The following is a 57,671-nucleotide window of genomic DNA, read 5'->3' as shown; positions in this document are numbered from 1 at the left end:
AGCTGAGTCCGACACAGGAGCAGCAGATCGTTAAATTTGTTCTTGCCCAGCGGATTGATCCGAATAATACGTTTCACCTGATTAAGCTGTGGGGTATGTTCCGTTAGCTCTTTTAGCGATTCGTGCCCAATTAACGAAAGCAGGCCCTTGCAGAGATAATTCTTTGCGGAGGCCTGCTTTCGCATTTTGTTCATAGCTAATCGGCGATAGGTTGAATGCATTCCGGGTTGTCATTTTTAACCGAATTGACGGTGGTTCCAACGACAGTTGCGCTCATTTCGTCAGCAGGAAAGGGGACGAGCAGACGTTTCAGTTCATCTGCCTTTGCATTGCGGTTAAGCCACACCGTTTCATCTTCCGGGCTTAGGATGACAGGCATCCGGTCATGAATACGCTCTATCAGTTGATTGGGCCGCGTTGTGATGATGGTACAGGTGCTGAGCCTGCTGCCGTCTGGTGCAGTCCACATATCATATAAGCCTGCCAAGCTGAATATCCTGCCATCTTTCATGCCGATTCGGTGAGGAATCTTGCTTTCAACGCTGCGCTGCCATTCGTAGAAGCCGTCAGCGGGGATCAGGCATCTTCTGCGGAGAAAGGGAGTTCTGAATGCAGGCTTTTCCTCCAGCGTTTCACTTCGGGCGTTGATCATTTTGGCGGCACCGGACGGATCGCGAGCCCAGGAGGGAACAAGACCCCATCGAAGCTGACCGATTCGGCGGCGTCTGCCGTCATGAATTACAGCCGTGATCATTTGCGTTGGCGCGATATTGTAACGAGGGGTATGGAAAGGTGAGATGGATTGCGGGTCTATCAGATACCGTTCCATTAAATCTTCCCATGTGACAGTAAGTGTGAAGCGGCCGCACATACAATTCTCCTCCTTCAGGCACAATGATAATAGTGGCGTTGTTGAAATTAGTAATTTCGTAAAGGCCCATAGTTCTCTAGTTCAACTTATATAGCTACCTCTACAAAGTATATCACGCAACTAATGATGGCGAAAAATGAGGTTGTCGCCTATAATAGTTAGGTGTGTTTTTGCGTTCTCGTGATTTTTAACATCAGAAATGGAGGCAAATCAAGTGTTTGATTTAAAAGCCAAAGGAACTTCGGTGAAAACAGAGATCATTGCCGGAGCGACTACATTTTTTACCATGGCGTACATCATGGTGGTAAATCCGCTGATCCTGTCCGGGGCAGGGGTTCCATTTGAACAGAGCTTTACCGCAACCGTGATCGCGGCGATCATCGGCACCCTGCTGATGGGGCTTGTAGCTCGTTATCCAATCGCAGTAGCGCCAGGTATGGGGTTAAACGCCTACTTTACATATTCGGTTGTTCAAGGACATTCTAATTTGTCCTATATTGAAGCGTTCTCGGCTGTATTTATTGCGGGGATTCTGTTCCTGCTGTTGTCGATGACGACACTCCGAAGCCGGTTGATTGAGATGATTCCGCCGAACTTGAAACACGCTATTACAGCGGGGATCGGCTTGTTTATTGCATTTATCGGTTTACGGATGAGCGGGATTATTACGGCTCACCCGGACAATCTCGTGGCGCTTGGTGATCTGCATCAGCCCTCGGTTATATTGGCGCTGGTTGGCCTTGGCGTAACGTTGATTTTATTATCCCGGAATATTAAGGGGGCGTTATTTATCGGGATGATCATTACCGGGGTTATCGCTTATTTTGCAGATATGCTCTCTTTTTCCAATGGGTTTGTATCTATGCCTTCGCTCCCTGAAGGAATATTGGTCTGGAATCCGATTGAGGCTGCAGGAACGGTCATATCCCACAGTTTATATGCGGTTGTTTTCTCTTTCCTGCTCGTTACGCTGTTTGATACGACAGGGACGGTGGTCGGAGTAGCAGAACAGGCAGGCTTGATGAAGGATAACAAGCTTCCGAATGCTGAGCGCGCCATGTTCTCTGATTCTGTCGCAACTGTTGCAGGTGCCATGGTAGGTACCAGTCCTACAACGGCTTATGTTGAGTCTGCGGCTGGTGTAGGTGCCGGCGGTCGAACGGGACTCACAGCGGTCGTTGTTGCGGTGCTGTTCGCTATTGCAGCGTTTTTTGGTCCCCTTGTTGGAGCGGTGTCCGGATTGTCGGCGATTACGGCGCCTTCGCTTATTGTAGTTGGATGCTTGATGATGAGCAATGTCCGCAGCATTGCGTGGGATGACTTCGATGAAGCGTTCCCGGCATTTCTCGTTATTCTGACGATGCCGCTTACGTCCAGCATCGCGACAGGGATCGCCCTTGGTTTTATCTCTTATCCGCTCATGAAAGTGGTTAAGGGCAAATTCCGTGAAATTCACCCACTGATGTATGTTTTTGCCGTATTGTTTATACTGCAGCTGGCGTTTGTGCCGCATTAAGAATAGATGTTCAAACGTGAAAAGCCGGAGAAAGCTCCCTGTTTATGAGGGAAGGTTCTCCGGTTTTTATGAACGACGGTCTGGCTCATTCTGGCGCTGCATAAGAAGATTTAGTTTATGTTCTATATCATTCAGCTTGCGGTCATAATGGCGGTATGTTATATACCCGATAATCGCTTTAATAACGAAAAACAGAATAGCTGCGACGGCGATGAGAATATAGTTATGGCTCTCTTGACGAAGCCACTGCTCCAGTTCGTTCATAAGTCCCCCTTTAAAAAGGACATTGGAATCCGTTTACGTTGGTAACAATGATTATACTGTTCGAATGATAGCCGGATTATGAATTTATTATTTTCCATTCAGGATTAGTCAGGAGTAGCTGTATCCGATACCTCCAAAATATCATAAAGCGGAATCCATACTTTCTTGATATAAATACGTTGCTTCAGGCTGTCAATGCGCTCCACAACACCATTTACACTGTAATCTCCATACTCACCGAATACCTTAAGCTGTACTGCTTCTTTGTTATGATAGGCCAGGCTGAGCTTTTCCGCAATCCATCCGATTTGCTGCTCATCAAGCAAAGGATGCTGTTGTTTATGTTTATGCTCTTGTCTGGCCAAAATAGCGTCACGATGCTCAAACAGCATCATCCGGCTGGACTCCCATAATCCGTTGCCTGTCAGTTTCTTCATTTGTAGTGACCTCCGATCTTGGTGTTAAGAAACTTTAGTTGGCTGGTGTTTTTCAAGGAGGAACCGAAGTAAACCGAGGTGCTTCCGTATATTTTTCGTATTTCATCCATCGTGTGTTCCAAATGCATCAGTTTTTCCCGATCTCCGAACAGGGAAAGCTGATAGACCTTATCGCTTTGCAGTTCACCGAGGGAGAGCCAGATTTTTCGTACCGGCCCTCCATCCCAGTGTGTGTCGAACAGCTGTTTAGCAGCTGCATACACTTCGCGAGAGAGCTGAGTTGGTTCAGGGAGCTTGACCTGACGCGAAAATCCGACCGGGCGGTCAAAGTCTGATCCTTGCGCACCAGCGTGAACAACATTGCCCATATATCCCTTGGCTCGGGCACGGGCACAGATGAGCATGGATAGCTCATTCAATATGACGTTGATGTCCTCACGGTTATCATAATCAACAGGCAGCGTTGTTTGACGTCCGATCCCCTTTTGCTGTTCAAAAGCGTCCGGGGTAACGGGGGAATCATCATAGCCGTTGGCTGTCCGCCACAGTACCTCACTCCAAATATCACAGTTTTTTTTCATATAGCGTTTCATCTTCCGTTTCAGCTCGGCAAGAGGGGTGTGGGCTAGCTCGCCGATCGTATGAATACCAAGCCGGGCCAAATGGCGGGTCGTTCTGGAGCCGACACCGAACATTTTGTTGACCGGCAAGGACCATAGGGACTGCATATTTCGTTCGTTCAGTTCGAAAATGCCTTCTTCGTTTTTTTTAGCGAAATTGTCACAGGCCATTTTTGCCAGGATTTTGTTCCGACCGATGCCAACACGGGTGTAGATGCCCGTTTCTTCCTGCACTCTCATCTGTATGTGACGAGCAAGCTCTGCAGGTGAACAGCCGAAATGGGTCAGACTGGCGGTTACGTCAACGAACTGTTCGTCAATGCTGAACGGCTCTACGAGATCCGAGTAGGACTCCAGAATGCTCATGATGGTAAGTGACACCCGAATATAGGCGCTCATCCGGGGCTTCATCACGATGAGATCAGGACATTTCTGCTGAGCCTGCCATAAGGCTTCGGCCGTAGTGACTCCGTGTTTCTTCGCCAAGGGACAGGCGGCAAGAATGATTCCGCTTCGCCGGGACGGATCGCCCGATACGACGAGCGGTTTGTTAGCGTAAGCGGGGTGAGCCGCTTTTTCAACAGAGGCATAAAAGGATTGGCAGTCCGCCAAAAAGACAACACGCTGCTGTTGTTTATGCATGTCATTTCACCCCTTATGTTATTCAAGACTGATGTGAAGCGCCTTAGCCAGCCGCTGCTCAATGTCCGCTCGTATAAAATCCCACTGCAGCTCCATATGATGCTCATAGCCGTTGCAACGATAACGGAGCAGGAGGGAATACTCCTTCCGGTGGGTTTCCACAATGATGATGCTGTGAGCCCGGCAGTTACTTTTGAGCCGGTTCAGTCTCGCTATGAAAGACCGCTGAATTTCCTTGAGACGCTCTATATAAGCCCCCGTAAGATCCGATGCTTCCATGTTCCGAATATCCTTTTCCAGGATATCAAGCAAAAAAGGCAGGATGGCACACTCCTTCACCATTTGAAGCTCTTCCCGGGTTTGCAGCGAAGATGCGGGCATAGCTGTATCGGCCTCCCTCGAGTCTTCTGTATTCTTTATTATTATATGCCGAACATGTGTTTGGTATTCAAGTGGTAAATACCGTTTGTATTGGTATTTAAGGGGAGGTGTGTTTTGTCACTCTTTGATCAATGCCTATCTTAGTTATCACTACGTTTTTGTGGTTAAAATTGAATTCTATTATTTACATGTAAATCTATTAAATGTATAATATGGGTGCAACCAAAAAAATAATGAAAGGTGCTGATTGTATGAATCGTAAAAAGTTAGTATTCAGTTCAATCGTTGGTCTTTTATTATTATCCAGTACATCCGTTGTCGGAGCTGCGCCAGTTAGTATGAATGATTCGTCTGCTATTGAAACAAATGCTGTTGTTCAACAGACAGGAAGACAGGTGGTTGCATACAATAAGCTGTATTATCCTACTAGATCTTCTCTTCCAACACAGTATTATTACAACTATGGAGGCTATGCCGGATGGATACCTATGACATACGTTACTTCATATAGTGATGGTGCAGGAGATTGGTGGAGTGTTACGTATGAAGGTCCAGTAAGTCCAGTAGAATAATATTTTAGGAGCCCATGCGGCTCCTTTTTTTATGAATAAAAGATTTGTTCAACCCGCGGTTCTATTATAGTTATTGTCTATTTATATTTTCATATTATGGAATTTATATGATATTTCAGGAATTTAATTGACAAAAATTTAATGATAAACTAGTATTTTACTTGTGAATATGTATTCTAGTATAGAAAAGGAGAGGTAGAAATGAAATTAGGTTACCTAAGAAAAGCTGTCTTTTTCATGCTCGGGGTATTTATTTTAAGTTTAGGTACTACAGTTGTGCAGGCTAGTGATGCAAGTTTCAAAGATTCTGATTCTAGCAAAGTAGAGGTAGAGATTTTTGTGAATTCTAATGGCGAGGGGTTTGCAGAAAACATTGTGTTTGACGATGGGACAAGGCTATCTGATTATGATTATTCAGTGAAGTATGTACCGATGCTTCTAAGTAGTTTTTATCCAATTCAAGAATATTTCGATTACGCTGCATGGATTACTAGAGATGGTGTAATATCGTTAAGCCTTGATCCTGTAGAAAAAGTAAGAAAGAATAAAAGTGAGAAAGATGCGGCCTGGGGCGTATTATCCAGTCCAACGGATGGCTTTGGTAGCCACGCGAATTGGAACAATACTCAAGTGATGAAATGGCAATATGATTGTCATTATTGGTTTGCATCAAATAAAGATTACTGGAATTTAGAACCTCATAGAACGGCATCAAGTTACATAGAAGTTGTCACAGCTGCATGTAATCCATAGCAAACGACAGCTTTTTCAGAACAGAGTAAAATCGTTTAAATAAAAATCCGGTGAGGCCTGTGATCGAAGGCTTCACCGGATTTTTCTTGGAATTATGCAAGATTTACAGCGTGCTGATTTAAAACAGCAGGGGGCGTGAGCTTGAAGCTACGACTCTGGACCGGTTTCGGAATCGTTTCTTGTCGCTTGGATCTCTTCAGGTCGCGGTTTTGCTGTCGATTCCCGTACGATGAGCTTCGTTGGAAGCAGTATTTCCATGCAAGGCTCGTTCTTGTTCTCGATGCGCCAGAACAGCCGCTCTACCGCTTTACGTCCGAACAGCTTTAAATCTACATCCACTGTTGTTGTTTGGGGTGTAGCCAAGCGAGATAACTGTCCATTGTCAAAGCTGCAGATGGATATATCATCCGGTACCCGAAAACCTAGCTGATGCAGTGCAGAGTTGATGAGAAACCCAAGGCCATCGTTTACACAAAACCAGGCAGTGGGCTGGGTTTGGATCTCTTTCATACGGTTTATCACATATTCCGATTGCTCGGTAGCATCGGTTATGACCCAGTCCGGATTAGCTTTGATTTCATGTTCGTATAGTGCGAGTCGGAATCCTTCCAGACGCTCATAATAACTTGGTGAAAATTCGATGTTTCCCATAAAACCGATATTGCGGTGACCGAGCTCAATCAGATGATGAACTGCATTATAGGCGCTGAATCGGTTGTTTGTCAGTATGCAGTCCGCCTCAATAGCCGGATGGTGATGGTCAATCAACACGGTCGGCATGCCTGTGTCGATCACTTTGTTCGTATAGGCTGTACTCAAATGAGACAGAATGAGTATGCCATCGACGTCTTGATTTTCCAGAAAAGGCGGGAGGGTGAGCGAGCGCTCCGAATCCTTATCGATAGATTGGATCAGCAGGTTTTTACCGCGCTGTCTTGTTTCCTGCTCCACACTCAAATAAATTTCTCCAAAAAAGCTTTTCCGAGCAAATGCAAAATCAGAAGCGATCAAAGCGATTCGGCCTGAAGCTTCCATTCTTTGTTTCTTACGTGACGCAGGGTATACATATCCCATTTGCTCTGCGATGTCGATGACAAGTTGTCGAGTTTCTTCACTGACCCCATCCTTGCCGGACAATGCTTGTGATACAGAATTTTTGGAAATGTTCAGCCGGTCAGCGATGTCTTGCATCGTAACTTTCGATTTCATAAGGGATAAACCTTTCCTCTCTATAACGATAATCTTGAGAAACGGTCTCTTTAAAAAGAAGGACGCTTCAGAATGTTTTCATTGTGCATAAAAAACGATGAAAATTCCTCATACTAATTGAAACTGTTCAAATAAATCCCTCAAAGGTCTTAAAACTTCACAATAGAACTAAAAATCGATGTTCGCCTGCCTATTGTGTAACAATATAAATTATGCCACACATTACAGAATTACAAAACACCATCTTAAAAACATATTGTAACGTTACAAACTAAAATAGTAAAGTCATCTTTGAAAGTAAATGATTTGAACGACATTTTGTTTTCATGTCGAAAAATGCAGATAAATCATTGACAAACTTATAAAAATAAATAATAATGTGACTACAAACGCTTTCAGTTAGTTTGTAATTTATCTTGTAACGTTACAATTATGATTGTAATTTGATTTACAAGTCACTTACAGGAGGTCTGTTTAATGAAGAAGAAATTCTCGATCTTGCTCGCATTAACGATGATTGTTTCGGTCCTAGCCGGATGTGGACAATCAGACGAAGCGAAAGAAACTGCGGATGGGGTTACAACCGTCGAGTTCTGGGCTGCCCCAAATCCTCCGCAGCAAGCGTTTTGGACGGAGATGGCCGAGGCTTACGAGCAGGTTAATCCGAAAGTTAAAATTAATGTGAGCGCAATTAAAGAATCGCCAAGCTCGGAAGCTAGCATCCAGGCAGCGATTGCAGGTGGCAACGCGCCTACCGTAGCGGAAAATATCAACCGCGGATTTGCTGCTCAGCTCTCCAACAGTAAAGCGTTGGTTGCTCTCGATGAGCTTCCGCAATTCAAGGAAATCGTTGAGTCCCGCAATATGGCCGAAACGATTGCACCATGGGAATTTGCCGATGGTCATCAATATGTACTGCCGATCTACTCCAACCCGATGCTGATCGGATGGCGTACAGATCTGTTGAAGGAAATCGGATATAACGAACCACCACGTACCTACAGTGAGGTACTGGACGCAAACAAGAAACTGAAAGAGAAATATCCAGATAAATATATGTGGACCAAAGGAGCGGATTTGGCAGACTCCACTGGTTGGAAACGCTGGTTTGACTTCTTCCTGCTGTACAACGCTGCTTCAGACGGTAACAAATTCGTGGAGGGCAGCAATTTTGTAGCCGATGATAAAGCCGGTGTTGAAATGCTGACCTTCGTAGATGAGCTCAATAAAGCAGGCGGCATCCTGTCACAACAAGTAACAGATCCGTTTGAAACCCAAGCAGGTGTGTTCACAGACATTGGTCCTTGGACCTTCGATATGTGGGCTACGAAGTACCCAGAGCTGAAATATGGGGAGAATTACACGCTGACATTGCCACCGGTTCCTGACGACATGAACCCGGATGAAGCTAAAACGTATGCTGATGCTAAAGGTCTTGTTATTTTCAGCGGTGCACCTGAAGCATCCCAGCAAGCTGCTGCTGATTTCTTGAAATGGGTATATTCCAACGCAGAAAACGATGTGAAATGGTTTGAGCAAACAAACCTGCCACCAGCGCGTGACGATCTGAACGAGCTTGAAGGCTTCAAGAAAATTTTGGAAGAAAAACCTGAGCTTGCTCCATATGCAGAAGCTGTATCCAAAGGCGTACCAGCCATGGATAATCCTAAATTCAATGAGATCCAAACGATCATTGGACAAGAAGCATTTAATAAGGTGATCCGAGGTGAAATTGATCCACAAACTGGCTGGAATAACATGAAGAAAGCGATTGAAGGTGAACTTCAATAATGATTAACAAGCAAAATAATAGGTTGGGCTGGCTTTTCGCCAGTCCCTACATTATTTTTGGGCTGGTATTTTTCCTTGGGCCACTAATCTGGTCCCTATACCTTGCCTTTACCAATTGGGATCTGATTGCTCCCGATTATGATTTTGTAGGGCTGGATAACTTTGCGAAAGCTATAGCATCTCCAGGGGTGCAGTCCGCCTTCTGGGTAACCTACAAATTCATGATGCTGTTTGTGCCGCTGGTTATTATTATGTCGCTTGCTGTAGCCGTGATCGTACACGGACTGCCTAAGTTCAAAAGCGTCTATCTGATCGGCTTTTTCCTGCCGTATCTGTCCTCCGGGGTTGTGGCATCCCTGATTGTACAAGGCTTTTTGTCCTATAATGCTCCGGTCAACGAGTTCCTGAGAAACACGCTTGGCATTAATATCGACTGGCTCGGCACTCCTTGGTCGGCACTATTTATCGTCGGTATGATCTTGGCGTGGAAGTTCACAGGTTATTATGCACTGATCCTCACTTCGGGTCTGGAAAGCATTGATAAAGAAATTTATGAAGCAGCGGCAATTGACGGTGTAACTAACAAACAGCGGTTCTGGAAAATTACACTGCCTCTTTTGTACCCTGCACTCTATACCACGTTGATTCTCGCGTTCGGTGTTACCTTCGGGATCTTTACCGAGGTTTATCAGCTGACAGGCGGCGGACCGAACTATGCAACGAATACATGGCAGATGGAAATCTTTAATCAGGCGTTTAACAATCTGCAAGCTGGATATGCATCCGCAATTGCCATCCTGGCTTCTCTAGCTACATTCGCCTCCATCTATGTCATTCGAAAACTGTTGGAAAGTTGGGGTAAACGTAATGGTTGGGTCTAATAAAAACAACAAACGACGTCTAGCGATCCGCTATGTGTTCGCAACCCTTTTGCTGCTCGTCATGGTGTACCCATATTTATATATGGTACTTAACTCCTTTGCGGATTGGGCACAGGTTGACCGTCAGCTGTTTCCGACAAAATTCACACTACAATCGTATGAGTGGCTCTTTACTGGCGGTGAAGTCGGTATTTCCAGACCATGGATCAATTCATTCTTCAACAGTGTCATCGTATCGGTGGCTTCCACCTTCTTAATGATGTTATTTGGGATCATGGTCGCTTATGCGCTGGCTAAATTGAACTTCAAGGGACGCGACTCCGTGAATAACTTCGTGTTGTTCCATATGTTCTTCCCGGCGATCATTTTGCTGATTCCTAACTTCCTCATCATTCAAAAGCTGGGACTTTACGATACGTACTGGGCTTTGATTATTCCGAAAGCCGTTAGCTTATGGGCAATCTTCATGTATACCAACTTCTTCAAAGCCGTTCCGGATGCATTTATCGAAGCGGCCAAGCTGGACGGAGCTTCGGACTTTAAGATTTTGTACAAAATCATGATGCCGATGTCCAAATCCATTACTGCTGTTGTCTTCTTGTTCCTGCTGATGGAACGCTGGACAGAGCTGCTCTGGGATATGCTCGCTGTCCGCAGTGACGATATGCTGACACTCAACGTGCTCTTGTCCCAGATGTTTGGACCATACGGCAGTTATCCGGGTCCGCTGTATGCAGCCTCGGTGCTGCTCACCGTTCCGATAATTATCATGTTTGTCATCTTCGGTAATAAGTTCAAGGAAGGCATGCAGTTCAATTTGAAGTAAGAAGATGGCAAGATAAGCTTCAAAATGCTTTAAAACTTCATAGGAATCTCATACAAACAGGAAGCTCGTCTAAGAGGTCTGTACATTACAACCTGCTATTCGGGCTTCTTCTTGAATCCCCCTATGAAAAAGAGAGCTCTATCATCCGGGAGTTGTATCGAATGAATAACAAACCAAAGCTGTGGTGGCAGAACACCACCTTTTATGAAATTTATGTCCCTAGCTTTTGCGACGGGAACGGAGACGGCATCGGCGATTTTCCCGGCATCACCTCCAAGCTGGATTACTTGAAGGAGCTCGGGATCGGCGGCATTTGGCTGACCCCCTTTTATACGTCTCCCAAGATCGACAATGGCTATGACATCTCCGATTATTACAACGTAGACCCCGATTACGGGACGATGGCGGATTTTGAGCGGTTTATCGAAGAGGCCCATCGGCGGGACATTCGCGTCATTGTTGATCTCGTGCTGAATCATACCTCCTCGCACCATGCCTGGTTCCAGGAGTCCAAATCATCGGTCAGCTCTCCCAAGCGCGATTGGTACATCTGGAAATCGCCGGAAGGCAAGGCGTTGCCGAATAACTGGGAGTCCTTCTTTGGAGGAAGCGCCTGGGAATGGGATGAACCTACGGGACAGTACTATTACCATGCCTTTGCCAAGGAGCAGGTTGACTTGAACTGGGCCAATCCCGAAGTGCGCGAAGCGATGAAAGACGTGATGGGATTTTGGCTCGACAAGGGCATTGACGGCTTCCGGCTGGACGTCATCAATTTCCTTAAGGTTTCCGGCGAGTTTCAGGATAACCCTTACGATGACAAGGGAGAACAGATTCATCGGTACGATCAGAATCAGGACGGCATCCTGGAGGCCATTCACGAAATCTGCCAGTATGTGCATCAGCGGGAAGGTATTTTCATGGTGGGTGAAGTCGGCTCGGAGGATATGGATATCCTTAGCCGTTACAGCGGTAGCGGCCTGCTCGATGTTGTATTTAACTTCAATCTGGGCAGTCAGGAGCAGCTGAATCCGGAGCGGTTATATCGCGAACTGCAGTTGATGGAAGCGAAGCATCGGCGGGATCAGCTTCCTACCTTGTTCTTCAGCAGCCATGATATGCAGCGCCATATTTCCCGCTTCGGCGATGGCGATCCATCGCTGGAGGAGCGAAGAGCCCGATTGATTGCCACCCTGATGCTTACAGCCAAAGGAGTTCCTTTTATATACTACGGCGATGAGCTCGGGATGCGGAATCATGTGGCGAACCGGATCGAGGACATGCGGGATATCCAGGGCCTTGGCCACTACGAGGTGGCGCTGAAGAACGGCCGCACCGAAGAAGAAGCTCTAGCCATTGCGCGTGCCAAAAGCCGCGATTACTCCCGTTCCCCGATGCAGTGGAACGGGGAACCATTCGGCGGGTTCTCCAGCCGCGAGCCTTGGATCGGCATGGGACCGCATCATACGCAGATTCATGCGGAGACGCAGCAGAAGCAAACGGACTCTATCTATTCTTACTACAAACAGCTGCTCTCGCTCAGGCGACGGCATCCCGCCCTTTTTGGCGGAGATTATGCCAAGCTTGAAATGAGGGATCAGGCGATCGTCTATACCAAGCGCTCTGATGAACATGAAGCCGTCGTCGCGCTGAACTTCGGTAGCGAGCCGCTGCAACTGAATCTGTCGGACTGGGCCAACCGTGAACTGCATTTGGCAGCTGCAAGCCAAAAGTCGGTATCCCTGGACGGTCCATCGGCAGTGATCCCTCCGCATACCGCTGCCGTATGGCTGTCTTAGATCATTTTATTTTTTCTACTAGAAGGAGACCTTACTATGGCACTCAACCAATCATCTGTAAAAACATGCGAAACGCTGCTGCGTGAATACAAAGCAAAGCCATCTACGGTCACAAACCCGGTGAAACTTCAGTTTACGGGCGTAGGTGACAAAGATGTTTATAATATTACCGCTCCATTCGTGACCGAAGGAGAAACCGTAATCGCCGGCCGGGTCGAGTCCCGTGACAGCGAGCATTCCGAAATTCATTTTTTTGTTGAACAAAACGGCCAGTGGGCACCTAAAGCCGGGGCACCCGTCTTCACGTTGCAGGACCCCTTCTTTACTTTTATTCAAGGGGAGCTGGTGCTTGGCGGCGTTCAGGTTTATCCTCACCCAACCATGGAAAATGCGCTGATGTGGCGAACCGTGTTCTACAAAGGCAAGACTTTAAACAGCCTTGAGCTTTTCTTCACCGGTCCGGATGCCATGAAGGACCTGCGCCTTGTCGAGCTGGCGAGCGGAGAAATCGGCGTCTTCACCCGCCCTCAAGGCGACAAGGGCGGCCGCGGCAAAATCGGCTTTACCAAAGTGAAGGCGCTCGAGGACGTAACGATTGAGCTGATTAACGATACTCCGCTTCTGGCGGATCAATTCGTCGATGCCGAATGGGGCGGCGCCAACGAGCTGCATATTTTGAAGAACGGCCTAGTTGGCGTGCTCGGTCATGTGGCGTGCTTTGATGCTGCTGGCGACCGGCACTATTACCCGATGGTATTTGCACTGGACCCGAATACGGGTGCGCATACCGATATGGAGCTGATTGCGGTGCGTGCCGAGTTCCTGCCAGGTGAAACCAAGCGTCCCGATTTGGCCGATGTCGTATTCAGCGGCGGGCTGGTCCGCAAGCCGGATGGAACCGCTGATTTATATGCGGGTATCAGCGATGCGGAAGCCCATAGGGTCACCATCGCCGATCCGTTCCTTTCTTATGAAGCGTAATTAGGGAATTCATCCCAAGAGAGAGAAACCAAACCGAAAAATGCCTAATGGATAGGGGTAAACAAACGATGAACATTTACAGATACGAGGAAAACCCTCTGATTACACCGGCTGACGTTAAGCCGTATCATGACGGATTCGAGGTTATTGGCGCATTCAATGCAGGCGTTGCCGAGTATAACGGCGAAGTGCTTCTGCTGCTCCGGGTCGCGGAGCGTCCGATTAGCAACGACCCGATGATTGTAAAGGCGCCTGTATTCAATCCGGAAACACAGCAGCTCGACATTCTGGAATTCCGCACAGACGACGAGCGTTATGATTTCTCTGACCCGCGCGTCATCCGCAACGTAAACCATAGCGGGACCTTTGAATACCTGACCTCTTTGTCCTATATCCGGGTAGCTCGCAGCAAGGACGGCCATCGCTTCACTATCGATGATAAGCCGCTCGTATATCCTACGCAGACGCTGGAAACCTTCGGGATTGAAGACCCACGCGTCACACAGATCGGCGATACGTACTACATTTACTTTTCTGCGGTATCCCCGGTCGGCGTAGGCGAATCGATGGTATCCACCAAAGACTTTGTCAACTTCACGCATCACGGCATGATCTTTGGGCCAGACAACAAGGATGTCCTGATCTTCCCTGAAAAAATCAACGGGAAATACTATGCGCTGCATCGTCCGACTACAAAAAGCACCGGGAATCCGGAAATGTGGATTGCCGAATCCGATAATCTCCTGTATTGGGGCAACCACAAGCATATTGCCGGGCTTCGCGAAGGTATGTGGGATAGCGGCCGCATGGGCGGCGGCGCTGTGCCGATCCGCACGGAAAAAGGCTGGCTGGAGCTCTACCACGGGGCTACGCTGGATCACCGCTACTGCATGGGTGCTCTGCTGCTGGACCTGAATGATCCGTCCAAAGTGATCGCCCGTTCCAATCAGCCGATCATGGAGCCGGAGGCCGATTACGAAAAGAACGGATTCTTCGGAGATGTCGTCTTCTCCTGTGGCGCCTTGGTGGATGGCGATGTCCTGAAAATGTATTATGGCGTAGCTGATACTTCGATGGCATGCGCTGAGCTCAGTGTGAAAGAAATTTTGGACAGTTTGACTTACTTGTAATCCTAATATCATAGAAATAGAGTTGAGAAGACGCCAAAGCCACAATGGTTTTGGCGTCTTCTGGATAGGAGAAGGAAATGATACTGAACGAAAACTGGAAACTGCGTGATTTTAACGTAGATGAGGCTCGCGATTTAGAGGTTGCTTCCCCGGAATATATTGATTATTTTTGGATGACAACCAAGGTTCCCGGCGATGTTCATACGACGCTCATCGAACGCGGAATAATCGAAGATCCGTTTTATGGGCATAACGATCAGAAATGTCGCTGGGTCGAGGAAAAGGTGTGGTGGTACCGCACCGTATTTACCTGGAATGAAAAAATCGATGCCGAAGAGCGGATGGAGCTGATCTTTGAAGGGTTGGACACATTCGCTACCGTATACTTGAACGGCGTGGAGCTTGGCTCAACAGACAACATGTTTATATCCCATGCTTTTGAAGTGACGCGGGAATTAAAGAAAGGAAAAAATGTGTTGGCTGTTAAATTCGACCCGGTACAGCTGCATGCCAAAGACAAAATTCAGTATTATTGGTCCGGATTCAGTAAAAAGCGGATCTGGACACGTAAAGCGCAAAGCCACTACGGTTGGGACTGGGGGCCGCGCCTAGTCTGCGCTGGTATTTGGAAGGATGTGCATTTGGTCAAACGTCGCCATGCTTATGTCGAAAGTGTATTCGCACGTACGGTGGAGATCACAGATAAGGAAGCGGCGGTAGATGTGACGGTTGAAGCAAGGGCGTTTGAACGGGACAAGGCCTATTCTGCACATGTGCATTTGTATGATGCATCAGGAAATGAAGTTGCAGCAGCATCATGTTTGCTTGATCGTAGTTCCGGGCTTGTTCAAGACGGGGCGATCTGTGCAAACGGACTATCCGGCGAGGTTACCTTGCAGGTACCGAATCCGACACTTTGGTGGACACATGATTTGGGCGATCCGTATTTGTACCATTTAAAGGTGACGCTGCACAGTGATGACGAGGCAGTTGATGTCCATGAGGAGCGGTTAGGTATTCGCACGCTGGAGCTGATACGGCGCGATGAAAAGGGAGACCATGCGTTCACATTCGTGTTAAACGGTGTGAAGCTATTTGCTAAGGGAGCAAACTGGATACCGATCGACAGCTTTATTGCAGCCGTGCCGGATACGCGTTACCGCAATTTGATCAAGATGGCCAAGGATGCCAATATGAACATGCTTCGTGTTTGGGGCGGTGGAATCTATGAGCGGGATGTATTTTATGACGAATGTGATCGGCTTGGTCTGCTCGTCTGGCAGGATTTTATGTTTGCCTGTGCGCTTTACCCGGATTACAACCGGAACTTTATGAATAACGTCCGCCGTGAGATCGAGCAGGTTGTGAAGCGGCTGCGCAGCCGGACATGCCTGGCTCTATGGTGCGGAAATAACGAAAACGATTGGTTGTACGAGGCGCTTTATTCGAGCGGGGAGATTCCTCATCCGTTTTACGGTGAGAAAATCTACCATGAGCTGATGCCGGCTTTACTTGAAACGCTGGATCCGACACGTTTATACTGGCCGAGTTCACCGTATGGAGGAAACGACCATAACTCGCGTGAAGAAGGCGATACCCATAACTGGCAGGTGTGGCATGGCAATATCGAGCCGCGGGTATTCGGTGAGCCGCAGGTGCAGGATTACAGCGTAGAAGGTTTGTCGTTCAAGAAATTTAAAGGAGACACAACCAAATTTGCAAGCGAGTTCGGGATGCATGCGTCGTCGAATCGCTATACATTGCAGCTCAATATTCCGGAAAGTCAATTTTATTGGGGCAGTGAAGAAATGATGTACCGCAACAAGGATATCCATCATCCAAAAGGAATTTTACTCATGGAAGGATATACGGGTTCGCCATCCAATATAGAAGAGTATATGAATTATTCCATGCTGACACAGGCGGAAGGGCTTAAATACGGAATTGAGCATTATCGGCGAAATAAACCGGAAACAAGCGGCGCACTGTTTTGGCAATTGAACGACTGCTGGCCAGGAACGAGCTGGTCGGTTATCGATTATTATGGGCTCCCTAAGGCGGCGTATCATTATTCACGCAAATTTTTTGCGCCTGTGCTGTTGACAGCAGATCATGATGCCGGTCAGGAGTTTAAATTGTGGGCGCTGAATGATCGGATTCAAAGCTATGAAGATACGATTCGGTTAGCGGTGTATAAAATGGACGGGACGGTCGTGTTTGAGCGCAGCTTTGATCTGACTGTACCCGGCAACAGCAAGATGCAGGTTATTGCGCTGACTGAAACGGAGCTTACGAACGGGGAAGAAGCATCCAACCTCGTATGTGTGGTAAGCTCGACCAGCGGGGCAACCGAGGAAAACTTCATTTATTTAAGAGATTATAAGGATATGTGCTTTGAACAGGCTCAGCTACGTGTTGAGGTAAACAAGGATGAAGCAGTTATCCGTGTGACCACCGATCGGGTAGCGCGCATGGTCAAACTGGAGCTTGATGTGGAGTGGCTGGTACTGAGTGATAATTTCTTTGACTTGCTGCCAGGGCAGGTAAAGGAAATTCGTGTTGCCCAATCTGAGGGCAAGTCGATCCCATGGGAGACGCTGCGTGTGTCTGCATTGAATGCGACCGTATACAGTGAGGTTGACAATCAACTTTAAACAATGTTTAAGACTGGAGACTGTCAGTTGACGGCGACTGAACAGGATATTTTTATTTTGGAGAAAAGGGATGAGAAGAGGCATGAAGGCAGCGGTTCTTCGCGATACGTTGAATATGGAAGTGATGGAGTGGACCGAAAGAACGATAGGTAAAGAGGAGGTTATGCTGCGTGTCGCCTGCTGTGGAATTTGCGGCACGGATCAGCATATTTATCATGGACATCCGGGATCGGCAGAGGTAGAGCCCCCGATTGTACTTGGCCACGAGCTGGCGGGTGTAATTGAGGCTGTTGGAGAAAATGTTGCCATGCTGCAGCCGGGAGACCGGGTATCTGTTGACCCGAATATATATTGTGGTTCATGCGAATACTGCCGCAGCGGGCGTGCCCAACTGTGTGAACGGCTTCAGGCCGTTGGTGTAACAAGGGATGGCGGTATGGCTGAGTTGTGTGTTGTGCCTGCGGCAAATTGTTACAAGTTGCCCGATCATGTCAGTTTGATGGAGGGAGCGATGGTGGAGCCGCTTGGCTGTGTATTGCACGGTTTTAAAAAATTGGAGCTTCGGGCTACTCAGCATGTACTGATCGTTGGCGGCGGCTTCATCGGTCAGTTGTTTCTGCAGCTCGTCAAGGCGGCGGGAGTCTCTCGGATTACGGTTAGCGAGCCGAATTCGCATAAGCGTAATCCGCTGTTGGCGCTTGGTGCGCACGCTGTTGTAACGCCATTTGATGCTGAAGATGCGAAAGGCATGATAAACTCGGCTGATGTCGTTATTGAATGTGTAGGTCGGCCCGAATCTGTGGAGCTGGCTGTTGCGGCGGCTCGAAAAGGCGGACAGGTGTTGCTGTTTGGGGTTGCCTCACCGGATGCAAGAGCAGCTTTCTCTCCATATGAGGTCTTCAGCAAGGAGCTGCGCATTATGGGGTCGTTCATCAATCCGTACACCCATGAAGAGGCGATTGCACTCATTGCGCAAGGCATCGTGCGGATTGAACCGCTCATTAGCCATTGCTTTCGCCTGAATGATCTGCCTGAAGTCATGGCCTCGTACCCTCAGCTTAATGTAACAAAAGCGGTCATTATGCAGGAGTAACCCATCAATAAACAAGTGTTAATGATAAGCCATTTTGTAGTCCTTACTTGAGGATTCCAAGGTGGCTTTTTTTAAATTCAAGAAATTATAAATTTCATATTGTATACTTGCTTGTATACGAAAGAAACTTTGGCGCACTCATCGTAAAAATAAAGCAATGATAAACAATGGAGGCTGCAAATCAATGGCAACAATTGAGGACTTTATGAAGCTGGACATTCGTATTGGTACCGTTGTTAAAGCTGAACCGTTTCCAGAAGCTCGCAAACCTGCGATAAAATTAGACATCGATTTTGGAGAAATGGGGATAAAACGTTCTTCAGCTCAGATTACACAAAGATACGAACCGGAACTACTGATTGGGCGTCAGGTGGTCGCGGTCATGAATTTTCCGGTCAGACGTATTGCCGGTTTTAAATCAGAGGTGTTGGTTATCGGCGGTACTCCTACAGAAGGTGACGTGGTGCTTCTGAAGCCAGATGAACCTGTAAAAAATGGCACACCCATTGCATAGAGATGTGAAAAAGAATGGGTTGTGTTGTTTCGATACACCATTAAAATAAAAAGTTAGGAGCGTTATTCTATGCCGAACCATGCTGAAGTTTATAAAAATCAAGCGATTTCATATGATGACATGATTAACCGGCAGCCTAATTTAGCGGAACATATTAAAGAGATCAGGTCTTATCAAGGACTGCATGTATTGGACCTAGGGGCTGGGTCAGGTAGACTTTCAAGTTTTATAGCTCCAGAAGCGAGCTCGCTAGTTTGTACAGATATATCAGAGTCGATGTTAAAGCGATTAGACGAAAAATTAATGCACAATAGCTCAAATCACAATTGGAGTACCGTTGTAGCCGATCATCGAAAGCTGCCGATCAACGATTCATCCATCGATTTGGCCGTATCGGGTTGGAGCATCAGCTATTTAACGAACACAGACAATCTGGATTGGGAAAATAATTTGGAGTTCATCATGTCTGAACTTAAGCGTGTTTTGAAATCATCAGGAACTATAATCATATTAGAGACTTTGGGTACCGGAACGGAAACTCCTGATCCACCCGAGTTTTTAAAACCATATTTTTCTCTGCTTGAAAATAAATACGGCTTTTCACACCGCTCAATCCGGGCAGATTACCAGTTTGCAAGCACGGCAGAAGCCAAGAAGAACATGGAGTTCTTTTTTGGCTCGGATATTTCTAAAAAAATCGAAGAACATCAGTGGTCAACTGTACCTGAATGTGCAGGAATTTGGTGGAAACATTTAGGAGGATAAATTACGACCATGTGTATTGAAAATAAAGGAGACTCATATGAAAGTCACAACCATATTGACCGACCCATCGACCAAATTTATTGTAAACAACCTATACCCGCTGTACTTGCATGATTTATCTGAGATCTGGGGATGGAAACCCAATCAATACGGTGTCTTTGAAGAGGATGATACTTTGACGCTGAGTGAGCAAAATAAAGTTTTTGATATATGGTGGGAAAAACCGTCTATATTATTTCCGTATCTTATTCGGGTAGATCATATCCCGGCAGGGTTTGCTCTTGTAGCAACTCCACCGCACACCCCTCCCGGCAGTGAATTTTACATGAACGAATTTTTTATGTTGAGGGCTTTCCGTGGGAATGGTAGCGCTGAAGCCGCAGCAGTACAAGTGTTTAATCTACATAGAGGGTCCTGGGAATTGCACACCAACCCGACAGAAACTAATAAAAGAGCACAATCATTTTGGAGAAAAACTCTTCATCATTATACATCTGGTTCGTATCAAGAAGGGCTTGCCAACACGGAGCATGACGGGAACAAAATTGTTTTTAGATTTAATAATAGGAGGACTTAGATATGAAAGTCAAAGCCATCAATCATTTATGCTTTTCCGTGTCTGACCTCGACACATCCATTGATTTTTATACAAATGTGTTCGAAGCCAAGCTGTTGGTGAAGGGTAGACGACTTGCTTATTTTGACCTAAATGGCCTGTGGATTGCCCTAAACCAAGAGGATATCGACCGCAGTCAGAATCAAAGAACGTATACGCATATCGCCTTTACCATTGAAGAGGAAGACTTTGATCTATTACTACATAGATTGAAAGATTTGCGTGTGCATATGCTTCCAGGAAGAGATCGGGATGAGAGGGATAAACGATCGATTTATTTTTTGGACCCGGATGGTCATATGTTTGAATTTCATACAGGAAATCTCAACGATCGATTGGATTATTATAAGGCTGATAAAGGGCATATGGAGTTTTTTGAATCATGAAATGTGTCGGGTGAGATGGAAACGATAGGTTGAGTTGAGCGGAGGTTTTCATTTTGCTAATTTCAAAGCTGAATCCTGAAAAATTAACAAAAGAACAAATGACCAAGCTGGTCTTCGGTAATGCTGCTGAAATCGATAACGGCACTCTCGATGGAGATTGTATATTTGTTTTTGGTGGAGTGCGGGTTGAAAGAATGTTGAAAGCGGTTGAACTTTTTAAGAACGGCCGAGCACCCCTGATTTTATTCACGGGCGGGGACCGATTTGGTAAAAGAAACCTCCCTGAGTCTATAGTGATGCGGGATGCCCCCATGGTATGAATATGTGTGGTGCCCGGACGATCGAAAGCTGGGACAGGCATATAACTGGTGGACAGATGCAACTGAAGAGAAGCGAGTACGGGATGAAATGTATAAAGTTATATCTGGCGTGAAAGGGAAGTATTTTGTAGATGAAGATGTTGATCTTTAAGAATGTTAACTGGACGAACGAATTGCACCCATAACTTGAAAAAGTCATGAAATAACGAGGTATACAAAATGGAAATTAAGAAGCTACACGATCTTTCAATCGAAGAATTGAACTCGCTAGGAGTTTTTGGCTACACGTCCCATCAAAAGTACGAAGCGACTAAAGAAGAAACATTACATGCGTTCACTTTGCAATTGAAGCTTGTCAATCTAGATACACCGTATGTTAAGCAAGAGCTGAATGATGACGATGAGCTTAAGCGTTATCAGAAGCTTGTGAAGCTGGGATATTCACTGGGACTTTACGTAGATCATAAGCTGGTTGCTATTGCCATCACAGAACCGCAAGTATGGAACAACACGCTATTGTTATGGCATTTTCAAGTTCATGAGAACCATAGACGAAAATCATATGGAAGTATTCTAATGAGAAAAATGATCGATTTGGCAAAAGAAAACGGATTTCGAGCTGTTACACTGGAAACGCAGAATACGAATGTCCCAGCCATCCATTTTTATAAACAATGCGGCTTTATGATCGAAGGGGTTGACTTGTCTTTTTATAACGGGATTGATGAAGTCGCTTTATTTATGAGAAAGAAAATAGATTAAGCGTAGTTTAGAGAGCATTTAACTTGGGGGATTGGGAATGAACCTTAGATTTACATATCTTAATAGAAATCATTTAAATCTGTTAGAAGAATGGCATAAAGATGAAGAAACCGAGATCAGAATCGGGATTGATGATCTGGAAGAGTGGTTTTCTTTTGTGAACAGCAGCGCAGATTATTTAGTGTGGATCATTAGTGATGGGGATGAGCAGGTAGGGGAATTAAGCGTTGAGATGACGGACTATAAAACGGCGTCCATTTCGTACGTGATTAATCCCATACGACGCAATCGAGGCTATGGTAAAGCTATCCTGAAACAGATGCCCCATTTAAAAGCGTTGCTACATATTGAAGTTTTTGAAGCATGGGTTGATGACGATAATGTGCCAAGTTTGATTTGTCTGGAGCGCACCGGATTTGTAAGAGCTTGTGAAGAAGCAGATGAGGATGGACTGTACCATTACATTTTAACAAGAAGTGATAAATAACAAGTGGTGGATTTTCCTCGTATGAATTGGGTAATTACTATGAAGAAGGTACAGCATTATCTATATATGTCTTAGAGTAAAAAGCACTTCACTTGGATGTTGCTATTGTTTCTATGCATGTTTTGTACCTCTCTTTGAAGTAATTACAGTGAACACAGAGGAGGAGTTCTTTCATGAGGAAGGCTTTTATTAGTCCACTAAAATATGTTCAGGGTGAAAATGAAATAATGAATCTGGGTTATTTCATTAAGCAATATGGGAAATCAGCACTTCTCATTGCCAATCCAGATGATGTAAAGCGTGTTCAGGATAAACTTGACCACACCAAGGAAAAGTTCGGTGTAACGATCATCGAAAGCGGTTTTAGCGGGGAGAACACGAGGGATGAAGTAAAGCGGCTAAAGCAGCTGGCCATTGAAAAAAATTGCGATTGCACGATCGGTCTTGGTGGTGGTAAAGCGATTGATGCAGCGAAAAGCGTTGCTGAAGGAGATGCCTTGATTATCGTACCGACGATTGCGGCAACGGATGCTCCAACAAGCCACTCTGCGGTACTTTATACGCCGGAAGGTGCTTTTGATGATTACGCATATTTTAAGCAGAGCCCGAGTGTTATCTTGATTGATACAACGGTCATTGCCAATGCACCTACACGTTTTCTTGTGTCGGGGATGGGTGATGCACTCTCTACTTATTTTGAAGCAAGAGCTACGGCTTTATCGTACTCTCAAGTTAATGCCGGATTGCCTAACGGCTCCAAGGATATGAATTTGCCAACCATAGGCACCAACACGGCTCTTGGTCTAGCCAAGCTTTGTTATGAAATGCTGCTTGAAGATGGTGTGAAAGCCAAGCTATCCTGTGATTCAAACATCGTCACGCCAGCTCTTGAAAATATAGTCGAGGCCAACATACTGTTATCCGGCCTGGGCTTTGAAAGCGCTGGTCTGGCAGCCGCACACGCTATTCACAATGGACTAACCGCTCTGGAAGGGACACATTCCTATTATCATGGGGAAAAAGTTGCTTTTTCCACGTTAGTTCAATTAGTTCTGGAAAATGCCCCTGCGGATGAAATTGACGAGGTATTGAATTTCTGTGTAAGTGTAGGGCTCCCAGTAAGCCTTTCCGATATAGGGGTTACAGAGGTTTCGAAAGATGATCTGATGCGAGTAGCTCAGATAGCGTGTATTCCTGAGGAATCGATTCACTCGATGCCTTTCCCAGTAAGTGAAGAGGATGTAGTCAATGCTATACTTTTGGCAGACCAGATCGGGACAGAATTCAAGAAAAAGGCTAGTTAACGCAACAAAAAGAATATTATTTCGGTATTCGTGGAGGGGGAAACCCCTCTTTTTTGTAAACCAAGCTTGAGGCAAGTTTAACGATAAAGTGGAAAGTGAAGATGTTCGGGAATTTTTGAAGAACTCCAATGCCATCTCGCATGAGAAGCGTTATCGCATTGATGTCACAAGTCTTTTCCTTCATTATTTATTCAAAGATGAAAATGAAAAAAGGCGGCGGATCGATGAATAACTATGTATTGCATTTCCATGAAACGGATCAAAATGCCTTACCACATGTTGGTGGGAAGGGGGCTAACCTTGGCGACATGACAAAAGCCGGTTTTCCTGTACCGACAGGCTTTTGTATTACTACAGCTGCTTATTGTACTTTCCTTCAGACAAGTGAAGAAATGGATCATTTTTATCGTTTACTGGATTTGGCCGACTATGAGAATTTAGATGAGATCCGCATGTTAGGGCATCAAATCAGGGAGCATCTGAACGGACTTCCAATGCCTGAGTCTATACAGACGTCCATTTTGAAGGCCTGGGAACAGTTAGGGACAGACAAGGCCTATGCCGTTCGTTCCAGTGCAACCGCGGAAGATTTACCGGGTGCATCTTTTGCCGGACAACAGGAAACATATCTGAATGTAAAAGGTAAAGAAGCGTTTTTGGAATCCGTAAAAAAATGCTGGGCGTCGCTATTTACCGATCGGGCTATCATTTACCGTGTAAAAAATGGGTTTGATCATCGATCAGTGCAGTTATCTGTCGTTGTACAGGAGATGATTTTTCCGCAAGTTTCAGGCATTATGTTTACCGCTGATCCGATAACCGGAAATCGCAACACGGTATCTATCGATGCGAGTTTTGGCCTGGGGGAGGCGCTTGTATCCGGAATCGTATCCGCCGATTTATATCAGGTCTATCAGGGAGCTATTACCCAAAAGAAAGTTGCGGGCAAAAAAGTGGCGGTTTTTGCTGATCCAACCGGTGGCACGGTGACAGAGGAACTGCCAAAAGAAAAGCAGGATGCGCAAGCATTGGAAGATATACATATCATGGAGCTGGCGGCGCTGGGAAAACGGATTGAAAAACACTATGACCGGGAGCAAGACATCGAGTGGTGCTGGTATGACGGGAAATTTTACATCGTGCAAAGCCGCCCGATTACCTCGCTTTACCCCGTTCCGCAAGTTTCGGATGAACGTTTGCATCTGTTCTTCTCCTTTGGCCACCAGCAGATGATGACAGATGCGCTAAGTCCGATGGCGAGATCCATCTGGCGTACGATGTTCCCTTTTGGAAAATCATCTGTCGTCTCGGAATCAAAATATATGCTTGAAGCAGGAGGAAGATTGTTTATTGATTTAACCTCGCTGCTGCAAATAAAGCAGGCTCGCAAAGTCATACCTCTGTTGTTACAACAGCTTGACGAGCGTATCGGAAGTGCCTTTCGGGAATTTCTTCAGCGGCCGGGTTTTATCCAAGATGAAGTTGATCCGGGTGTGAGAAAAAAAGTCAGAAGTACGCTGCTTCCCATTTTAAAAAAGGTAGTGAGAAATATATGGATCAGCGATCCGGCTGAAGCGATACCGAAAGCCCGCCAAATAACAGAAGACGGTCTAGAGAGATATCAGGATTACATAGGCAGTGCTTCANATACCTCTGTTGTTACAACAGCTTGACGAGCGTATCGGAAGTGCCTTTCGGGAATTTCTTCAGCGGCCGGGTTTTATCCAAGATGAAGTTGATCCGGGTGTGAGAAAAAAAGTCAGAAGTACGCTGCTTCCCATTTTAAAAAAGGTAGTGAGAAATATATGGATCAGCGATCCGGCTGAAGCGATACCGAAAGCCCGCCAAATAACAGAAGACGGTCTAGAGAGATATCAGGATTACATAGGCAGTGCTTCAGGCGCTGAACGAATAGCAAGAATTCAGGAGAGCTGCGGCGGTTTTATATTACCTCTTTTTACGAATGTTGCGACGTTTGTACTTCCGGGAATCATCGCCTTGAAACGTATCTCCTATTTGTCCCTAAAATGGCTTGGAGATGATCAAAGCATAAGCCTATTGAATAAATCCTTGCCTGGTAATGTGACATCGGAGATGGGGCTTCAAATTGGTGATCTTGCAGATATCGTACGGCAAAATCCTGAAATAGCAGTTTATCTCAAATACGCGAACGCGACAGCGGATCATTTTTACGAAGGTCTCGAAGAAGTAGATCCAAAGGAGATATTCGCTGCACCGTTTGTGAAGTTTATGGAGAAGTACGGAATGAGGTGTCCTGGCGAGATTGATGTGCAAAAGGTTAGGTGGAAAGACGACCCGACTTTACTCATTCCTTCTATATTAAATCAGGCCCATACTTTGAGCCAGAGCGAGCACCGTGCACGCTTTGATGCGGGGGTAATCGAAGCTGAAGAAGCCGCTAAAGATATGATAGCGAAGCTTCGCAAAACTCCTGGTGGATTGTACAAAGCTAAGATTATGACAAGATGGATCTATATTTTCAGAAATGTGATGGGACTTCGTGAATGGCCGAAATATACAATCGTTCGTTTTTTTGAAATATTGCGGAATTGTATGTTGGAGGAAGGAGAGAAGCTTGTCAGCGAAGGAATTTTGAAGCACAAATCTGACGTGTTTTATCTGACGCTCTCCGAGCTTCACAGTCTTTTAAAGGGTGAGGATCAAGCAGATGCTCAATGGATCGTGCAGACAAGAAAGAAGCGAATGGAGCAGGATGAAAAGCGTACTCCGCCTCGTGTCATTACAAGCGAAGGGGAGATCATCACAGGGAAGCAGAGTCATGTCAATGCGCCGGAAGGAGCGCTATTGGGTACACCTGTATCTGCCGGTATTGTTGAAGGACGTGCGAAAGTTATACTAAAACCGGATGAAGCACACCTGAATCCGGGCGACATTCTGATTGCTCCGTTCACCGATCCCGGATGGACCCCGCTCTTTAACGCGGCCAAGGGACTGGTCATGGAGGTGGGCGGACTGATGACTCATGGGGCAGTTGTAGCCAGAGAGTATGGAATTCCTGCCGTCGTGGGCATTGATAATGCAACGGAAATTATAAAAGACGGGGATTGGATCAGAGTGAACGGGACGGAAGGATATATTGAGATTGTTACGAAGAATGAAATTAAGTAGAAGCGCTTGCGAAAAACAATGTTATCGAATTCATAAGCGAGGGGCAATCCCAGGGTTAAATCGATCTTGGGTATTGTCCCTTGTTGCTTATAAAGAAAAGGTTTACTGCTGTTTTCCCTCCTAGTCAGACAGATGGTTATTATAGAACTTATCGCAATTTCATAGTCAAGCATCAAATCGTAAACATAATCGCTTTATTCAATCGTTGGCATATTATTATATATTTTCATCATAGCGAGATTGAGAGCTCCGAAACGACAGTAGACAAATAAGTTTAACGATTATTTCTTTATACCACAGCTTTTTCGAAGGATTTACATCCTATTAATGGTAATGTAGATTAATAAATACAATTATAGCTTGCATTTTGTGAAAACGCTCACTGTATTTTATGATGTCGTAATATTATATATAAATTGTCGCATAGTTCTACTAATAAAATGATTCAATATGTGTTACTTTTATAAGTGAATGTCAGGATATTATATATTGGGAGGTAGGGCCAATTGAGCATTAAAATCGGCAAGATCAGCTATTGGCACGTTCACGCTTGGGATTATACGAATCAAGCTCAGGAGCATGACGACACTGAGATTGCAGCCGTCTGGGATGAAGATCCGGTACGTGGAAAAAAAGCTGCCGATCAGCTGCAAGTTCCATTTTATGAAAATTTGGATGACATGCTCGCTCAAAAGGATCTGGTTGGGGTCATTGTGGATGCTCCAACGAATATGCACCTTGAAGTTATGCTTGCAGCTGCCAAGGCAGGTAAACATATTTTTACTGAAAAGGTTATCGCTCCTACATTGGCAGAAGTGAACGAAATTGTGTCGGAGGTTAAGAAGCAGGGTGTTAAATTAACGGTTTCTTTGCCTCGTTTAAATGATGGATATACGCTGGCTATTCAGGAAGTTTTACAGCAGGGACTACTCGGCAAGGTTACCTATGTCAGAGTCCGCTTGTCTCATAACGGAGCTGTTGCTGACTGGCTTCCAGAGCATTTTTACAACTTAGAGCAATGTGCGGGAGGCGCGCTGATTGATCTGGGTTGTCATCCGATGTACTTGACCCGTTTATTCCTGGGTGAAGAGATTGCCGGGGTAAGTGCTAATTTTGGCTATGTAACCGGCAAAGAGGTAGAAGATAATGCGGTTGCAACATTGCATACAGCGACTGGTGCAATCGGTGTCGTGGAAGCGGGATTTGTAAACAGCCATTCTCCATTTACGATTGAGGTTCACGGTACGGATGGAACATTGCTGTACGGAACACCGGAAGAGAAGCTTTTGCTGCGAACAAATCGCGCCGGGGAAGACAGTCAGGGCTGGAAGGAAGTAGCCGTGCATGAGAATCGTGAAAGCGCGTTCCATCAGTGGGTCGCTCACATCCAGAAAGATACGACAGCCGAAGAGAATGTCAGAATAGCTGTAGAGCTTACCCGTTTAATGGAGGCAGCGAACCTTTCCCATAAAGAAGGGCGAGTTGTCCGGCTTGAGGAGTTAAAGTCATAAGGTTATGGACGATCTGAAGCGGGGGGCTACGTTTCCTTACGGAGTCATGTTTGAGAAGCAGGATATGCTCGAAAGGCTGGACATTCGAATTGCGTGGGGGCATTACGAGATTCATGTTCTAAGATTTCATTTGGTTACATTTCCCCCGGGAAAAGTCGTTGATTTTCATAATCATGCTGAATTTGAGTTTCATTTCATTCCGAGAGGAAAGGGACGGGTTATACTCGAAGAGCAGCCGTATTCTTTATCAGAAGGAATGTTTTATTTAACAGGCCCTGGTGTGATGCATTATCAGGAAGCGGATGTTCATGAAGCGATGGATGAGCTTTGTCTTCACGTTGATATTGCAGAGAAGCCTCAAGACGATGTGGACCCATGGGAAGCGGCCGAGGCAGAAGAATGTATCGATAAATTGAGGAAATTACCTCTCATTCCCGCTTATGATTCCCATCAGGCGATGAATTGTTTTCTTGAAGCTTATCAAGTATGTGACGGTAAACATGCAGGATATTATACATCGATTAAACAACTGGTCATTAGTATTTTACTAAAGGCTGTAAGAGCTTATGATTCCGATGGAATTCGGGTTGAAGCACCCGTTCGGGATATGCTTTCTCACCGATATCAATATGCTATCCACTATATGGAGGCTAATTATCCGGCAAGTCTGACACTGGAAAATGTAGCTGAGAAGCTGAACATTAGTCCAAGGCAGCTGCAAAGGGTTTTTAAACAGATGAGTCCAAGCGGTTCTTTTAGCAAGGCGCTGGAAGATATTCGATTGGAAGCAGTTTGCCGCAAGCTGAGGGAAAGCTCAATGTCAATTGAACAAATTGCACAGACTGAAGGTTTTACGAATGCTACTTACCTGCATGCGGTGTTCCGGAAACGAATGGGCATAACTCCGGGGGAGTATCGCAAGGCAGCAACTAAAAATAATGAAATGTGAAGGTGACTAAAATGAGTAAAGTATATCGCGTAGGTATTATCGGATGTGGCGGAATTGCAAATGGCAAGCACTTGCCAAGCTTGAGCAAGCTGGACACTGTAGAACTTGTTGCATTTTGTGACATCATTCAAAGCCGCGCGGATGAAGCCGCTGAAAAATATGGGGTTGACGGGGCCAAAGTGTACACAGATTACAAGGAGCTGTTGAAAGACGGTACGATTGACATCGTTCATGTGCTTACACCAAACGAGTCCCATGCCGAAATTTCCATCGCGTCCATGGAAGCAGACAAGCATGTCATGTGTGAAAAACCGATGGCGAAGACAGCAGCGGAAGCACGCAGCATGGTTGAAGCCGCCAAGAGAACCGGTAAAAAGCTGACGATCGGCTATAACAACCGCTTCAGAGGGGACAGCTTGCATTTGAAGCAGATGTGCGAAGATGGAGAGCTTGGACATATTTATTTTGCAAAGGCGCATGCCATCCGCAGAAGAGCTGTACCGACTTGGGGCGTATTCCTTGATGAAGAGAAGCAAGGTGGCGGCCCGCTGATCGATATCGGTACTCACGCACTGGATCTTACCTTGTGGATGATGGATAACTACAAGCCGAAGGTTGTTCTGGGAACGAAGTATCATGAGTTGTCCAAAAAAGAAAATGCGGCAAATGCCTGGGGACCATGGGACCCTGAGAAGTTCACGGTTGAGGATTCTGCTTTCGGTATGATTGTTATGGAAAATGGCGCGACGATTATGCTGGAATCCAGCTGGGCGCTTAACTCTCTTGAAGTGGATGAGGCGAAATGCAGCTTGAGCGGTACCGAAGCTGGAGCCGATATGAAAGGCGGCCTTCGTATAAACGGTGAGAAATACAGCCGCTTGTATACGAATGAGGTTGATTTGAAATCTGGCGGAGTTGCTTTTTATGAAGGCAGTGAGGAAAGTGCACCGGATATTGAAATGAGAAAATGGATTGAAGCGATCGATAAGGATCTGGAGCCTGTGGTAACACCTGAGCAAGCGTGTGTGGTTTCTGAAATATTGGAAGCTATCTATGAATCGGCCCGTACCGGCAAAGCTGTGTATATGAATCAAAATTAATAATTACGATAACCTTTATTCCCATAAATATATTATAATTTAGGATGACAGACGTTAATTGCTGAACATTAAAGGAGCTGTAATTGATTTATGACTACTACTAAACATGCTGTTGTCATCGTAGGCTATGGAGGTATGGGAAGCTATCATGCCAAGCTGATCAAGGATAATGATCATCTTGAAGTGACTGGAACCTATGACATTCTGGAAGAAAGACAGAAAGTTTCCGTTCAGGACGGTTACCCTGCATATGAAAGTTATGAAGCGGTTCTGAATGATTCATCTGTTGATGTTATTCTTATAGCTACACCTAATGATGTGCACAAAGATCTGGCGTTGCAGGCTTTTAAAGCGGGTAAGCATGTTATCTGTGAAAAGCCGGTTACTCTTTCCGTGCAAGACTTTAAGGACATGGTCGCTAGTGCGGATGAGGCAGGCCGGGTGTTGATGGTTCACCAAAACCGTCGTTGGGATGAGGATTTCCTGACGATCAAGCAAATGTATAATGAAAGAACGATTGGAGATTTGTTCCGTATTGAATCCAGAGTGCACGGAGCGAACGGTATTCCGGGAGACTGGCGTCACATGGAGAAGCATGGCGGCGGAATGCTCCTTGACTGGGGAGTTCACCTGCTCGATCAAATTCTCTATATGGTGGACAGCCGGATAACGAGCCTGAACAGCCGTTTGAGCTTTATTCTGGGTGATGAAGTTGATGACGGATTTGAAGCCGTACTTCAATTCGAGAACGGGGTATCCGCGGTGATTGAAGTGGGAACCACCAACTTTATTCCGCTTCCACGCTGGTATGTCAAAGGAACAGAAGGAACAGGCGTCATTGAGGACTGGGCTCTGAACGGCAGGATCGTCACAAGAAATCAAGATGCGGTCAAAATCGAGCCAACTCCAATCCAAGCCGGTGTTGGTTTGACTAAAACGATGGCTCCTCCTTCAGAAGAGGCTACAATTACAGGTGCTCTTCCTGAACCATTCCGTAATCCAAGCAGCTTCTTTGACAATTTTGCAGCGGTTATAGAAGGAAAGAGTGAACCGATTGTAAAGAACGAGGAAGTACTGCGTGTACTGAATCTAATTGAGGCGGTTTTTGAGTCAGGGCGTACAGGCGAAACCTTGAAGGATTTTGACATTTATCCTGCTTGATAGCTTATGAATCATACATCATAATAAAACGAAGATCAGCTATTCTTTAGAGTCATTCTAAGGCTATAGCTGATCTTTTTTTCTAAAATTCAATCATTGTTTAGGTTTGTATTCAGTCGGAGATTGACCGGTCCAGCGTCGGAACTGTCTGGAGAAATGGCTGGCTGAACTGAATCCAAGTTTTTCGGCAACCGCTGCTATTGGCAGGTTGGTTTTAACGAGGAGTTCTTTGGCAGCATTCAGTTTTTGACGGCTTACATATTGCCTTGGAGACAGGCCGTAAACTTTGGAAAAAAGCTTGGTACACTGGCTTCGGCTTAAATTCAGCTCTTTGGCTATACCAGCGATGGACGTGGTTTCATTCAAACTTTGGGATAGTCTTTCTTCAATGGTATGGGCAACATCTGCTGCGGACAGAGATCCTTCCTGCGGAGTCGGTACAGGTGGGAGCGAAAGATCTCGCATTAAGGTCAGGACGTCATGAATGATCAGCAAAGTATAGGATTGCAGCAGAAGCTTGTCTTCAAATCGAAAATGATCAGCTGTTTCGAACGCTTCTGACTCATGATCCAGCATAATTCTTTTCAGTTCCGTTACGTAGGAGCGAAGACTCGTTCGTTTAGCCTCTTCATATGGAATATGCCGGTAAGGGGCGGTGGCCAGCATCGAACGGATTTCGGGAACATCAAGATCAAAATGCACATTAAAATACTTGTACTGCGCTTCAGAATGGTTCATCGTTCGATGCCTTACACCAGCTCTGATCAGCATCCAGTCACCCGGACGTAAAATCACGCTGTCGCGGTTGAGCTCCTGAATGACCTCGCCTTCCAGGCAGCATAGCAGCTCGAACAAATGATGATGATGTCTCGGATAACACCATCCAGAATGCTGAACGCCGAAATGGCAGCCTGTAACCTGCAACGTATTGGTTAAATTCATTGGCATGGCAGCTCCTTGCATATGTATTCGCTTTCAGTCCTCGCTCGTACTTGTACAATCATCATACCATGTGTGCTCAGGAAGTAAGTGCAAATATGGCACAAAAGGTATAAAAGATGCTCCATTTGGAGATTGAGAAAGGCTTATTTTTAATGGATGATACATATAACAACAGATATCCATTAAATTATGGGGGATGGTAATGATGCAATTAGAAATCGCAAACCGGCAATTTTATTGGGATGGAGAACCACTGCAAATGTTGTCGGGAGCCATTCACTATTTTCGTGTCGTTCCGCAATATTGGGAGGATCGCCTCTTAAAGTTGAAAGCTTGCGGGTTTAATACGGTGGAATCGTATCTTCCCTGGAACTTACACGAACCAAAGGAAGGACAATTTTGTTTTGAAGGCATTGCCGATGTGGAAAAGTTTGTTGGAATTGCAAAGAAGGTGGGATTGCATGTTATCTTGAGACCGAGCCCATACATTTGTGCTGAATGGGAATTCGGGGGGCTGCCTGCATGGCTTCTTCGTTATCCGGAGATGAAGCTGCGCTGCATGGATGAAATGTATCTTGAAAAAGTAGACAGGTATTATGATGCGCTGATTCCTCGGCTGCTGCCGCTGCTAAGTACAAACGGCGGTCCTGTTATTGCGATGCAAATCGAGAATGAATATGGCAGTTACGGCAACGATCAAGCTTATTTGAATTATTTAAAAGAAGGGCTTGTTCGTCGCGGGGTCGATGTATTGCTGTTTACATCCGATGGTCCGGGCGATGGAATGTTGCAAGGGGGAAGTGTGCCGGGTGTGCTGGCAACAGTCAATTTTGGCTCGAGACCGGAAGAAGCTTTTAAGAAGTTTAGAGAATATCGACCTGATGATCCCTTCATGTGTATGGAGTATTGGAACGGCTGGTTCGATCATTGGATGAAGCCGCACCATACGCGGGATGCTCAAGATGCAGCAGATGTGTTTGATAAGATGCTTCAGGCAGGGGCTTCTGTTAATTTCTATATGTTCCATGGCGGAACGAATTTTGGGTTTTACAATGGAGCGAACTATCATGATAAATATGAACCGACGATAACGAGCTACGATTACGACGCGCCTTTATCCGAATGTGGAGATATCACGGAAAAATACGAGGCTGTACGACGCGTTATTACTAGCTTCTATGAAAAGAATGGACTAACTTCGCCAGATGCTCCAGAACTGCCTGCATTAAATCCAAAAAAGAATTACGGGACGATTGCAATGACACAAAAAGCCGATATGCTGGATCAGTTGATGCACCTTTCTGAACCCGTGGAGAGAGTAAGCCCTGTTCCGATGGAGATGCTGGGGCAAAGTTATGGCTTCATTGTGTATTCCACACATATTTCAGGGCCTCGAACAGGAGAGTCGCTGTATATCCAGGAGGTGCATGATCGGGCTCAGATTTTTCTGGATGGTATCTATCAAGGAACGACAGAACGTTGGAATCCGCAAAGTTTTCAGTTCGATATTCCGGCTACCGGTGCTAGACTCGATATCGTTGTGGAGAACATGGGCCGCGTCAATTATGGCCCTAAGCTCAAGGATTACAAAGGAGTTACTGAAGGGGTGCGGATGAACAATCAATACCTATTCAACTGGACTATTTATCCGCTGCCGATGGAAGACCTATCCTCATTACAGTTTACAGATCTGACAAACGGTGAGGGCGGAACGGATCGGCCTATGTTTTACAGATCTTTGTTTGATGTTGAAGAAATTGCAGACACATTCATCCGCTTAAACGGCTGGAACAAGGGCGTCGTATGGATTAACGGCTTTAATCTTGGACGCTATTGGAAAGAAGGGCCTCAACAGACCCTTTACCTTCCTGCTCCGCTGCTTCAAAAAGGTAGGAATGAGCTTGTTATTTTGGAATTGCACCATACGGATGCGCCCCAAGTTGAATTGGTAGATCAGCCGGATTTGGGCCAACCAGAATAGGACCAATGGTTACTTGATCCGCCTCTGGTTTTTAGCTTCAGCCTGGAATATATCACACTAGACATAGACGATATCATAAATTTTGATGGGGTTTACGCTTAATGTTGAACCAACAACGAACTGTTCTTTTGAGGTTATTTATGAATAGGTTTTTATAACCATACTAACTTATATAGAACACATTATTAGAAGAGAGGGTCCCAGTGCGGGACTCTCTTCTTATTTTTGCATACACCCTAATATTTAACAAAACCGATAACCATGCTCATTTCAACTGTTTTTATGTCATACCATGGTATCAATTTTGTAATAACTATGGATAATGATGTAAGAATATCCGTAACTTTAGCCATTTTTCTGCGTCTAATTAAACGATCAGAGAAATTTTCTGAAAGTTATTGCTTCTCTCATGCAGTTTACAATTGAGCTTTCAATTCTTTTCATCCGTAAATATGCGTAATAAATATGTTGAAGTTTATCATCATCGTGACATTCAGTGATCGATTATACCCTATTATACAAATGCGAAAGGTTGTAAATAGGGTGTAATAAGAGATTAAGGAAGGTAGGTTTAGAACGACAATGAACCTCAAAGGACGATGGATGCTATTAGGAATACTGGTTTTTATCCTGTTTTGTGGAATCGCCGCCGTTTTTGGATTTTTTCGACCGTCATTAAAGACTTTCGCTGATCCAGACGGGACAAAGATGAAATTCAAAACAGAAGGTGCAGATTTTCTTGTATACGGTGAAAGTGAACAGTGGAATGAAATGTTTGTGAAAGGCGTTAATCTTGGAGCGACGGTACCGGGGCATTTTCCCGGCGAGTTTCCTGTAACCGAGGAGGATTATCTTCGGTGGTTTAAACAGATCGATGAGATGGGAGCGAATGTTATCCGGCTCTATACGGTACACAACCCCGTTTTTTATTCAGCTATTGTGAAGTATAACCGTGATAAAGGCGACGATCCGCTCTACTTTATGCAAGGTATATGGTCTCCCGAAGAGCAGCTCATTGAGCAGCAGGATGCGTATGCTGAAAATATTCAGCAGATGTTTAAAGACGAGATTAGCAAAGCGGTAGCTGCTGTGTACGGGGATGTGACGGTGGAAGCGAAAGATGGTGTTTCAAGCGGTAAATATAAAGCCAATGCGGGGAAATATTTGATGGCCTGGCATGTAGGTACGGAGTGGGACCCCTCCATGGTTAAAAACACAAATGAAAAACATAAGGATACCCCTCGTTATAATGGCACTTATTTTTCAGGTACAGCAGATGCAAGTCCTTTTGAAAATTGGCTGGCTGCTTTGCTTGATTATACAGCTGCTGAAGAGCAGAAATACGGCTGGCAGCATCCGATTACGTTTACGAACTGGGTAACGACAGATGTGCTTGAGCATCCGGGAGAACCATTGTATGAGGAAGATATGGTTTCCGTCGATGCAAGGCATGTCCAGCCGGTGAATTGGGATGCAGGTTATTTTGCCACGTATCATGTGTACCCATATTATCCCGATTTTTTCCGGACGGATAAAAATTTGCGGACTATCGCTGACGAAGAGGGAGGCTACAACACCTATAAAGCTTATTTGCGAAAATTAAAGGCGAAATTTACCGACATGCCGATTATAGTCACCGAATATGGAGTGCCGTCTTCTATGGGGATATCTCATCACGGACCAGGTGGCCGGGATCAGGGCGGTCATAACGAACAGGAGCAAGGAGAGATCAACGTTTCCTTGACTCGGGATATTTATGATGAAGGATACTCGGGAGCTATTCTTTTTATGTGGCAGGATGAATGGTTCAAGAAAACATGGAATACGATGCCGTTTGAAATCCCGGCAGATCGTCGTCCTTACTGGCTTAATGTGCTGACGAATGAAAAGATGTTTGGTGTTCTTGCTATGCTGCCGGGTAAGGAAGAGGTGCTGGCGATCGACGGAAATTTGTCCGACTGGAGTGAGCTTCCAGAAGGGGAAGCGAAACGGTGGGAAGGCAAGGCAGCAGGGGTGGAAAACATGCAGATGACTCATGATGAAGCCTATTTGTATATTGGCATGGAGCTTGACCAGCCATTTGATCCGAAGAAGTCGAAGCTTTACATCGGTGTGGACACGATAGAAGGCGGAGAGAAGCCGCTGAAGGAATTGGCAGGCCGAAGCTTGGAAGGAGGAGGCCTGGAAACGCTGATTGAACTGGGCAAAGATCGTGAGTCACAGGTTACAATCGCACCGACTTACGATTTTCATAAGCGGCTTTATGGCAAGGAGGGATACGGGATGCTTCCTGAGGATGAGGATAAGAAAGCCCAAGGGAAGGACCAGAATGGAAATTCTGCTTCGTTTAATCCATGGAAGCTCGGGATCAGCTTGAAGATGAATCCGCCGGATACACGTTTTTTTCATCCGTTTGTGGATGAGACGGTCGGGTATTTAAAGCGGGGTTTCACCCATCCTGAAGCGAAGGATTTCAATTCGCTGGCTGCCTGGCAGTATCAAGGCAATGTGGTCGAAATGCGTATTCCATGGATGCTGCTTGGCTTTGCCGATCCAAGCTCTTTGCAGGTGATCGACTATCGCCCGCTTCAGGATCGAAGATCTTTCCAAACGGCAACAACCGATGGCATCCGTCTGGTTCCTTGGATGACGGACCGGGCTTCCATTGGCGATGCAGATGATAGTGAAGCACTAAATGGGTCGGATGATGGGGAAGAACTTCGTTTGCATACCATCGATCCATATACATGGGAGCCATGGGAAACGGTGAGGTACAGCGAGCGCTTGAAAAAGAGCTATTATGCTATGAAACAGTTGTTTACCGAAATCCCGGATATTCGAAACAAGCAAAAAGATCAGTAAGATTCCATAAGAGGAGGAGCTACCCGGTTATGTTTTCTAATTTAGCCTTGGCTTACATGTTTATTTATATTTGCCTGGGCTTGATCATACTCGGCATCATCCTGTTGTTCCAAATGAAAATAAAGCATAACACGGAACAAAAGCAGACAGCTATATATAAAGAAAAGCACAGTGATTATTTCGTGTATGTTCAGGCTCATTTATATGATGATGTTTCCCTTGAGCCACCGCCAGGGAACCTCAATCAATGGGAACGCCGCGTTATTCAAGACAAGTTCATTGAATGGATCGAGCAGTTTAAGGGAGATGCCCGCACGAAGTTGATCGATCTGTGCAAAGAGGCTGATCTCATTGAGCCTGAAATTCGTGCTCTTAAAAGCTTCCGCTTCAGCCGCCGTATTGAGGCAGCTTACCGTCTGGGCGGCATGAGGGCCGAGAGGGCGGTTCCAGCACTGGAAATGCTGTTGGATCGAACCCCATATGGACCGTCTGCCATTATTATTGCTCGGGCTATTGCCAAAAGTGCAGATCGGCCGGATCAGATCCGCGCGATGTTGTCAAAGCTTTTGTCTTATGGAAAGCCGATTCATCATATGGCGGCCGATATTTTGCTGGAAACCCGTCTGGATTCCGCCGACATGCTGTGTAAGCTGATGGATGATCCGAATTCGGAGCTGGTTAAAGTCGCTTTGGTTGCCATGTGGGGACAAGCTGTGCCTGCGGTTGTGCCTGTACTCAACCGACTGGTTCGATCGAAGCAAAAAGATGTTCGTGCCGAGGCGGTCAAGCTGTATTTGAGCTCCAATCCGGTGCTCAAGGATGAGACGATTGCCCAGTTGATGAATGACAGTGAATGGGAGGTGCGTGCGGCGGCTGCTAAAGCGCTCGGTCAACTTCATGCGGCTCGCGGTATTCCATTGCTGCGTACAGCGCTCCAGGATGAAAGCTGGCATGTCCGAAACAGCAGTGCCGAGAGCTTGTCAATGCTGGGGGAACAGGGGTTTGAAGCGTTGTGTGAGGTGGCGATAAACGGTACAGGAGCGGCGCGGGAAAGCGCGCTTTACCGGATCGAACTCATTATGGCGCAGGAAAGAGAGCACAAGGCGCTGGATCAAATGCTTGCATTTAACAAGAAAAAGCTGCTTTACGAAAGCTACTTTGGTATCGAGAGTATCGAGCCTAATAAACGGCCTGTACAGATCGCAAGCACAGGAGGGGATTACACTGCTTAGAGATATTTTGCTCACTTATGGCATGGTAGCCATTTATTATGTCATGATCGTGAACATCATTTATTTTGCCATCATCTTGTTTTCTTTTCGAGATATAGGAAAAATTTTCAGAAGAGCTTCGTTTTCAAGGTATAACACACTTTCGGGTTCAGAGCTGGCTCCCCCGGTATCGCTGCTCGTTCCTTCCTACAATGAGGAACTGACCATTATCGAGAACGTTCGATGTCTAATGACTCTGAATTATCCGACTTATGAGGTTATCGTCATCAACGACGGTTCGTCTGATGCAACGTTAGAGGTGCTGATCAAGGAATATGGTCTTAAGCGTATTTCAAATCCTCAGTTTAACGGAACAATGACTACGAAGAAAATTCGAGGTGTCTACTACAATGAGCAGTATCCGCATCTGTTTGTTATCGACAAGGAGAATGGCGGCAAAGCAGATTCCCTAAATGCGGGCATTAACCTGTCCCGTTATCCTCTAATTTCTTCTATTGATGCTGACTCTTTACTGGAGAAGGATGCCCTGATCCGAATGGCGAGAATGTACATGGAAAATCCGGAGGAAACCGTTGCGATCGGCGGGGATGTACGCATTGCTAACGGTTGTGTCATTGAGAATGGAGCGGTGAAGCAAGTTTCATTACCCCGCAGAATATGGCCGATGTTCCAGTCGATTGAGTATTTGAAGGCTTTTCTAGGCGGGCGGATCGGATGGAGTCATATCAATGGACTGATTATCGTCTCCGGCGCTTTCGGATTGTTCCGTAAGGACTATGTCATTGCCGTAGGCGGGTATCGCGGCGGTTACCCCGGAGAAGACATGAACATTATTATCAAGCTGCACCGCTATATGCTGGAAAATAAAATCCGTTATCGGGTCGCCTTTTGTCCCGAGGCGGTGTGTTGGACTCAAGCGCCGGACAGCTACCGTATTTTGTCCAACCAGCGAAAGCGCTGGGGCCGGGGTAATCTGAAGAATATGATCGAGAATCGGGACATGGTCTTCAATCCCAAATACAAGACGATGGGACTTTTAACGATGCCTTATAACGTCATTTTTGAAGCTTTAAATCCATATTTCAAAATCACGGGCCTGCTGGCTTTGATCGGATATGTCTCGCTGGATATGACCCATTGGCAAATTCTTGCCGTGTTTGGCCTTGTGAATTTTCTGAGCGGATATTTGCTCAGTGTAGGGGCCCTTTTATTAGAAGAAGTGGCCTTTCGCCGATACAGCAACATGTCTGATCTTTGGAAAATGCTTCTTTTCTCTGCCCTTAAATTTGCCGGATATCACCAGCTTGGTGCGCTGTGGAGAGTGCAGGGCCATATCCAATACCTTCGGAACAACAATTCCTGGGGGACGATGACCCGGCAGAGTTGGAAAGATGAGAGAAAAGCTGCCTAATCTTTTTTAGACTGGTAGATTTAATCTTTATTAACAATAAGAAAGGTGGATTATATCATGTCTCAGACAGCAACATTGCCAAGAGAACAAGGGACGGATCTGTACAGCGTTATGGAGCAGGAACTACAAAAAAATACAAGCAGGACGTGTGCTCTCCTATTCATATATTCCGGTTCTGGAGAATCGTTCGGTCTTGAAGGACAGGTGAAGAGCTTTCTTCATTCGCACGCCGATCTGCAAGGAGAGATTCTAAGGGACCCTGTGACGAAAACTCTGGCAGTTATCCTGCCTGAAATTGCGCTGGAACGCGCACATTACCAGGCGCTGCTGCTTAAGCAGTTTTTATTGGAGAAAAATGGAGATTGTGATCCCCGGATGACACTTGCGGCAGTGTCCGATGTCCCTACCCCGCAAATGCTGATGAAAATGGCGGAGTCTGCTCGCCTTAGCACTTCTTCCGATATCCATATCTTCACTGAGGATGAAGCAGGTGCAGATCGTAACCGGATTTTGATTGTAGATCATGACAGGACAGTGCGTGAGTTTTTGCAAATCCGTCTGGCATTGCAGGGTTATGAAACTATGGGAGCGGTTGATGGTCTGGAAGCATTGGAGTTGATTGCGAAATGGGGGCCGGATCTGGTGTTGACCGAGCTCAATCTGTATGGCATTGACGGCCTGCCTTTTATACATCACATCCAGCAGTTGGAATTGACGGCATCACCCAAAATTGTGGTACTGAGCGAGAAGCGAGTAGAGCAGACGATCAGCCAGTGCTTTCAAATGGGGGTGGATGATTACGTCACCAAGCCGTTTTCACCGATAGAGCTCGATGCTCGCATCCGCCGCTGCCTTCACTAACTTAAACGCTGTGCTGTTATTGGAGCTTCTTTAGACAATACATCGATGGAGGTTGATGCTCGTGAACGAAGAATACGAAACTTTGTTAGATGCAATTGCAAACAAGAAAGCTGTCCTTGGTGTAGTGGGACTCGGCTATGTCGGTCTACCCCTGGCTGTGGAAATGGTGAGGCAGGGTTTTACCGTCATCGGCATCGATCTTGACCCGGACAAAATCGATCGAATCGATCGGGGAGAATCATATATTTCGGACATTACTTCTGAAGAACTGGCTGCTTGCATGCAGACAGGCCGATTCAAGGCTACAACGGATTACAGCATGATTGCGATTATCGATGCGATCAGCATTTGTGTACCGACCCCGTTGAGCGAAAATCAGGACCCGGATACTTCCCATATCAAAAGAGTGGTGGAGCAGCTTAAGCGGTTTATGAAGCCCCGGCTGTTGATCACGCTGGAGAGCACAACCTATCCGGGTACGACGGAGGAATTGATCCAGTCGGAAATTGAAGCTTTGGGCTATACCGCCGGCAAAGATTTCTTTCTTTGCTTTTCGCCGGAGCGGGTTGATCCTTCGAACAGCCGGTTTAATACCCGGAATACGCCGAAGGTGATTGGTGGCACGACCGAAGCTTGCTTGAAGTTGGGAACGGCTTTGTATGAACAGTATGTGGATACAGTCGTTCCGGTCAGCTCACCAAAAGTTGCTGAAATGTCCAAGCTGCTCGAAAATACATTCCGAAGCGTTAACATCGCTTTTGTAAATGAAATGGCGATGATGTGTGATCGTATGGGGATCGATGTGTGGGAAGTTATTGAAGCTGCAGCTACAAAGCCGTTCGGCTTTATGCCGTTTTATCCTGGTCCTGGCATTGGTGGACACTGCATTCCGCTAGATCCGATGTACTTGTCCTGGAAGGCGAAGGGGTTTCGTTTCTACAGCAAATTTATCGAACTGGCTCAATCGACCAATGATAATATGCCTTACTATGTTATTAACAAGACCGCTGCAATTTTGAACGTATATGCCAAATCTGTGAAACGATCGAATATTTTGCTGCTCGGTATGGCGTACAAGCCGGATATTAGTGATCTGCGGGAATCGCCCGGGTTGGAAGTATACGAATTGTTTAAAGAAAATGGAGCGAGCGTCGATTATTATGATCCACATGCGCACAGTTTTATCGATAAAAGCGGCAAGACGGTAAACAGTGTCGATTATGACATTCATAAATTCAAGAACTATGATTGCATGGTCCTCATGACCAATCATCGCAGCTTTGACTACAAACTCATCGCCTCTTTGGGCGTACCTATTTTAGATACCCGCAACGCGTTTAGTATGTATGCCAAGCCCCATATATACAAGATCGGTCACTCGGTGCCCCATGTGCGAGAACCGAGCGAAGCGCTGCTGATTTAAGCGAAAATGGAGGCTAGAAAACGATTTGGAATCACAAAAGCCAAGCTTTACTTCACCGCTGCTTTCATACTCATCTGCTTTTTGCTGCTCATTTTTCTTCGGCCATCAGCCCCTGTGAAGCAGGATAAGGCGACCTGGCTGTGGGATGCCGTTATGATCCGCAGCGAAGCGGAAAAAATTATTGAATTTAGCCGTCGGGAAGGAGTTAACACCATTTTTCTGCAAATTCAAGAGAGTGTGCCTGCAAATGATTATCGGCGTTTTATTCGTTTGGCACATGAGGCCGATATCGCTGTCCATGCCTTAGGCGGCGAGCCGGAGTGGGCGTACACAGAGCAGTATAGCGAGGGGATGAAATTACTGTCCTGGCTTGAAAAATATAATATGGAGTCGAAGCCCGAGGAGCGATTTCAAGGTGTTCAGCTGGATGTTGAGCCGTATGTGTTAGGCAGGTGGGAGCGTGAGCAGGAAGAGGTTGTCACGGAGTGGAGCGAAAATATGGAATCGTGGGTGAAGCAAGCTAGACATCAGGGGTTAGAAGTTAGCGCGGCTATTCCTTTTTGGCTGGACTCTATACCAGCACCTGACGGTTCAGGCAGCTTTGGCTACTGGATGCAGGAGCTGACCGATGCTGTAGCTGTGATGTCGTACCGGGACGATGGGGAGAAGATGTATGAATTGTCTCTTGAAGAGCTGGAACAGGCGGATAAGCTGGGCAAATCTGTATGGATCGGCATAGAGCTGACAGATACACCGGAAGGAGATTATTTGACTTTCTATGGAAAAAGTGAAGAAGTGATGCACAACGAAGCTCATCGTGCGGCTGTGTTGGGGACGGAGCATCCGTCTTTTGCCGGTCTTGCCGTTCATCATTATGAGGAATGGTACCGAAAAATAACGACGATGTGAAGCGATGTTCATACTGAGGAATAAAAGTATAAAGAGTAGTGTCCAGAGCCTGGGCACTACTCTTTTATTACGACATTTAAATCTGGGAAACCCGTTCAATGAATAAGCCGGGATTCTCTAACTTTCTGCACCAGTTGGCTTCCTGCCCTGTTGATCGGTTTTTTCAGTACGACGCCGATCATAAGGGCAGCAGCCGCGAAGATGAGCAGGATGAGTGCATCGCGGCTGACAATGTCCCACAATATCCCTCCGACCGCTTCACGCATCATGCTGATGGCATAGGTGAAGGGGAGAAAGGGGTAAATCACTTGGAAGAAGGCAGGAGTCATCTGAATGGGGAAGGTCCCTCCCGCACCTGCCAGCTGAAGCACAAGCAAAATGATGGCCATCGCTTTGCCAACATTGCCGAAGACCGATGTGAGCGTATAAACTATCAGCATAAATACGGAGCTGATAAGCACAGAAAACAGCACAAACCATCCTGGATCTGCAACAAAAGTTCCTAGAAGAAATATGTCACCCAGTGAAACAAATAGCGCTTGCAGCAACGCAATGGTCCAAAAAGTGAGAAAACGGCCAAAATACACGGTGGTGCTTCCAAACGAAGTCTCTTGCTGATGCACCTCAACGCTTAGCAGTGAAACAAGGAGCAGAGCTCCGACCCAGAGAGACAAGGTTGTGAAGAAGGGAGACATCGCCGAGCCGTAGTTCGGAATCGGGTACAGCCGATTTTCTTTCAGGACAACCGGTTCCGCAAAAAATTGACTTTCCTCTTCAAAATTGTTCTTTAGCAGCTCAATAATTTCTCCGAGTTCTCCGCCTTGCTCTAGTTTGCGTAAGCCGTCTGCAAGCTTCGAGATTTGCTGCTCGGCTTCTGGAAGCCGATTTTGTATGACGTCTGCTTCTTGTTCACCTGCGGCTAGGCCGGCTTCCGCATGTTGAAGAATTTGATTGACTTCGGGCAGCGCTTTTAAAGCTCTATTCAGCTCGGTTTGAACAGTCTGGGCGGTCTTTTGGGCCTGATCGAAACCGGCAGAAATTCGGGGGCCGATCTCGCTATCGTATTTTGTTAGTAAAGTACCGGATAACTTGGCTGCATCATCAGCCAGTTGTTTTAATTTTGCTAAAGAGCTCTCTGCTGCATTGCTATCTTGCCCGATGGCTGAACTGGCCGTTTGAACGACGTTCTGGATGGAGCCCCATCGTTCGCTGATACGCTTCAGATCAGCCGCAGCTCCTGCTGCACCGGTACCCGGTATGGCTGAATCCAGGCGCTGGAACAATTGCGACAGTTGTGTCGCTGCATTTTTGATTCCTTCGGCACGCTTGCCTATCTCATTTAAGTTAGACCGGGCTTCCTCTGGAGAAATACCGGACTGCTGGGCGAGAGTGATAGCCTGCTGCACAGAGACAGCAGCTTCATTTAAAACAGTAAGGTCTTGTTTTATACGCGGTTCGAGTGCTATGGAAGCTTCGGATGTCTGTTTGGCAAATCCGGCAAGAGCTTCAGCGGCTTCTTCACCGCTTCGAGCCATTTCTTCCAGCACGGGCAAAGTTTCTTTGGCTTGAGTAACTAATGTACTGGCTGTGCCAATATCCTTTATTGCTGTTTCCATCGCCTGATTCAACTCCGGAAAACGCTTCTCGATGCGAAACACGATGCTCTCTATTTTACGAATAGCCGGGAGTTCATTTTCCAGCTCGACCCCAAGTTCATTGAATATTTGAAAAATAGCCCCGTCTGCGGTTTTGATAAAATTTTTCCGGACCTCTTCAACAATAGCGGATGCTCCGGTGGCTGTAACTTTTGGTGCGATAGCGTTTATTTTTTCGTTCGTATAGTATAGAATTTCTGCTTTTACCGGTTCGTCAGACAACACGGTGCCGATCCGAGCCGAGAAATCTTCAGGAATAACGATAGCGGCATAGTCATCGCCATGACGCACACCTTCGATCGCTGAGTTTTGATCTGTAAATCGCCATTCCAGGCTTTGGTTATTTTGAAGTGAGCGTATGATTTCCTGTCCTATGTTGACAGGCTTGCCGCGAAGCGTTGTGCCAGCGTCCTGGTTGGCAACTGCTATGGATAGCCCGGAAGTTTGGCTGTACGGGTCCCAAGAAGCTGCTATATTAAACCACGCGTAAAGCGATGGCAGCACGGCCAATCCTAAAATTAGTACGAATGCAACCCAGTTCGTTGTTATGTTTCTCAGGTCGGTAAGGTAGATGCGGATAATGTTTCGGATAACACAGCCCTCTCTTTCCAGTCTGATTAGGCTAGTATGCCGCCAAATTTGTACATGAATACCGATGAAGCTTGTTAATGGCTTCCTCCTGAATGAGTTTCCTCGAAAGCCACACAGTTCGGTGATAGCCCCGGCACATAAATGCGGCTTCGATTCCGCCGGATCTTGTAATTTGTTTTAATATGCGTATGCCGTGAATACGGAGATTTTGGCGGATCGTCCATAGATTTTCTGAAATTTCTTTATCTAGGAGAGCGAGGCTGCGGATATAAAGTTCGGGCATTTTCAGTGAAAGCGTATGAAGTGTGTTTATGTCCCGCTTCAACATTTCCAGCATGATGCCGTGTATTACATAAGATCTGACAAGCAAGTCGTCTGCCTCGGTCGGGACCGGAGGGATGAGAGGTTTTGTCATCATGTCACTTCCTTACAATATAGAAACGTATGTTCTTATATGATATCATGGTAATCAACAATATATAACGGTGGCAAGGTGAAAAATTTGGAGAAAAGGAACTCCACCATTTTGTTATAATGAAAAAAATGTTTGATCTGCCAAACAGATGGAAGGAAGTGATGCATCGTGATATTGCATAAAGGGGAAATCTTGTTCCGCCAAGGGGATAGCGGGGATTTTTTGTACCATATCAAGAGCGGTTTATTTAAGGTAACAAGATTGCATCAGAACGGGAATATTGTGCTGTTCAATATTTTGTACCCCGGAGAGACGGTTCCGCATCACTCGCTAATAAGTCCTAAGGAAATACATGGGACAGCAACAGCAGTTATCCGCAGTGAAGTCGAGATCATTCCGGCGGCAGAGTGGTACCGAGATTTGAAGGAGAATCCGGAGCGGCCGTTGGAAGTAGCGAGGCTCTTACAGGAAAAGGTACGCTTTATGCAGCAGCGTCTGGATCATCTGACAGTAGGCACTCCCGCCGAGCGGCTTGAGCTGTTGATCAAATGGCTTGATGATTATTCGCAAGGATTGCATTTGACCGAGCTGCTTACGCAAGAGGAGATAGGGCAGCTGATCGGAGTACGGCGCGAGACAGTGAACCGGCTGTTAAGAGGACAGCATTGATCATGAGGAGGAGTGCTTTTTGCTGCATCATGTAGAGATAAACACAAGCAACTTGGGCCGGAGCCGGGATTTCTGGGGATGGCTGCTTACTGAACTGGGCTATCACCCATATCAGGAGTGGGAAAGCGGCATTAGTTGGAAGCAAGGGGATACCTATCTTGTATTTGTGCAGACAGAGGAGCGCTTTCTTTCCCCTCCCTACCATCGACGCAGAACGGGCCTGAATCATCTGGCATTTCATGCAAAAAACCGTAAGCAGGTGGATGAAATGGCATCCGAGTTAAAAAGAAAAGGGATACCTGTCCTGTACGAGGACAAGTATCCTTATGCTGGCGGTCCTGATCATTATGCCGTGTTTTTTGAAGATCCGGATCGGATCAAGGTGGAGCTTGTCGCACCGGACCACGAATAATCGTAAGCTATGCTTCTAAAGATCCCATAGGCCCGAAAAATTCATAATGAGTTCGTTCGCTCGGTAACCCGAGAGCTGTAAGATGACGCTGCACCGAAGACATAAACGGAACGGGTCCACAGAAATAGCAGTCGGATTTCGGATCAACGATAGCTTGGAGGAAAGCAAGATCGATGTACCCGGTTTTATCGCAAATTTCTCCCTCTTGCGGTCGTTCGTAGATGATATAGGATTTCAGTTGTTTATGAGCGGCGGCCAGTGCTTCGATATGTTCCTTCATCGCATGATGGTCGCCGTCTATAGCGGCATGAATATATGTTACAGAGCGCTCGGGCTGAGCGGCAAGGGTCGCCTCAAGCATGCTGACCATTGGGGTAAGACCAACACCTCCGCTAATGAGTACAAGAGGACGCTCGCTTGTTTGATCCAGTGTAAAGGAACCTGCAGGTGCGCTAAGCTCTACGGATGTTCCAGGTTCAGCATGGGTGTGAAGCCAGCAGGATACGATTCCGGCAGGTTTGTTTTCCGCAGCATCTTCACGCTTCACACTGATTTTGTAATAAGGCTGTCCTGGGGCTTCAGAAAGAGTATAGTGCCGAATATGCGTGTACTCCTCGCCTTCTGGTTTGACCCGTACGGTTATATATTGCCCTGGCTCATATGGTGAAATGCGTTGCCCGTCCTCGGGCTTTAAATAGAAAGATGTGATGACACAGCTTTCTTCCACTTTCCGATCGATGATGAAACGGCGGTAACCTCTCCAACCGCCCGCAGCAGTTTCAGCTTTGCTGTACATATCCTCTTCCACGCGAATAAATACATCAGCGATGATCTGGTAAGCTTTGCTCCATGCATCCATGATTTCGGGGGTGGCAGCATCGCCGAGCACATCCTTAATCGCTGCAAGCAGCGTTTCACCGACGATCGGATAATGCTCAGGAAGGACGTTCAGAGCGCGGTGCTTTTCTCCGATCTGCTTGACTACAGGCAGAATATCTTCCAGGCGGTCGATGTTTGCAGCGGCAGCATAAACGGCTTCTGCAAGGGCTGTGGGCTGTTTGCCTTGATGCTGGTTAGCATGATTAAAAATATTTAGAAGTTCAGGATGATGTCTGAACAGTTTTTTGTAAAATACAGTGGTGATTGTTTTTCCATGCACTTTCAGAACAGGAACCGTGGACTTGATGGTTTCAATCGTATGTGAATCTAACATGTCAAAACCCCTCTCTTCTCTAAAATTGTGTAACTTTGTTAATTAAGTATAGGCAGGGCAGGAGAGGGGCAATGGTGATTTTGATCACACGGTATTTTTCGGAATCGTGAACATATACATGAATAAATTGCAATGAAAATTTTCACATCAGGCCGAAAATTTTCCAATTAATTCAAAAAACATGTTTGGTTAACAGTATGAATGTGTTATAATATATTTAGTTAACTAAACAAGAAAGGATCAGGATACCATGTGTTCCCGAAGGACGAAATCCCCAAGGACGATTTGGAAACGTTATGATCTCTCATACACATAGCTTCCTTCGTAGAGCAAAGTCGGACGTCTAAAGACAGAGGACAGTCTCTTTACGAAAGGTAGGAAGCTTTGATGCGAAGGATGAACTCCTCAAGGTTACCTTCTCGTAGAGGTTGGACTGTGTCTGACTATTCTACAAAGACTAGAGGGAGCCTTTATGAGGACAAGAAAAGACATCATTTCGATGATGTACACGATGTTAGCCATTTTGTTCGGAACTTTTTTACTTGCATTTACCTATTATCATATTAATTTTCAGAACCATTTATCGGAAGGCGGATTTGTGGGGCTGGCGCTGCTCGGCAAATATATTTTGGATTTACCAACGGCGCTTAGCATGCTCCTTATGGATATAGTGGTGCTCTTTATCGCCTGGTTCATCAAGGGCCGCAAATTTATATTTAACACGATGATTGCCGCTGGTATGTTTTCACTTTTTTATGCTGTTATGGAACGTTATTCTCCGCTCGTTATCGATCTGAGTAACAATCTGTTGATAGCCGCCATCATTTCTGGTGTGCTTACGGGAATTGGAGCCGGAATCGTTCTTCGCTTTGGCGGAGCAACGGGAGGAGACGACGCGATATCCGTATTGATCAGTGAATGGAGCGGATTAAAGGTAGGTACGGTGTTTTTTCTGATGGACGCCGTTGTACTTCTGCTCTCGCTGTTCTATCTGCCGCTGGTTGAAACGATGTATACGATTCTAGCGGTCACTATTGCGGGTCAGGTAATTACGATAACAGCAACGTACGGCTTGGAGAAGAAACCAAAAGCGGTACGCGATCCGAGAAAAGGCGTGACTGCCAAAGCGCAGCATTCCATTAGTAGCCGTTAACCGTGAATATGAAAAGCTCGCCCAAATAGGGCGAGCTTTTTTACTTTATTGTCCTATATACGAAGGTGACATTTACAACCCTCAGCCAAACTTTTAGGATGTTTACTCCTTATGCTCAGGATGATTTTCATTCCATTCGTGGGCTTTGGCAGTAGCTATAGCGATGGCACGACCTTCCTCATAGTCTTCCTCAAGCAAGGCATTGGCGATTTCAATCGCTTTATTGCGTACTCTAGGCTCCAGATTTTTCATGGAAGGGGGATAGTCATCTTTATTCCAGGGCATCAAGAATTCCTCCTTGTCATGTAAGTGTACTTATTTATTACCCTCTTTTACGACAGTTCATCGGAGGAATTTTTGGCTTTATAAGACGTTATGTGTTAAACAACTTCAAATATTCACCGTAACCTTCCTTCTCCATATCTTCTTTTGGGATAAAGCGAAGAGCGGCAGAATTGATACAGTATCGAAGACCATTTGGACCAGGTCCGTCCTCAAAGACATGTCCCAAATGGGAGTCGCCCTGTCTGCTTCGGACTTCAGTTCGTACCATCATGTGGCTTAGATCAAGCTTTTCTTTTACATGATATTCCTGAATCGGGCGCGTAAAACTTGGCCAACCGCAGCCAGCGTCATACTTGTCCAGCGAACTGAAGAGAGGCTCGCCAGAAACGATATCAACATAAATCCCTTCTCCTTGGTGATCCCAAAACTCATTTTGGAAGGGCGGTTCGGTAGCGTTATTTTGTGTGACATCATATTGAAGAGGCGTTAGACGTTTTTTCAGCTCCTCCTTGTCTATTGCAGGAGACCAGTGTTTTTCGATGAAATCCTCTCGCCCGGACCCTTTACGATATCGTTTGTAATGAAGGGGGTTTTTCTTATGATAGTTTTGATGGTATTCTTCCGCCTCATAAAATTCGCTGGCTGGGATGATGGCGGTAACGATCGGTTTGTCAAATCGGCCGCTTGCTTCAAGAGCTTGTTTGGATGCCTCGGCTTGATGCTTCTGCTCCTCGGTATGATAGAAAATAGCTGTACGGTATGAAGTGCCCCGATCGTGAAATTGTCCGCCGGGATCGGTCGGATCAATCTGCTGCCAGAACAGCTCAAGCAATTTCTCATATGGGAACACTTGTGGTTGAAACGTGATTTGTACGGCTTCATAATGGCCGGTCGTATCGGAGCATACCTCTTCGTAGGTCGGATTCTTTGTGTGGCCGCCGGTGTAGCCGGATACAACCTTGAGAATGCCAGGCATCTCTTCAAAAGGAGAGACCATACACCAGAAACATCCTCCCGCAAACGTGGCAAGCTCAGTCGTTGATTGTGTATTATTCATAATAACCCTCCAAATCCTAGGTGAAGTTACTTCAAAAATTAGTATAAATTTAATTATAAATCATTTTACCCTTCTATCCAAAAAATCTCACGAGATGGTTCAATATTTCTTCCGATATAATATGAAAATAACAGCAGCAGCAGCCATTAATACGAAAGCAAGCACAGCAAACAGCAGCGGATTATGAGCTAGGCCGTTTCCCAGGTAAGCATAAATAAGGATCGCAGGAATTTTTCCAAGCCCCGAGGCAGCTGTATAAATCCAGAAAGGAATTGAAGCGACACCTGCATATATGTTGACAGCCATTTGCGGCACAATCGGAGCGAGGCGAGCGATGACAATCGCTTTAAATGGATGCTTTTCGACAGCGGTAGTGAACGAATCCAGATAAGCATATTTGGCGAGAAGTTTTCTTCCTGGCTGACGAAAAGCGAAAGCGGCAAGAAAATATATGATGATGGCGGCAAAAGTTGTACCGAGCCAAGCGATTAAAGCACCTAAAAAAGTACCATAGACATATCCCAATACGGCAATGACTGCTTTATAAGGGAGAATAGGGAATAGAGCGAACAGGGTGGCTAAAGTCAATAGAACAAAAAAGGAATCGTTGGTATTTAGCCAGTCTAAAATTTCATTTCTATAAGTAAAAGCGAGAGCGAGGACGAGGATATATAACGCAGGTATGATCCACTTTTTCATAGTCAATCCTTTCCATGAGGTTCTCGAAAAATTATTGTGTCAGGCGATCCTATCATATCAAAAAGCGCTTGGACAAAACCAGAGGATGATTTATGGAATAAAATCTTTTTATGTGCTCAAAAAGTGCCTTTTTCCTTTATTTAAGGAAAGGCGCTTTTTTCATGGAATGAGTTCACCGGGAAGAGGAACCATACAAATAAACGAAGAAAGGTGGATAGGGAACATGGATGTAATGTCAATGGAATTCTGGAGTGCGCTCATGGCGATTATTGTTATTGACTTGGTTCTTGCCGGGGATAACGCCATCGTCATTGGTCTTGCTGCCCGAAATGTGCAGAAAGAAGATCAAAAGAAAGTGATCATCTGGGGTACTGTTGGCGCCATTGTAATCCGTATTGTTGCTACACTTTTGATCGTTCAGCTCCTGTTAATTCCGGGGTTAAGACTGATCGGAGGACTGGCACTGCTTTGGATTGCTTACAAGCTGATGACAGAGGAGAAGAAACACGAAATATCAGCAGAAAGTCAAATGTGGACTGCGATCCGTACTATTATAATCGCTGATGCGATGATGGGTCTGGATAATGTTCTCGCTGTTGCCGGTGCTGCCGAAGGAGAATTTCTGCTCGTCATCATCGGTCTTGCCATCTCTGTTCCGATTATGATCTGGGGAAGTACCATCATTCTGAAGTTTACGGAGAGGTATCCGATCATTATTACAATCGGTGCGGCTGTACTGGCCTGGACAGCTTCGAAAATGTTTGTGGATGAGCCGCTTATTCATCACTGGTTTGCTAATCCGGTAGTAAAATACGGTTTTGAAATTGCTGTCATTGTTGCTGTGGTTACTTTGGGCACAATAAGTAAGAAAAAGAAGGATAAAGAAGCTAAACGAAATCTTGCATTCATCAAAGTGACAGAATAAGCATTATTTTAACTTCTACGTTAGAACGGGTATAATGTCTTCATGGAATCAGGGAGGTTTATACAGGCAAGCTCCCTTGATCATGAGGAGGTAACAGAAGTATGGGATCTGCAAATAAATCGATAGAAGAAAGAATCGTGGAAAGTTACAGGCAGGATGAGGACATGATGATTCTCGTGTTTGCACAATGGTGTATTAATCACGAACTGGACCCTGCCGAATTATATCAAAGGGCCTATCCCGATCAGATGATGAACGAGCGTCTGACTAGAGTAATTAAGCTGACGGTACCAAAAGAGGAGGCGGGGGAGATTACAGACCAAACCCTGCTCGGTGTTCTCTCTTTATATGGCAATGATGATCTGGCCATGACGGTGTCTGAGGCGATAAAGCAGCGTGATCAGAATCAACAACCAGGAAAGTAAATAAACGAGCAATAGTTCAGTATAAGGGGACTGTCCTGTAAGCAGCTAAACACTGCTTTACAGGACAGTCTTTTCCGATTATGGGGATTTACGTTCGGTTCGCAATTCGAAATTGTTTTGGTGAAACTCCGAATCGTGAACGGAAAACTCGGTGAAAATACGTGTAGTTCTTAAAACCGGATGTCTCAGCTACAGCCTCAAGCGACATCGGACTAAAAATGATTCTTTCTCGGGCCATATCAAGCCGAACCTCCAGTGTATATTGCATGATGGTGATTCCGAAGGCTTCTTTGAACAAATGCACTGCTCGCGACACGCTGATATCAACGTGAGCAGCGACATCCTCAAGTTTAAAGATGGATGAGGCATTTTCTTCTATATAATGTTTCATACGATGGGCAAGATACAGTTTAGGTGTCGTAGAAGGTTGCTCAGAGAGCAGTCGATCTACTTCAAGACACAGTATTCTCATGGTGTAGTCTGAGATTTCGGGAAATTGATTGGATAAACGGCGCTGTTCCAGTACAAGCTGACGAAAGAGACCGAGATAGCGGTCCTCTAGTGGAATGCGGATTCGTGTCGGACGTTTCTGCGAGTTCCACCAAGAGTCGATCCAGGAGCCTTTAAAAAAGATGTGGTAATCTCCACTTTCAATAGTTAATTTTCCTTGAGGGTTTACTTCGTCATCGATTTTGAGTTCGTAAGGCTGACCCGGGCTGAAAATTAAGAGATCTCCGGGTTCAATCAGCGATAGCTTGCTGTCGACTCGGGCACGACAGCGGCCATCGGTTTGAAGGCGCATCAAATATGTGTCAAAACCGTTTGATTTGGTCATCTCAAACGGTTTTCGATGAAATGAGAAATTGGCTGCCATAACCTGGGTAGTTTTCTCTTCATGCATCAATGATTCTCCTTTTAAAGATAAAAATAATGACCAGATAGTTCATGTTTTGATCATATAATTCATTTTAAATGAAAACGTTTAGGAATACCATGGTACTAAGATTGCCCGAGCATATTCACACTTCTAGGAGTGACACCGATGATCAAGATGAAGGCAGGAATAATCGGCTGTGGGAATATCAGCGGCATTTACTTAAAAAACTTGAAGGATAGTCCATTGGTTGAAGTGGTTGCCTGCGCTGATCTCATACCCGAGCGCGCACGGCAGCGTGCTGATGAGTTCAACATCGCGAACGTTTACAACGTAGAGGAATTGCTTGCTCGACCTGAAATTGATTTAATTGTCAACTTGACCATTCCGGCCAGCCATGCCAATGTAGATATCGCTGCATTGGAAGCGGGAAAGCATGTATATAGTGAGAAGCCGCTTGCGGTTACGCTTGAAGAGGGGCTACAAATCATCAGCCTGGCGGATCAAAAGAGACTTCGAGTAGGATGCGCACCGGATACGTTTCTTGGATCAACGGTTCAAACTGCGAAGGCAGCTATCGAATCAGGTCTGATTGGCAGACCGATTGCAGCGACCGCCTTTAATATGGGTCTTGGGCCCGAAGCCTGGCATCACAATCCTGAATTTTTCTATGCTCCGGGTGGTGGACCGATGATGGATATGGGACCGTATTTTCTGGCAGCTATGGTTGAGCTTTTAGGGCCTGCTTGCCGGGTAAGCGCATCAACCGGAATTCAGATCCCGGATCGTATGATCGGTTCAGGACCGAATAGCGGCAAGGCGATTACGGTTCAAACACCAACTCATTTGGCCGGCACGGTAGATTTTGAGAACGGCTCCATTTTGACGATGATCACCAGTTTTGATATCTTTGGCGGATCAGATCTGCCTTGGATGGAGATTTACGGAACTCAGGGAACGCTCTCTCTGGCTGATCCGAACTATTTTAACGGTGATGTAAAATTACGTCGTCCGGGTCAAGAGCAGTGGGAGACACTTGAACCTGTGTTCGAGTGCGGAAGGAACGAGCGCGGACTTGGGATCAATGACATGGTTCAGGCGATTGAGAATCACCGTGATCATCGGGCAAGTGCGCAAATGGCTTATCATATTTTGGAAATCATGCATTCGTTTCAGCAGTCCTCTTCGGAAGGAAGACATATTGTTCTTGAAAGCCGTTATCGAACCGTAGCTTTGAATTTGTTAAAATAAGCATGTTCCGAAAACTCAAATCCTTAAAGCGATTTACTGTAACCGTTATAACCGGATTCGAACAGCAGATTGCTTTGAAGACTAAGCCTTCATAACAATGAACAGTAAACCAAATAATCGATGCAGTAAACTTTGAAGCAGGAGGGATACTATGAAACTGGGAGTATTCATGGTGTTGTTAAGTGGTCGTAAATTGGAAGATGCACTGGATTATGTCGTTTCCAAAGGTTTGAAAGCGGTAGAGATCGGAACCGGAGGTTATCCTGGAAACGCACACTGTAATCCAGATGAACTGCTCCAGAATGAAACAGCTCTGAAAGACTTTAAAAAAGCAGTTGAATCCCGTGGTCTTATCATCAGCGCTTTGAGCTGCCACGGCAATCCTCTGCATCCGCAAAAGAAAATTGCACAGGAATTTCACGACGTCTATGTAAAAACAGTAGAGTTGGCTGAGAAGCTTGAAGTTCCTGTAGTTAATACATTCTCAGGCTGTCCTGGAGATCATGAAGATGCGAAGTATCCGAACTGGCCTGTAGCACCGTGGCCAAATGATTATCAAGAAATTTTGGATTGGCAGTGGAAAAATAAAGTCATTCCTTATTGGAGCGAGTGGGGTAAATTTGCAGCGGATCACGGTGTGAAAGTGGGTCTGGAACTTCATGGCGGGTTCTCGGTACACACGCCTGCAACGCTGCTGCGCCTGCGTGAAGCAGCAGGAGAAGTGATCGGTGCAAACCTTGATCCTAGCCATATGTGGTGGCAAGGTATTGATCCTGTTCAAGCCATTCATATTTTGGGACGTGAAGGAGCGATTCATCATTTCCATGCCAAGGATACCGTCATCGATCCTGTAAACGTGAATAAACACGGTGTGACCGATATGCAGTCCTACACTCAAATGTTGGATCGCGCTTGGCAGTTCCGCAGCGTAGGCTATGGTCATGATATTAAAGAATGGGCAGATATGATGAGCGCATTGCGTCTTGTTGGATACGATTATGTCGTAAGCATTGAACATGAAGACGGATTGATGTCTGTAGAGGAAGGCTTCTCCAGAGCAGTTCAGAATCTGCAGCAGGTATTGATTGAAGAGCCGCTTGGAGAAATGTGGTGGGTGTAAAACCTACAATTGGCGGTCTGTAAATGAACTAGGGGGAAACAGCTACATGTTAAATGTGACGATTTGGAACGAGTTCGTACACGAAAATATACACGATGAGGTTAAACAAGTTTATCCGGAAGGTATCCATATGGCTTTGGCTAAGGGTCTGGAAAGTCCGGAGTTTAACATTAGAACAGCAACGCTAGATCAACCGGAGCACGGATTAACCGATGAAGTTTTGAACTCGACCGACGTATTGCTGTGGTGGGGCCATATGGCTCATGATCGAGTGGAGGATGAAATTGTAGCCAAGGTCGTAAAACGCGTCCAAGAAGGTATGGGGTTAGTTGTCCTTCATTCAGGACACTTTTCCAAGCCGTTTAAAGCACTGATGGGCACGAGCTGCGATTTAAAGTGGCGTGAGGTCGGAGAGCAGGAGGTTTTGTGGTCTGTCAATCCGACACATCCGATTGCATCAGGAGTGAATAGTCATATCATTCTCGAACACGAAGAAATGTACGGTGAGTTTTTTGATATCCCCACACCGGATGAACTGATTTTTGTGAGCAATTTTGCGGGTGGAGAAGTATTTCGGAGTGGATGTACCTTTAAACGCGGGCTAGGACGTATTTTTTATTTCCGCCCTGGTCATGAAACATATCCGACATATTATAACCCTGAAATTTTAAAAGTCATTTCCAATGGGATTAGATGGACAGCAGCTAATGCCTACACAGTCAAACCTGTATTCGGTCATTCCGAGTCTTCTGTTCGTCCTTTGGGTGTGCTTGTATAAAATTACCTTTCATATGAGGCTGTCCCACAAGATCTATAGATCTTGCGGGGCACCTCTTTTTGTGTTTGACTGGACCACTGGCGAATATGAAGCATTCCTCCAATTGCCCCTGCCCAACGAATGTTCTGGGAAAGAAGCTCACATGCAGATCGATCTTTAACTTTCACGGAATAATCGGGATATAGAAAGACAATAATGTTATTATCTTTTATAAAGCGTATTTTTTACTTTTTTTGTTTGGTCTTTATGTTGTATAATGAAAAATTGTTCCACGTATTTGTCTATTTTGCAGTTATAAATAGGTAAATGGTTTTCAGTTTTATAAAAGTATGATAAAATTAAATATACTAACTTATTGTAAGTTTAGATTCACAGTAAATCGTGTGACTCTGTAAAGAGGTGAGAATGATATGGAAGCTACAAAGCTCTGTTTATGCCCCCGCTTTGAATCTGCTTTCTCTTTTCTTGGAAAGCGTTGGAACGGGTTGATTATTCAGACGCTGATGAGCGGGCCGAAACGCTTTAAGGATATTTCAAATTATATTCCGTCCATGAGTGATAAGATGTTGTCTGAGCGAATGAAGGATTTAGAAAGCGAAGGTATTTTAATTAGACATGTATACCCAGAGACGCCGGTTCGTATTGAGTACGAACTGACCGAGAAGGGCAAGGCTTTGAAACCCGTAATGGAACAAATTGCAAGCTGGGCCGAACAATGGGTGGATGAGTAAAATGAAATAAAAGATTTTTGATGTTACCCTGGTACAAAGCAGATTTGCTGATCACCAGGGTTTTTTGTCGTAAATGAAGATGGACTTGCACCATATTGGGTTAAATATAGTATAATTGGAAAAATGGCCCTAAAGCATACAAGGAGGCGAGCCTTTATGGAAGAAACGGTTGCACAGCCGCATATTCATTATGGACAAGAGGAAGTCGCCGAGCTTGAATGGGCTTCTTTAAAAGTCCAGCATATTTTTGATAAGACTCAAATGCTTATGGAATGTTACTTTCCGGAATCCATTTGGAAAGCATTGCTCGGTATGAATGGTTATTTGACGGAAGCCGCTTCATGGAAAGAGG

General features: G+C 45.7%; 58 protein-coding genes (2 of these 58 cut by a window edge). 44 read left to right on the top strand and 14 right to left on the bottom strand.

All coding sequences use genetic code 11. The features are described 5' to 3' along the window. Positions 1–107, top strand: the 3' end of a protein-coding gene (locus C8268_RS13600) for a stage VI sporulation protein F (RefSeq protein ID WP_106768173.1). 181 nt of this gene lie to the left of the window's left edge; only the last 107 of its 288 coding nucleotides appear in the window; the start codon falls outside the window, past its left edge; the stop codon is at positions 105–107. 89 nt (positions 108–196) lie between these two features. On the opposite strand, the gene C8268_RS13595 is transcribed toward C8268_RS13600, so the two are convergent. Then, positions 197–871, bottom strand: a complete 675-nt coding sequence (locus tag C8268_RS13595) for an SOS response-associated peptidase (RefSeq protein ID WP_106768172.1) — start codon at positions 869–871, stop codon at positions 197–199. 214 nt (positions 872–1,085) lie between these two features. On the opposite strand from C8268_RS13595, the gene C8268_RS13590 reads away from it, so the two are divergent. Continuing rightward, positions 1,086–2,387 (top strand): NCS2 family permease, encoded by a 1,302-nt coding sequence (locus C8268_RS13590; RefSeq protein ID WP_106768171.1) that lies wholly within the window; start codon positions 1,086–1,088, stop codon positions 2,385–2,387. A 66-nt stretch (positions 2,388–2,453) separates the two neighbouring features. On the opposite strand, the gene C8268_RS13585 is transcribed toward C8268_RS13590, so the two are convergent. The 4 genes from C8268_RS13585 to C8268_RS13570 form a co-directional block, all read right to left on the bottom strand. After that, positions 2,454–2,651, bottom strand: coding sequence for a hypothetical protein (locus C8268_RS13585; RefSeq protein ID WP_106768170.1), 198 nt, complete (start codon positions 2,649–2,651; stop codon positions 2,454–2,456). A 104-nt stretch (positions 2,652–2,755) separates the two neighbouring features. After that, positions 2,756–3,088 (bottom strand): YolD-like family protein, encoded by a 333-nt coding sequence (locus tag C8268_RS13580; protein ID WP_106768169.1) that lies wholly within the window; start codon positions 3,086–3,088, stop codon positions 2,756–2,758. Beyond that, the gene (locus C8268_RS13575; RefSeq protein WP_106768168.1) at positions 3,085–4,350 is read right to left on the bottom strand and encodes a DNA polymerase IV; all 1,266 of its coding nucleotides are present in this window, start codon (positions 4,348–4,350) and stop codon (positions 3,085–3,087) included. Before C8268_RS13575 ends, C8268_RS13580 begins: the two co-directional genes overlap by 4 nt. Positions 4,351–4,368: 18 nt before the next feature. Next, a complete protein-coding gene (locus C8268_RS13570) occupies positions 4,369–4,731 on the bottom strand; it encodes a YhjD family protein (RefSeq protein WP_106768167.1) in 363 nt (120 codons plus the stop codon). A gap of 251 nt (positions 4,732–4,982) precedes the next feature. On the opposite strand from C8268_RS13570, the gene C8268_RS13565 reads away from it, so the two are divergent. Further along, complete coding sequence (locus C8268_RS13565) at positions 4,983–5,303, top strand: PAS sensor protein (protein WP_106768166.1); 321 nt, start codon at positions 4,983–4,985, stop codon at positions 5,301–5,303. Between the two features lie 201 nt (positions 5,304–5,504). Further along, positions 5,505–6,056 carry a DUF2599 domain-containing protein gene (locus C8268_RS13560; RefSeq protein WP_106768165.1) on the top strand — a complete coding sequence of 184 codons (552 nt, stop codon included), beginning with the start codon at positions 5,505–5,507 and terminating at the stop codon, positions 6,054–6,056. A 147-nt stretch (positions 6,057–6,203) separates the two neighbouring features. Here the strand turns inward: C8268_RS13560 and C8268_RS13555 are convergent, their stop codons facing one another. Then, complete coding sequence (locus C8268_RS13555) at positions 6,204–7,265, bottom strand: LacI family DNA-binding transcriptional regulator (RefSeq protein WP_106768164.1); 1,062 nt, start codon at positions 7,263–7,265, stop codon at positions 6,204–6,206. Positions 7,266–7,742: 477 nt separating this feature from the next. Between C8268_RS13555 and C8268_RS13550 the strand changes: the two genes are divergently transcribed. The 23 genes from C8268_RS13550 (at position 7,743) to C8268_RS13445 (ending at position 31,445) form a co-directional block, all read left to right on the top strand. After that, positions 7,743–9,056 (top strand): ABC transporter substrate-binding protein, encoded by a 1,314-nt coding sequence (locus C8268_RS13550; protein WP_106768163.1) that lies wholly within the window; start codon positions 7,743–7,745, stop codon positions 9,054–9,056. Positions 9,057–9,058: 2 nt separating this feature from the next. Beyond that, the gene (locus C8268_RS13545; protein ID WP_234032977.1) at positions 9,059–9,937 is read left to right on the top strand and encodes a carbohydrate ABC transporter permease; all 879 of its coding nucleotides are present in this window, start codon (positions 9,059–9,061) and stop codon (positions 9,935–9,937) included. Further along, complete coding sequence (locus C8268_RS13540; RefSeq protein WP_106768161.1) at positions 9,924–10,763, top strand: carbohydrate ABC transporter permease; 840 nt, start codon at positions 9,924–9,926, stop codon at positions 10,761–10,763. Before C8268_RS13545 ends, C8268_RS13540 begins: the two co-directional genes overlap by 14 nt. Before the next feature lie 161 nt (positions 10,764–10,924). Next, positions 10,925–12,562 (top strand): alpha-glucosidase, encoded by a 1,638-nt coding sequence (locus C8268_RS13535; protein WP_106768160.1) that lies wholly within the window; start codon positions 10,925–10,927, stop codon positions 12,560–12,562. Between the two features lie 36 nt (positions 12,563–12,598). Further along, positions 12,599–13,543 (top strand): MTP-1 family protein, encoded by a 945-nt coding sequence (locus C8268_RS13530; protein WP_106768159.1) that lies wholly within the window; start codon positions 12,599–12,601, stop codon positions 13,541–13,543. A 68-nt stretch (positions 13,544–13,611) separates the two neighbouring features. Continuing rightward, on the top strand, positions 13,612–14,673 hold the full coding sequence (locus tag C8268_RS13525; RefSeq protein WP_106768158.1) for a BtaManbiosPhlase: 1,062 nt from the start codon (positions 13,612–13,614) through the stop codon (positions 14,671–14,673). Between the two features lie 77 nt (positions 14,674–14,750). Beyond that, a complete protein-coding gene (locus tag C8268_RS13520; RefSeq protein WP_106768157.1) occupies positions 14,751–17,327 on the top strand; it encodes a beta-mannosidase in 2,577 nt (858 codons plus the stop codon). Between the two features lie 70 nt (positions 17,328–17,397). Continuing rightward, complete coding sequence (locus C8268_RS13515; protein WP_234032797.1) at positions 17,398–18,420, top strand: zinc-dependent alcohol dehydrogenase family protein; 1,023 nt, start codon at positions 17,398–17,400, stop codon at positions 18,418–18,420. A 184-nt stretch (positions 18,421–18,604) separates the two neighbouring features. Further along, the gene (gene csaA, locus C8268_RS13510) at positions 18,605–18,934 is read left to right on the top strand and encodes a chaperone CsaA (protein WP_106768156.1); all 330 of its coding nucleotides are present in this window, start codon (positions 18,605–18,607) and stop codon (positions 18,932–18,934) included. 69 nt (positions 18,935–19,003) lie between these two features. Continuing rightward, positions 19,004–19,699 (top strand): class I SAM-dependent methyltransferase, encoded by a 696-nt coding sequence (locus C8268_RS13505; RefSeq protein WP_106768155.1) that lies wholly within the window; start codon positions 19,004–19,006, stop codon positions 19,697–19,699. A 37-nt stretch (positions 19,700–19,736) separates the two neighbouring features. Then, complete coding sequence (locus tag C8268_RS13500; protein ID WP_106768154.1) at positions 19,737–20,276, top strand: GNAT family N-acetyltransferase; 540 nt, start codon at positions 19,737–19,739, stop codon at positions 20,274–20,276. A 2-nt stretch (positions 20,277–20,278) separates the two neighbouring features. Next, the gene (fosB, locus tag C8268_RS13495) at positions 20,279–20,701 is read left to right on the top strand and encodes a metallothiol transferase FosB (protein WP_106768153.1); all 423 of its coding nucleotides are present in this window, start codon (positions 20,279–20,281) and stop codon (positions 20,699–20,701) included. Between the two features lie 53 nt (positions 20,702–20,754). Next, positions 20,755–21,021: a YdcF family protein gene (locus C8268_RS23165; protein ID WP_234032795.1), complete on the top strand. Its 267-nt coding sequence runs from the start codon at positions 20,755–20,757 to the stop codon at positions 21,019–21,021. A 219-nt stretch (positions 21,022–21,240) separates the two neighbouring features. After that, on the top strand, positions 21,241–21,783 hold the full coding sequence (locus tag C8268_RS13485) for a GNAT family N-acetyltransferase (protein WP_106768152.1): 543 nt from the start codon (positions 21,241–21,243) through the stop codon (positions 21,781–21,783). A gap of 37 nt (positions 21,784–21,820) precedes the next feature. Next, positions 21,821–22,270: a GNAT family N-acetyltransferase gene (locus tag C8268_RS13480; protein WP_106768151.1), complete on the top strand. Its 450-nt coding sequence runs from the start codon at positions 21,821–21,823 to the stop codon at positions 22,268–22,270. A 173-nt stretch (positions 22,271–22,443) separates the two neighbouring features. Then, a complete protein-coding gene (locus C8268_RS13475) occupies positions 22,444–23,574 on the top strand; it encodes a glycerol dehydrogenase (RefSeq protein WP_106768150.1) in 1,131 nt (376 codons plus the stop codon). Positions 23,575–23,662: 88 nt separating this feature from the next. Then, on the top strand, positions 23,663–23,806 hold the full coding sequence (locus tag C8268_RS23550; protein WP_420094246.1) for an HTH domain-containing protein: 144 nt from the start codon (positions 23,663–23,665) through the stop codon (positions 23,804–23,806). Next, a complete protein-coding gene (locus tag C8268_RS13470; protein ID WP_474646563.1) occupies positions 23,772–25,247 on the top strand; it encodes a PEP/pyruvate-binding domain-containing protein in 1,476 nt (491 codons plus the stop codon). Before C8268_RS23550 ends, C8268_RS13470 begins: the two co-directional genes overlap by 35 nt. A gap of 421 nt (positions 25,248–25,668) precedes the next feature. After that, positions 25,669–26,724 (top strand): PEP-utilizing enzyme, encoded by a 1,056-nt coding sequence (locus tag C8268_RS13465; RefSeq protein WP_474646570.1) that lies wholly within the window; start codon positions 25,669–25,671, stop codon positions 26,722–26,724. 506 nt (positions 26,725–27,230) lie between these two features. Next, positions 27,231–28,235 carry a Gfo/Idh/MocA family protein gene (locus tag C8268_RS13460; RefSeq protein ID WP_106768148.1) on the top strand — a complete coding sequence of 335 codons (1,005 nt, stop codon included), beginning with the start codon at positions 27,231–27,233 and terminating at the stop codon, positions 28,233–28,235. A gap of 4 nt (positions 28,236–28,239) precedes the next feature. Next, complete coding sequence (locus C8268_RS13455; RefSeq protein ID WP_106768147.1) at positions 28,240–29,184, top strand: AraC family transcriptional regulator; 945 nt, start codon at positions 28,240–28,242, stop codon at positions 29,182–29,184. An 11-nt stretch (positions 29,185–29,195) separates the two neighbouring features. Beyond that, entirely contained in the window at positions 29,196–30,284 is a 1,089-nt protein-coding gene (locus C8268_RS13450) for a Gfo/Idh/MocA family protein (protein WP_106768146.1), read from the top strand. A 90-nt stretch (positions 30,285–30,374) separates the two neighbouring features. Beyond that, positions 30,375–31,445, top strand: a complete 1,071-nt coding sequence (locus C8268_RS13445) for a Gfo/Idh/MocA family protein (protein WP_106768145.1) — start codon at positions 30,375–30,377, stop codon at positions 31,443–31,445. Positions 31,446–31,538: 93 nt separating this feature from the next. Here C8268_RS13445 and C8268_RS13440 read toward each other — a convergent pair whose 3' ends face one another. Next, a complete protein-coding gene (locus tag C8268_RS13440; RefSeq protein ID WP_234032794.1) occupies positions 31,539–32,387 on the bottom strand; it encodes a helix-turn-helix transcriptional regulator in 849 nt (282 codons plus the stop codon). A gap of 202 nt (positions 32,388–32,589) precedes the next feature. Between C8268_RS13440 and C8268_RS13435 the strand changes: the two genes are divergently transcribed. From C8268_RS13435 to C8268_RS13405, 7 genes are all read left to right on the top strand, one after another. Continuing rightward, positions 32,590–34,368: a glycoside hydrolase family 35 protein gene (locus tag C8268_RS13435; protein ID WP_106768143.1), complete on the top strand. Its 1,779-nt coding sequence runs from the start codon at positions 32,590–32,592 to the stop codon at positions 34,366–34,368. Between the two features lie 582 nt (positions 34,369–34,950). Next, a complete protein-coding gene (locus C8268_RS13430) occupies positions 34,951–37,230 on the top strand; it encodes a glycoside hydrolase family 5 protein (protein WP_106768142.1) in 2,280 nt (759 codons plus the stop codon). A gap of 29 nt (positions 37,231–37,259) precedes the next feature. Continuing rightward, on the top strand, positions 37,260–38,462 hold the full coding sequence (locus C8268_RS13425; RefSeq protein ID WP_106768141.1) for a HEAT repeat domain-containing protein: 1,203 nt from the start codon (positions 37,260–37,262) through the stop codon (positions 38,460–38,462). Between the two features lie 43 nt (positions 38,463–38,505). Then, entirely contained in the window at positions 38,506–39,873 is a 1,368-nt protein-coding gene (locus C8268_RS13420; protein ID WP_199794961.1) for a glycosyltransferase family 2 protein, read from the top strand. Between the two features lie 57 nt (positions 39,874–39,930). After that, entirely contained in the window at positions 39,931–40,734 is an 804-nt protein-coding gene (locus C8268_RS13415; protein WP_106768140.1) for a response regulator, read from the top strand. A gap of 55 nt (positions 40,735–40,789) precedes the next feature. Next, positions 40,790–42,157, top strand: coding sequence for a nucleotide sugar dehydrogenase (locus tag C8268_RS13410; protein WP_199794959.1), 1,368 nt, complete (start codon positions 40,790–40,792; stop codon positions 42,155–42,157). Between the two features lie 6 nt (positions 42,158–42,163). Further along, positions 42,164–43,066, top strand: a complete 903-nt coding sequence (locus C8268_RS13405; protein WP_106768138.1) for a hypothetical protein — start codon at positions 42,164–42,166, stop codon at positions 43,064–43,066. A gap of 95 nt (positions 43,067–43,161) precedes the next feature. Here C8268_RS13405 and C8268_RS13400 read toward each other — a convergent pair whose 3' ends face one another. Beyond that, the gene (locus tag C8268_RS13400; protein ID WP_337441814.1) at positions 43,162–45,270 is read right to left on the bottom strand and encodes a YhgE/Pip domain-containing protein; all 2,109 of its coding nucleotides are present in this window, start codon (positions 45,268–45,270) and stop codon (positions 43,162–43,164) included. A 73-nt stretch (positions 45,271–45,343) separates the two neighbouring features. Beyond that, positions 45,344–45,730 (bottom strand): YhjD family protein, encoded by a 387-nt coding sequence (locus C8268_RS13395; protein ID WP_158702738.1) that lies wholly within the window; start codon positions 45,728–45,730, stop codon positions 45,344–45,346. 165 nt (positions 45,731–45,895) lie between these two features. Between C8268_RS13395 and C8268_RS13390 the strand changes: the two genes are divergently transcribed. Beyond that, positions 45,896–46,396: a Crp/Fnr family transcriptional regulator gene (locus C8268_RS13390; protein WP_106768135.1), complete on the top strand. Its 501-nt coding sequence runs from the start codon at positions 45,896–45,898 to the stop codon at positions 46,394–46,396. A 19-nt stretch (positions 46,397–46,415) separates the two neighbouring features. Beyond that, positions 46,416–46,808 carry a VOC family protein gene (locus C8268_RS13385; RefSeq protein WP_106768134.1) on the top strand — a complete coding sequence of 131 codons (393 nt, stop codon included), beginning with the start codon at positions 46,416–46,418 and terminating at the stop codon, positions 46,806–46,808. Positions 46,809–46,815: 7 nt separating this feature from the next. On the opposite strand, the gene hmpA is transcribed toward C8268_RS13385, so the two are convergent. After that, on the bottom strand, positions 46,816–48,021 hold the full coding sequence (hmpA, locus tag C8268_RS13380; protein WP_106768133.1) for an NO-inducible flavohemoprotein: 1,206 nt from the start codon (positions 48,019–48,021) through the stop codon (positions 46,816–46,818). Between the two features lie 472 nt (positions 48,022–48,493). Between hmpA and C8268_RS13375 the strand changes: the two genes are divergently transcribed. Next, the gene (locus tag C8268_RS13375; RefSeq protein ID WP_199794850.1) at positions 48,494–49,174 is read left to right on the top strand and encodes a YitT family protein; all 681 of its coding nucleotides are present in this window, start codon (positions 48,494–48,496) and stop codon (positions 49,172–49,174) included. Positions 49,175–49,276: 102 nt separating this feature from the next. On the opposite strand, the gene C8268_RS13370 is transcribed toward C8268_RS13375, so the two are convergent. The 3 genes from C8268_RS13370 to C8268_RS13360 all read right to left on the bottom strand — a co-directional run bounded on the left by C8268_RS13370 (position 49,277) and on the right by C8268_RS13360 (position 51,215). Continuing rightward, positions 49,277–49,459, bottom strand: a complete 183-nt coding sequence (locus C8268_RS13370; protein ID WP_106768132.1) for a DUF2188 domain-containing protein — start codon at positions 49,457–49,459, stop codon at positions 49,277–49,279. 88 nt (positions 49,460–49,547) lie between these two features. Beyond that, complete coding sequence (gene msrA / locus C8268_RS13365; RefSeq protein WP_106768131.1) at positions 49,548–50,516, bottom strand: peptide-methionine (S)-S-oxide reductase MsrA; 969 nt, start codon at positions 50,514–50,516, stop codon at positions 49,548–49,550. 99 nt (positions 50,517–50,615) lie between these two features. Next, positions 50,616–51,215: a TVP38/TMEM64 family protein gene (locus tag C8268_RS13360; RefSeq protein ID WP_106768130.1), complete on the bottom strand. Its 600-nt coding sequence runs from the start codon at positions 51,213–51,215 to the stop codon at positions 50,616–50,618. 223 nt (positions 51,216–51,438) lie between these two features. On the opposite strand from C8268_RS13360, the gene C8268_RS13355 reads away from it, so the two are divergent. Both C8268_RS13355 and C8268_RS13350 read left to right on the top strand, forming a co-directional pair. Continuing rightward, on the top strand, positions 51,439–52,140 hold the full coding sequence (locus tag C8268_RS13355) for a TerC family protein (protein ID WP_106768129.1): 702 nt from the start codon (positions 51,439–51,441) through the stop codon (positions 52,138–52,140). Between the two features lie 101 nt (positions 52,141–52,241). Then, on the top strand, positions 52,242–52,565 hold the full coding sequence (locus C8268_RS13350) for a hypothetical protein (protein WP_106768128.1): 324 nt from the start codon (positions 52,242–52,244) through the stop codon (positions 52,563–52,565). Between the two features lie 88 nt (positions 52,566–52,653). On the opposite strand, the gene C8268_RS13345 is transcribed toward C8268_RS13350, so the two are convergent. Further along, positions 52,654–53,466: an AraC family transcriptional regulator gene (locus C8268_RS13345; protein WP_106768127.1), complete on the bottom strand. Its 813-nt coding sequence runs from the start codon at positions 53,464–53,466 to the stop codon at positions 52,654–52,656. Between the two features lie 141 nt (positions 53,467–53,607). On the opposite strand from C8268_RS13345, the gene C8268_RS13340 reads away from it, so the two are divergent. The 5 genes from C8268_RS13340 to C8268_RS13320 all read left to right on the top strand — a co-directional run. Further along, positions 53,608–54,690 carry a Gfo/Idh/MocA family protein gene (locus C8268_RS13340; protein WP_106768126.1) on the top strand — a complete coding sequence of 361 codons (1,083 nt, stop codon included), beginning with the start codon at positions 53,608–53,610 and terminating at the stop codon, positions 54,688–54,690. Positions 54,691–54,841: 151 nt separating this feature from the next. Continuing rightward, positions 54,842–55,810 (top strand): sugar phosphate isomerase/epimerase family protein, encoded by a 969-nt coding sequence (locus C8268_RS13335; protein WP_106768125.1) that lies wholly within the window; start codon positions 54,842–54,844, stop codon positions 55,808–55,810. Between the two features lie 46 nt (positions 55,811–55,856). After that, positions 55,857–56,588 (top strand): ThuA domain-containing protein, encoded by a 732-nt coding sequence (locus tag C8268_RS13330; protein ID WP_106768124.1) that lies wholly within the window; start codon positions 55,857–55,859, stop codon positions 56,586–56,588. 410 nt (positions 56,589–56,998) lie between these two features. Then, positions 56,999–57,319: a winged helix-turn-helix transcriptional regulator gene (locus C8268_RS13325; RefSeq protein WP_106768123.1), complete on the top strand. Its 321-nt coding sequence runs from the start codon at positions 56,999–57,001 to the stop codon at positions 57,317–57,319. Between the two features lie 156 nt (positions 57,320–57,475). Then, positions 57,476–57,671, top strand: partial view of a hypothetical protein gene (locus tag C8268_RS13320; RefSeq protein WP_106768122.1) — the 5' portion only. The gene runs 530 nt beyond the window's last position; the window shows 196 of its 726 coding nt (coding positions 1–196); the start codon lies at positions 57,476–57,478; the stop codon falls past the right edge of the window.

It is taken from the genome of Paenibacillus faecalis, from assembly GCF_900289175.1.
GTDB lineage: Bacteria > Bacillota > Bacilli > Paenibacillales > Paenibacillaceae > Paenibacillus_AQ > Paenibacillus_AQ faecalis.
Note: the sequence above shows the minus strand (reverse complement) of the source record. Positions and strands in the feature narration are given on the sequence as shown.

Excerpts from the sequence above, each read along its gene's own strand:
- C8268_RS13595 (WP_106768172.1), bottom strand. The coding sequence starts at position 871 with ATGTGCGGCCGCTTCACACTTACTGTCACATGGGAAGATTTAATGGAA.
- C8268_RS13585 (WP_106768170.1), bottom strand. The coding sequence starts at position 2,651 with ATGAACGAACTGGAGCAGTGGCTTCGTCAAGAGAGCCATAACTATATT.
- C8268_RS13580 (WP_106768169.1), bottom strand. The coding sequence starts at position 3,088 with ATGAAGAAACTGACAGGCAACGGATTATGGGAGTCCAGCCGGATGATG.
- C8268_RS13575 (WP_106768168.1), bottom strand. The coding sequence starts at position 4,350 with ATGCATAAACAACAGCAGCGTGTTGTCTTTTTGGCGGACTGCCAATCC.
- C8268_RS13570 (WP_106768167.1), bottom strand. The coding sequence starts at position 4,731 with ATGCCCGCATCTTCGCTGCAAACCCGGGAAGAGCTTCAAATGGTGAAG.
- C8268_RS13565 (WP_106768166.1), top strand. The coding sequence starts at position 4,983 with ATGAATCGTAAAAAGTTAGTATTCAGTTCAATCGTTGGTCTTTTATTA.
- C8268_RS13560 (WP_106768165.1), top strand. The coding sequence starts at position 5,505 with ATGAAATTAGGTTACCTAAGAAAAGCTGTCTTTTTCATGCTCGGGGTA.
- C8268_RS13555 (WP_106768164.1), bottom strand. The coding sequence starts at position 7,265 with ATGAAATCGAAAGTTACGATGCAAGACATCGCTGACCGGCTGAACATT.
- C8268_RS13550 (WP_106768163.1), top strand. The coding sequence starts at position 7,743 with ATGAAGAAGAAATTCTCGATCTTGCTCGCATTAACGATGATTGTTTCG.
- C8268_RS13540 (WP_106768161.1), top strand. The coding sequence starts at position 9,924 with ATGGTTGGGTCTAATAAAAACAACAAACGACGTCTAGCGATCCGCTAT.
- C8268_RS13535 (WP_106768160.1), top strand. The coding sequence starts at position 10,925 with ATGAATAACAAACCAAAGCTGTGGTGGCAGAACACCACCTTTTATGAA.
- C8268_RS13530 (WP_106768159.1), top strand. The coding sequence starts at position 12,599 with ATGGCACTCAACCAATCATCTGTAAAAACATGCGAAACGCTGCTGCGT.
- C8268_RS13525 (WP_106768158.1), top strand. The coding sequence starts at position 13,612 with ATGAACATTTACAGATACGAGGAAAACCCTCTGATTACACCGGCTGAC.
- C8268_RS13520 (WP_106768157.1), top strand. The coding sequence starts at position 14,751 with ATGATACTGAACGAAAACTGGAAACTGCGTGATTTTAACGTAGATGAG.
- C8268_RS13515 (WP_234032797.1), top strand. The coding sequence starts at position 17,398 with ATGAGAAGAGGCATGAAGGCAGCGGTTCTTCGCGATACGTTGAATATG.
- csaA (WP_106768156.1), top strand. The coding sequence starts at position 18,605 with ATGGCAACAATTGAGGACTTTATGAAGCTGGACATTCGTATTGGTACC.
- C8268_RS13505 (WP_106768155.1), top strand. The coding sequence starts at position 19,004 with ATGCCGAACCATGCTGAAGTTTATAAAAATCAAGCGATTTCATATGAT.
- C8268_RS13500 (WP_106768154.1), top strand. The coding sequence starts at position 19,737 with ATGAAAGTCACAACCATATTGACCGACCCATCGACCAAATTTATTGTA.
- fosB (WP_106768153.1), top strand. The coding sequence starts at position 20,279 with ATGAAAGTCAAAGCCATCAATCATTTATGCTTTTCCGTGTCTGACCTC.
- C8268_RS13485 (WP_106768152.1), top strand. The coding sequence starts at position 21,241 with ATGGAAATTAAGAAGCTACACGATCTTTCAATCGAAGAATTGAACTCG.
- C8268_RS13480 (WP_106768151.1), top strand. The coding sequence starts at position 21,821 with ATGAACCTTAGATTTACATATCTTAATAGAAATCATTTAAATCTGTTA.
- C8268_RS13475 (WP_106768150.1), top strand. The coding sequence starts at position 22,444 with ATGAGGAAGGCTTTTATTAGTCCACTAAAATATGTTCAGGGTGAAAAT.
- C8268_RS13465 (WP_474646570.1), top strand. The coding sequence starts at position 25,669 with ATGGGGCTTCAAATTGGTGATCTTGCAGATATCGTACGGCAAAATCCT.
- C8268_RS13455 (WP_106768147.1), top strand. The coding sequence starts at position 28,240 with ATGGACGATCTGAAGCGGGGGGCTACGTTTCCTTACGGAGTCATGTTT.
- C8268_RS13450 (WP_106768146.1), top strand. The coding sequence starts at position 29,196 with ATGAGTAAAGTATATCGCGTAGGTATTATCGGATGTGGCGGAATTGCA.
- C8268_RS13445 (WP_106768145.1), top strand. The coding sequence starts at position 30,375 with ATGACTACTACTAAACATGCTGTTGTCATCGTAGGCTATGGAGGTATG.
- C8268_RS13440 (WP_234032794.1), bottom strand. The coding sequence starts at position 32,387 with ATGAATTTAACCAATACGTTGCAGGTTACAGGCTGCCATTTCGGCGTT.
- C8268_RS13435 (WP_106768143.1), top strand. The coding sequence starts at position 32,590 with ATGATGCAATTAGAAATCGCAAACCGGCAATTTTATTGGGATGGAGAA.
- C8268_RS13430 (WP_106768142.1), top strand. The coding sequence starts at position 34,951 with ATGAACCTCAAAGGACGATGGATGCTATTAGGAATACTGGTTTTTATC.
- C8268_RS13425 (WP_106768141.1), top strand. The coding sequence starts at position 37,260 with ATGTTTTCTAATTTAGCCTTGGCTTACATGTTTATTTATATTTGCCTG.
- C8268_RS13420 (WP_199794961.1), top strand. The coding sequence starts at position 38,506 with ATGATCGTGAACATCATTTATTTTGCCATCATCTTGTTTTCTTTTCGA.
- C8268_RS13415 (WP_106768140.1), top strand. The coding sequence starts at position 39,931 with ATGTCTCAGACAGCAACATTGCCAAGAGAACAAGGGACGGATCTGTAC.
- C8268_RS13410 (WP_199794959.1), top strand. The coding sequence starts at position 40,790 with ATGCTCGTGAACGAAGAATACGAAACTTTGTTAGATGCAATTGCAAAC.
- C8268_RS13405 (WP_106768138.1), top strand. The coding sequence starts at position 42,164 with ATGGAGGCTAGAAAACGATTTGGAATCACAAAAGCCAAGCTTTACTTC.
- C8268_RS13395 (WP_158702738.1), bottom strand. The coding sequence starts at position 45,730 with ATGATGACAAAACCTCTCATCCCTCCGGTCCCGACCGAGGCAGACGAC.
- hmpA (WP_106768133.1), bottom strand. The coding sequence starts at position 48,021 with ATGTTAGATTCACATACGATTGAAACCATCAAGTCCACGGTTCCTGTT.
- C8268_RS13375 (WP_199794850.1), top strand. The coding sequence starts at position 48,494 with ATGAGGACAAGAAAAGACATCATTTCGATGATGTACACGATGTTAGCC.
- C8268_RS13370 (WP_106768132.1), bottom strand. The coding sequence starts at position 49,459 with ATGCCCTGGAATAAAGATGACTATCCCCCTTCCATGAAAAATCTGGAG.
- msrA (WP_106768131.1), bottom strand. The coding sequence starts at position 50,516 with ATGAATAATACACAATCAACGACTGAGCTTGCCACGTTTGCGGGAGGA.
- C8268_RS13360 (WP_106768130.1), bottom strand. The coding sequence starts at position 51,215 with ATGAAAAAGTGGATCATACCTGCGTTATATATCCTCGTCCTCGCTCTC.
- C8268_RS13355 (WP_106768129.1), top strand. The coding sequence starts at position 51,439 with ATGGATGTAATGTCAATGGAATTCTGGAGTGCGCTCATGGCGATTATT.
- C8268_RS13350 (WP_106768128.1), top strand. The coding sequence starts at position 52,242 with ATGGGATCTGCAAATAAATCGATAGAAGAAAGAATCGTGGAAAGTTAC.
- C8268_RS13345 (WP_106768127.1), bottom strand. The coding sequence starts at position 53,466 with ATGCATGAAGAGAAAACTACCCAGGTTATGGCAGCCAATTTCTCATTT.
- C8268_RS13340 (WP_106768126.1), top strand. The coding sequence starts at position 53,608 with ATGATCAAGATGAAGGCAGGAATAATCGGCTGTGGGAATATCAGCGGC.
- C8268_RS13335 (WP_106768125.1), top strand. The coding sequence starts at position 54,842 with ATGAAACTGGGAGTATTCATGGTGTTGTTAAGTGGTCGTAAATTGGAA.
- C8268_RS13330 (WP_106768124.1), top strand. The coding sequence starts at position 55,857 with ATGTTAAATGTGACGATTTGGAACGAGTTCGTACACGAAAATATACAC.
- C8268_RS13325 (WP_106768123.1), top strand. The coding sequence starts at position 56,999 with ATGGAAGCTACAAAGCTCTGTTTATGCCCCCGCTTTGAATCTGCTTTC.